29 protein-coding genes and 1 pseudogene are annotated in these 46,668 nt (G+C 67.3%); 19 read left to right on the plus strand and 11 right to left on the minus strand.

The features are described from left to right. Nucleotides 1-23: 23 nt before the first annotated feature. Nucleotides 24-3,440: a S8 family serine peptidase gene (locus tag KA419_15435; protein MBP7867328.1), complete on the minus strand. Its 3,417-nt coding sequence runs from the start codon at nt 3,438-3,440 to the stop codon at nt 24-26. Nucleotides 3,441-3,558: 118 nt separating this feature from the next. Continuing rightward, nucleotides 3,559-5,052: a hypothetical protein gene (locus KA419_15440; protein MBP7867329.1), complete on the minus strand. Its 1,494-nt coding sequence runs from the start codon at nt 5,050-5,052 to the stop codon at nt 3,559-3,561. Between the two features lie 276 nt (nt 5,053-5,328). Between KA419_15440 and KA419_15445 the strand changes: the two are divergent. Then, nucleotides 5,329-5,418: pseudogene (locus KA419_15445) on the plus strand (CHAT domain-containing protein). On the opposite strand, the gene KA419_15450 reads toward KA419_15445, so the two are convergent. Continuing rightward, nucleotides 5,416-7,377, minus strand: coding sequence for an amidohydrolase family protein (locus KA419_15450; GenBank protein MBP7867330.1), 1,962 nt, complete (start codon nt 7,375-7,377; stop codon nt 5,416-5,418). The pseudogene KA419_15445 and the gene KA419_15450 overlap by 3 nt on opposite strands. Nucleotides 7,378-7,965: 588 nt before the next feature. Here KA419_15450 and KA419_15455 point away from each other — a divergent pair. Further along, the gene (locus tag KA419_15455; GenBank protein ID MBP7867331.1) at nt 7,966-8,616 is read left to right on the plus strand and encodes a CPBP family intramembrane metalloprotease; all 651 of its coding nucleotides are present in this window, start codon (nt 7,966-7,968) and stop codon (nt 8,614-8,616) included. A gap of 443 nt (nt 8,617-9,059) precedes the next feature. Here the strand turns inward: KA419_15455 and KA419_15460 are convergent, their stop codons facing one another. Continuing rightward, the gene (locus tag KA419_15460; protein MBP7867332.1) at nt 9,060-9,737 is read right to left on the minus strand and encodes a hypothetical protein; all 678 of its coding nucleotides are present in this window, start codon (nt 9,735-9,737) and stop codon (nt 9,060-9,062) included. 362 nt (nt 9,738-10,099) lie between these two features. Continuing rightward, nucleotides 10,100-10,876 (minus strand): uridine phosphorylase, encoded by a 777-nt coding sequence (gene udp, locus KA419_15465; GenBank protein ID MBP7867333.1) that lies wholly within the window; start codon nt 10,874-10,876, stop codon nt 10,100-10,102. 220 nt (nt 10,877-11,096) lie between these two features. Here udp and KA419_15470 point away from each other — a divergent pair, with 220 nt between their 5' ends. The 10 genes from KA419_15470 (at nt 11,097) to KA419_15515 (ending at nt 24,152) form a co-directional block, all read left to right on the plus strand. Beyond that, nucleotides 11,097-12,257 carry a beta-aspartyl-peptidase gene (locus tag KA419_15470; protein MBP7867334.1) on the plus strand — a complete coding sequence of 387 codons (1,161 nt, stop codon included), beginning with the start codon at nt 11,097-11,099 and terminating at the stop codon, nt 12,255-12,257. A 14-nt stretch (nt 12,258-12,271) separates the two neighbouring features. Further along, on the plus strand, nt 12,272-13,138 hold the full coding sequence (locus tag KA419_15475; protein ID MBP7867335.1) for an SAM-dependent chlorinase/fluorinase: 867 nt from the start codon (nt 12,272-12,274) through the stop codon (nt 13,136-13,138). A 19-nt stretch (nt 13,139-13,157) separates the two neighbouring features. Next, complete coding sequence (locus KA419_15480; protein ID MBP7867336.1) at nt 13,158-14,705, plus strand: (2Fe-2S)-binding protein; 1,548 nt, start codon at nt 13,158-13,160, stop codon at nt 14,703-14,705. Between the two features lie 41 nt (nt 14,706-14,746). Continuing rightward, nucleotides 14,747-16,822: a RecQ family ATP-dependent DNA helicase gene (locus KA419_15485; protein MBP7867337.1), complete on the plus strand. Its 2,076-nt coding sequence runs from the start codon at nt 14,747-14,749 to the stop codon at nt 16,820-16,822. Beyond that, complete coding sequence (locus tag KA419_15490) at nt 16,819-18,129, plus strand: DNA-protecting protein DprA (GenBank protein MBP7867338.1); 1,311 nt, start codon at nt 16,819-16,821, stop codon at nt 18,127-18,129. The genes KA419_15485 and KA419_15490 overlap by 4 nt, the downstream gene beginning before the upstream one ends. Before the next feature lie 10 nt (nt 18,130-18,139). Beyond that, nucleotides 18,140-19,120: a tRNA (adenosine(37)-N6)-dimethylallyltransferase MiaA gene (gene miaA / locus KA419_15495; GenBank protein ID MBP7867339.1), complete on the plus strand. Its 981-nt coding sequence runs from the start codon at nt 18,140-18,142 to the stop codon at nt 19,118-19,120. Between the two features lie 485 nt (nt 19,121-19,605). Next, a complete protein-coding gene (gene guaB / locus KA419_15500) occupies nt 19,606-21,078 on the plus strand; it encodes an IMP dehydrogenase (protein MBP7867340.1) in 1,473 nt (490 codons plus the stop codon). A gap of 289 nt (nt 21,079-21,367) precedes the next feature. Further along, nucleotides 21,368-22,231 (plus strand): hypothetical protein, encoded by an 864-nt coding sequence (locus KA419_15505; GenBank protein ID MBP7867341.1) that lies wholly within the window; start codon nt 21,368-21,370, stop codon nt 22,229-22,231. Between the two features lie 112 nt (nt 22,232-22,343). Continuing rightward, nucleotides 22,344-22,811, plus strand: coding sequence for a PIN domain-containing protein (locus KA419_15510; protein MBP7867342.1), 468 nt, complete (start codon nt 22,344-22,346; stop codon nt 22,809-22,811). Nucleotides 22,812-23,417: 606 nt separating this feature from the next. After that, complete coding sequence (locus KA419_15515; protein MBP7867343.1) at nt 23,418-24,152, plus strand: pyridoxine 5'-phosphate synthase; 735 nt, start codon at nt 23,418-23,420, stop codon at nt 24,150-24,152. A 221-nt stretch (nt 24,153-24,373) separates the two neighbouring features. On the opposite strand, the gene KA419_15520 is transcribed toward KA419_15515, so the two are convergent. The 5 genes from KA419_15520 to KA419_15540 form a co-directional block, all read right to left on the minus strand. After that, entirely contained in the window at nt 24,374-32,233 is a 7,860-nt protein-coding gene (locus tag KA419_15520) for an amino acid adenylation domain-containing protein (GenBank protein MBP7867344.1), read from the minus strand. Nucleotides 32,234-32,237: 4 nt separating this feature from the next. After that, nucleotides 32,238-33,647: a DHA2 family efflux MFS transporter permease subunit gene (locus KA419_15525; GenBank protein MBP7867345.1), complete on the minus strand. Its 1,410-nt coding sequence runs from the start codon at nt 33,645-33,647 to the stop codon at nt 32,238-32,240. 50 nt (nt 33,648-33,697) lie between these two features. Then, a complete protein-coding gene (locus KA419_15530; GenBank protein ID MBP7867346.1) occupies nt 33,698-33,880 on the minus strand; it encodes an SDR family NAD(P)-dependent oxidoreductase in 183 nt (60 codons plus the stop codon). Between the two features lie 69 nt (nt 33,881-33,949). Then, nucleotides 33,950-36,250 (minus strand): protein kinase, encoded by a 2,301-nt coding sequence (locus tag KA419_15535; protein ID MBP7867347.1) that lies wholly within the window; start codon nt 36,248-36,250, stop codon nt 33,950-33,952. Between the two features lie 268 nt (nt 36,251-36,518). Continuing rightward, nucleotides 36,519-37,706, minus strand: coding sequence for a hypothetical protein (locus KA419_15540; protein MBP7867348.1), 1,188 nt, complete (start codon nt 37,704-37,706; stop codon nt 36,519-36,521). A gap of 327 nt (nt 37,707-38,033) precedes the next feature. On the opposite strand from KA419_15540, the gene KA419_15545 reads away from it, so the two are divergent. The 6 genes from KA419_15545 to KA419_15570 are packed head-to-tail and all read left to right on the plus strand — an operon-like array spanning nt 38,034 to nt 45,258. Next, a complete protein-coding gene (locus KA419_15545; GenBank protein MBP7867349.1) occupies nt 38,034-39,323 on the plus strand; it encodes a carbohydrate porin in 1,290 nt (429 codons plus the stop codon). Nucleotides 39,324-39,356: 33 nt separating this feature from the next. After that, nucleotides 39,357-41,300, plus strand: a complete 1,944-nt coding sequence (locus tag KA419_15550; protein MBP7867350.1) for an FAD-dependent oxidoreductase — start codon at nt 39,357-39,359, stop codon at nt 41,298-41,300. Between the two features lie 27 nt (nt 41,301-41,327). Then, the gene (locus tag KA419_15555) at nt 41,328-42,146 is read left to right on the plus strand and encodes an SDR family oxidoreductase (protein MBP7867351.1); all 819 of its coding nucleotides are present in this window, start codon (nt 41,328-41,330) and stop codon (nt 42,144-42,146) included. Nucleotides 42,147-42,177: 31 nt separating this feature from the next. Next, nucleotides 42,178-43,047 carry an acetoacetate decarboxylase family protein gene (locus tag KA419_15560; GenBank protein MBP7867352.1) on the plus strand — a complete coding sequence of 290 codons (870 nt, stop codon included), beginning with the start codon at nt 42,178-42,180 and terminating at the stop codon, nt 43,045-43,047. Nucleotides 43,048-43,059: 12 nt separating this feature from the next. After that, nucleotides 43,060-43,974, plus strand: coding sequence for a 3-hydroxybutyryl-CoA dehydrogenase (locus KA419_15565; protein ID MBP7867353.1), 915 nt, complete (start codon nt 43,060-43,062; stop codon nt 43,972-43,974). A gap of 30 nt (nt 43,975-44,004) precedes the next feature. Continuing rightward, nucleotides 44,005-45,258 (plus strand): hypothetical protein, encoded by a 1,254-nt coding sequence (locus KA419_15570; protein MBP7867354.1) that lies wholly within the window; start codon nt 44,005-44,007, stop codon nt 45,256-45,258. Nucleotides 45,259-45,447: 189 nt separating this feature from the next. Here the strand turns inward: KA419_15570 and KA419_15575 are convergent, their stop codons facing one another. After that, nucleotides 45,448-46,131: a hypothetical protein gene (locus KA419_15575; protein MBP7867355.1), complete on the minus strand. Its 684-nt coding sequence runs from the start codon at nt 46,129-46,131 to the stop codon at nt 45,448-45,450. Nucleotides 46,132-46,336: 205 nt separating this feature from the next. Here KA419_15575 and KA419_15580 point away from each other — a divergent pair, with 205 nt between their 5' ends. Further along, nucleotides 46,337-46,645: a hypothetical protein gene (locus KA419_15580; GenBank protein MBP7867356.1), complete on the plus strand. Its 309-nt coding sequence runs from the start codon at nt 46,337-46,339 to the stop codon at nt 46,643-46,645. Nucleotides 46,646-46,668 lie beyond the last annotated feature (23 nt).

Here is a 46,668-nt window from a genome sequence, read left to right on the forward strand (position 1 = left end):
GGCTCCGGGGACGGGCACCGGTCTTACTCCGTCACCTCCACCGGGCCGTAGAAGAGGCGGTTGCCGTTGTTCTCCACTTCCGCGAGTTGGTACCGGTACGGGACACCCGGGACGGCGTCCCCGTCCAACCAGGCGTAAGGGGCGCCCAATGCCTCGCTCCCCTCAGCGGGGATGAGGCTGCCCGACACCTTCACGAACTGGTCGGACACCCCGTCCGCCCGCCAGATCTCGAAGCCGGCCGTGCCCAGCTCAGTGGCGGTCTCCCAGGTGATCAGGACCCCGGCGGGACCCCGGACCGCCTCGAGGGACAGCAGGGTGATGGCCAGGGGCGCGTTCGGGCCCACGATGCCCGAGGCGGGGTTGCCCGCCCCCAGGGGGGTCGCGGGCCCCATGGCCGCCACCACGTTGGAGAAGGTGACCTGGAAAGTGTCCCCCGCGACGAGGAAGTTGGACAGGTCGACGCTGTTGATGCGGAGGGAATTGGCGGCCGGGTCGTAGACCGCCTCGTAGGGGGCCTTGGACCCCAGCGGGACGGGCGTCCCGATGGGGGACTCCAGGGCGATGTTGGCCAGGTTCTCCACCGAAGACTCCAGCACCTTGCGCTGGTAGCCGAAGTAAACTTCCACGGCGTCGGTGTAGGCGAAGGCCTCGGTGATGGAGGGGGCGAGGGCGGCCCCCGCGTCCGCGGTGACGGTACCCGTGGCGCTGTTGTTGGGGGAGGCCAGGGTCACCCCGTCGGCGGTGTCCATCCCCGTGGCGGTGACGGTGTAGTTCTTGCCGCCGTCGCCATGGAGGTTGACCCCCAGGATCCAGGCCTTCATGAAGCCGGGGTCGTAGGTGACGGTGCAGGCCGACAGGTCACGGGGCGAGCCCTCGCCGGCCACCGTCAGGGACCAGTTGGCGACCCGGAGCACGTCCTGCGCCTTCATGGCCCGGGAAAAGGACACCTCCACCACTTCCCGGTTCGGGTTCCCCGCCGCGTCGTAGGTCCGGGTCGACACGATGGACGGCGTCACGCTGCTCGCCTGCCGGACCACCCCGTACATGGGACGGATCTGGGTCGAGTCCGTGAAGTAGGCGATGGGGTTGAGGAGGTCAACATTCGTGATTCCTGTGGTCATACGCAGACCGAAGGTGTTCCCGGCTGTGAGTGGGGTGCCGATCCCGGAAATAGTAAGCATCCGTGTGTTATCGTCATAGGTTCGGGTAGTTCCCAGCAGGCTGATGACGGAGCCTCCCTGGAAAATCGTATCCAGGAAGTTGGTCTTGCTGGTGCCCCCGTAGGTAGGGCTCAGCCGGAGGGAATAGTTCGCGCGGGACTGAGCCGAGGTCCGGGTCACGGGCTGGTTGAAGAAGACGGTGATGGTCTCGTTGTCATAGGCGATAGCGTGGGCAAAGACTTTCTCGATGTCGTTGATGGAGTAACTTACCGAACTGAAGGGGCTGTACTGATGGGTCGGCACGCTGGCGCTGGTGAAGTCGGGCGGCCCGGGGACCTCGTTGACAAAATCCCCACCAACGGGGCGTCCGGCGGAATCCCGGACGTTTGATGCCAATGCGACGGGGTATATTAATCCATCGGTTACGAGTTGGTAGCTAGAATTGGCGTTAATCGTCAGTGTCAGGGCCGTGGAGTTCCAGATGTAGCTGTCCGCGTTGGCTAAGAAATTTGCGAAGGTTTCTGTGAATCCGGCCCAGTTGTTCCGGTTGTTGACGGCGTTGGCGGACCCGTCAGCCAGCATGTTCCGGGAGAAGCGGATGACCATGGCATCACCGCGAGTCTGGTAATCCTCCATCGACACCATCCACGCCGGCGTGGTATCGCTCCCCGCGGCGAAACCCAGGGCGGAGGCCAGGTTGAGCCGGCCGTTGCCGTAGAAGGGGTCGAAGCCCGTGGGGCCCAGGTCGTCGGCGGTGCTCTCCAGGAGCTCCTTGACCTTGGCGGGGGTATAGTCCGGGTTCTGCTCCAGGACCAGGGCCGCCGCGCCCGAGACCACGGCGCAGGAGGCGGAGGTCCCGTTCATGAAGGTGTAGCCGTTAGCGGGGGCGCCGGAGTACCAGTAGGGGGCGTAGATTTTCCACCCCGGCGCCGTCACGCTGATGTCGGGGCCGATGTTGGTGAAGGCGGCCAGCCGGTCGTCGGGCTTGGTGGCCCCCACGGCGATGCCCCCGCTGGGGGCCCGGGCCCAGTTGGGAAGGTCGGAGGCGTCGTTGCCCGCGGCGCTCACCACCGTGGCGCCCAGGGCCACCGCGTCCGCCACGGCGTTGGTGAAGACGTCGACGGGGGGCTCGGGGTCGGGGAGGTACTGAAAGACGTTGGCCGAGCCCATGCTCAGGTTGATGACCCGGGCCCCGTACACGGCGGCGTAGTGGATGCCCCGGACCAGGTTTAGGACGGTGGCCCCGCCCGAGCTGTCGAACACCTTGACGGGCAACAGGGTGGCCCCGGGGGCGATCCCCACGCTCCCCACCCCGTCGGCGTTGGCGGCGATGATCCCCGCCACTTGGGTCCCGTGCCCGTCGGTGTCGGAGGGGTCGGCGTCGTTGTCGCCGAAGTCGGGGCCTGCCAGCACCTTGTCGGTGCCGGCGAACTCCTGGTGGCCGGCGAAGATCCCCGTGTCCAAAACGGCGACGACGACGCCCGACCCCGTCACGTCGTTGGCCCAGGCCACGTCCGCCTTGACCTTCTGGGGCGCCCACTGCATGAGCGGGAGCTGGGGGTCGGTCACGGTGATGCAGGGGACGGCGATGTGGTTGGGTTGCGCCGACCGGATCCCCGGCACCCTCCGGAGCCTGGACGCCGCGCCCCGCACGCTCTCACCGGGCGCCACCTGCATCCGGATGTACTCCCTCCCGAGCGCCGTCACGACGCGTTCGACGGGAAAGGCGGTGTCGAGGGCCTCCCGGGGGACGGGGCCGCGCTGCTCGAACAGCTCCACCAGGACCTCGTCCGCCAGCCAGGCGTCGGAGGGGCCCCGGCGCCGGAGCTTGTCGCTCTGGGAGTAGCCATGGAAGAAGTCGTCCACGGCCCGCGCGGCCTCGGCGCCCTCCGCCCCACCCTTCCCCAACGCGGCGGGCAGGCGGAAGGGCGCCCCGGCGGGCCCCGGCAGGAGCCGGTCGTCCAGGGGGCGCACCCGCAGCTTCACGCCGTCTCGGCGCCGGAGGTACTCCCACAGTGAGCCGGGCAGGGCCCAGGCCGCTTCGCGAAGGACTTCCCCGCCGTTCTCCAGGGTCGAGTAGAAGACGGTCCGGAAGTCGTCCAGCGAGACGTCCACCGCCCAGGCCAACGCGGGGCCCGACCACGCCAGGGCGGGCGGGCCGGCGTCGCCCCGTGCGGCACGCACCGGGCCCGGGGCCCAGGGAGCGTCACTCCCGGCAGCGAGGGCCGCACCCGTCAACAAGCCCGTCAAGACCATCCAACATGCCGTTCGTCTTCCCATGACGACCTCCGCTTCGCCGTTGTCCCCTCCGTTATTGATCTGATTATAGCACAATCCCGTCAGGTTCCGGGTGAAGCGGCGGAACGGGTTTTCTTCCGAAGCGGGTCGCCGGGGAGGGTCAGGGGGGCGGCGCCGCGGGGCCCGGGGCCCGCTTGCCGAACCAGATGCCGGGGTCGGTCTGGTTCCAGGCCATCCCGGGGATCGGGGGTTGGGACGGGGAGAAGACGACCAGGAGGTCCCGGGGCCCCATCCGGCGAACCCAGGGGGCGAAGGCGGGCCAGTCCTTGCGGTCGCGCTGGATCTTCCGGAGGACCCGCAGGTCCTCGTCCCGCATCATCCCCGACTCGTACCCGTAGACGTAGCGCCAGCTCCCGCGGGGGTTGTCGAAGAACATCTTGTTGAAGACACTCATCTCAGCGCTGTAGACGATGCCGCCGTCCCCGGGGAGCCACCCCGACAGGCCCGGCGTCAGGGCATTCCACCGGCAGACGTTGGGGTTGACGTACCCCTGGCTGTGGTTCGGGGAGGATTCCCGGCTCCACTGGCCCATCCAGTCGGAGGTCGCGAAGACGAAGAAGGCCAGGCAGGGGAAGAAGGTGGCCCAGAGCCGCCGGGTGAGGGGCTTGAGGGAAGGGCGGTCGACCAGGTCCTCCACCAGCAGCGCCGTGAGGACCAAAAGGGCGGGGAGGCCCCACTCCGCCCAGAAGCGGAAGATCCTCAGACCGCCGACCCAGCCCAGGGCGGCCACGGCCAGGAGGAGGCGGTGGGAGGGGTCGAGGACTCGGCGGCCCGTGAGGCGGGCGTGGACCTCCAGGAGCCCCCCGACGGCCAGCAGGTAGGCGAACCCGCCCTGGAACGGCTTGAACTCGCCCACCAGGACGTCCCACTCGGAACCGGTCCCGAAAGTGGTGAACAGCAGCGAGACGTGCTGGTAGAGGTACTGGAGGGGGTGCCCGGTGGCGAGGGCGCCGAGGAGGACCCCGAGGCCCGCGCACGCGGCGAAGCGGCCGCCGTCCCTGAACCGCCCGCAGAGGAGGAAGGCGGCGAGGGGGATGGCCCACAGGTACCAGGCATGGTGAATCCAGGTGTTCAGGGCGATCAACGCCGCGGTGATCGCCAGGACCCGCCGTCCGGCTTTCCCCGGGGCCCAGAGCTTGAGCAGGACCACCAGGATGGTCAGGGTGATGAGGAAGGGCCGGGCGCGGCTCATGCGGAAGAGGAGGCTGTCCGGGAAGGCCAGGGCGGCCCCCAACAGCGCGACCACCCACGCCTCCGGCCTCCGGAAGAGCAGGGCGGGCACTGCGACGGCGACCCAAAAGAGAGCTACGTAGGACACAACCACCAGAGTGGCCGGGGAGCAACCGAAAAGGGCGTGCAGTCCCGAGAGGATGGCGTGCCAGCCCAGGTGAACGTCGAGGTCCATCCCGTCGCGCAGGACGAGGACCTCCCCCCAGGTCTTCCCCGAGACCGCCTTGGCGGCGTGCCGGAGGCTGTCGCTCGCCGGGAAGTAGCTGTAGGTGTGGTGGATGTAGAGCGGGATCAGCAGCAGGATCAGCAGGACCAGGGCGGTGAAGGTGCGGTCCGGGACATGGGGGGACGGCTTGGCGTTCATGGGGATGAAATAGCCCAAGCGCCGCAAATAGTCAAGGGGGGAAAGACGGGTCGAACCCCGGAAGCCGGTGCCGACCCCTCACGGAGAAGTGATAAACCCCGACCGGGCGGATTCCTGCCGTCTTGCGGTGGCGGGACCAATGGCGATCGCGAGGCCGATACCGAGAGGTGGCCTGGTGGGGATGTCCAGGAAGAGGACACCCATTCTTCTGCCTCGAGTGGGTGTCCTGATTCATACGAGTGAGTGTCCTGTATTAACCGCCGCGGCGAGAGGGTGATGGGCCTGGCCTGCGCCGTGATGTACGCCGGAATTCCCGCTGCGGTGGTGAGCCTCTGGAACGTCCCCGACCAGGGCACCCGGGGGCTATCTGACCTCTCCCGGCCTGTCCGCGTCCGCCATGACCGCCGGGCGGGTGATCACCAGCAGCTGGTGGCTCTCGGTGCAGGGCCGTCGGACAGGCGTCGAGCCGGAGACGGACAGGGTGTACTCCGATCCCCCGGCCGACTTCTCCACCTGCAGCGACCCGCCCGGCGGGATCACCTGCCGTGTCTGCCAGAAACCCTCGGGGGCGTCCAGGGGGAAGCGGACGAGGGTTTCCGGCTTGAAGACATACGGCGTGTCGCCGCCGAACATGTCGGCGGACATGGCAACGTCCACAAACACCGGCGCCGCACCGCGGTTGGTCAGAACCAGGTGGACGGTGTGGTTCTGACGGACGGAACGGTAACGCAGCCAGGGCCGACCCGGAGCGACGGCGTCGCTCTCCACCCAGATCTTCCCCTGGGCGTTGCGCTTCACCAGGTTGGTGGCGATCTCCGAGAGTTGCCGGGCGAGGACCGACTCCGAGTAGCGGAGGAGCCGGCCCTCCCGGACCACCACGCGCCCGTCCGACAGGACCGTGTCCACGTCCCGGGGACCGCAGCTGTAGATCAGGAGCGGGACCAGGTTGTCCACGTCCTCGGCCTGCACCACGGGTGCCAACCCCAGCCGTTTCCGGGAGAACAGCACGAGGTCGGCCTCCTTGCCGGCCTGGATGGAACCGGTGACGGCGCCCAGCCCCAGGGCCTCCGCCCCGCCCAGGGTCGCGGCGCGGAGGACGTCCCAGGCCTTGATCGCCTTGGTCCGGGCCGTGTTCAGGTACTGGATTTTCTGCAGGTTCCACGTGGCCTTCATGGCCTGGAAGAAGTCGATCCCGTCGTTGCTGGCGGCGCCGTCGGTCCCGATGGTGACCGGGATCCCCTCGTCCAGGTAGCGGAGGATCGGGGCCACGCCGGACGAGAGGTACTGGTTGGAGTCGGGGCAGTGGGCGACCCAGGCGCCGTGGGCGCGGAAGATGTACCGGTCCGTCTCCTCGGGCCAGACGGCGTGGATGGCCACGTAGCCGTCCATCCCCCCGAGCCATTCGAGGAGCGGGACGGGGGAGATGGTCTCGGGGCCCTGCAGCGCCTGCAGGTTCGCCTTTTCCACGGCCGTCAGCCGGTCGGCCTGGTCGGACAGCATCTGGCCGGCCAACCGGGACACCTGGAGCATGTTGTCCGCCTGGCTGGGGGATCCTCTGCCCAGCATCTGCTGCATGAAGAGGAAATCCGCGGCGTCGAGGCGCTCCCCGTAACGCTGGACGTAGGCGTCGAGCAGGGTGTACAGGTCCCGCTGCTCCTGGACGTTCTCCATGGTGTGCTCGGTCATTCGCAGGCCGAGCTGCTTCGCCAGGAGGATACCGTCGTAGATCGTGGGGGTGTCGAAGTAGGAGAGGGTCCCGAAGCCCATCCACACGTCGACGGCGCTGCCGCCCAGCCGCCTCAGGCGCCGGATCTCGCTGACCTTGGCGTCGTCCGGCAGAAAGACCGCCTGGTGCCACCAGACGACGTCCCCCTCCAGGCCCGCGTCCTTGAGCGCCCGGACGACCTGTTCCAGGGCGAACTCCTGGAAGTTCATCGACGCGTAGTCGGACACGGTGGTCACGCCGGAGAGCAGGGCCTGGTTGGCGGCGGCGAGCACGACCCGGTAGAGTTCCTCCGGCTCGAAGAGGTGGCAGTAGTCGTAGATGCTGACCCACTCCTGGAGCTTGCCGTCGGGGCGGAAGCCCTTGGCCACGTGCTGCCAGAGGTGGGTGTGGGTGTTGACGAAACCGGGGACCGCCACGAGGTCGGACCCGTCGATGGCGAAACCCGGCCGCTCGACCCGGGCGGGGTTGGGGGACACCCGAACGATCCTCCCGCCGTCCATCACGATGTCCTGGTGGTGGAGGACCCGGGAGTTCTCCACGTCCACCACGGTGACGTTCCGGATCACGTCGGCGGCCGCGATCGGGTCCGGGGGGACCATTCCAAGCAGGATCAGCCCCAACGAGATGACAGGCGCCGCGAGGCGTCGCCGGCGTCTCGCCGCCGGGCGCGCCGACCGGGTGGTGGGCCCGGGAACCCGGCATGGAAAGGGGGAACCGGGAAGAGGGGCGGGTGGGGCATTTTGTGCATGAGGGTTTTTCATTTCCGTAAGGTAAGGGCAACAACGGGGGAAGTCAAGCGGATTCCCGGGCCGTGGACCGGGGATGAAACGGGGCTCGGGAAAAAGGCGGCAAAGGACGAAAGGACTTAAAGGACCAAAAGGACCAAAAGGACAGGCGGGGCAAAAAAGGACAGGCAGAGAGAGGCGGGGCAGAGAGGGGCAGGCAGAGAGGGGCAGGCAGAGAGGGGCGGCGAGGAGCGGTTGGCCGGCCTGCCGTCGCTGAAACCGGGCGCCCTACACGCCCGTATACGATGCATGGTCGATCAAGACAACGATACGGTAGTCGACAACCCGAGGGACACAAGGCCAGGGGTCCGTATTCGGGAGGACGTCACGGTAAAAGGGACCGACGGGGTCGCCGCGTCTGCGGCCCGGCGGTTCCTGGCGGTAGCGGTCGGAGTGCTGCCGGTGCACACCGGGCTGCTCTGGCACCGCCTGTCCGGGGGCGGGGCCTTCTCGGTGGCCGAGATGCTCGCCTACCCCCTCGTCCTCGGGGGGGCCAACATCCTGCTGATCCTGCTCCTGGACCGCTTCCTGCTGAAGGCTCCCCGGCGGAGCTTCAGCCCCGGCCCGGGGAGCGCGACGGGCGACCTGGGGTGGGGGATCGCTCTCCTGGCCGCCTATTTCCTGTTGATGGCCGTCGAACGCGCGGTCCTGGGGGCGTGGCTGCCGGGGGGGAAACCCCTCTCCCCGGAGTTGATGAACCTGCTTCGGGGGCTGGCCCGCGACCCCCTGCTCCTGACCCTTTGGCTCGGGCCGGTCCTCTGGGTCGGGGTGGCTCTCTTCGAGGAGACGGCCCGGGTCTTCACCCTGAAGACTCTCTGGGGCATCCGGGACTCTGCCGCCTGGCGGGGGGGCGTGATCGTGGCTTTCGCCGTCCTGTTCGGGGTGGCGCACCTCTACCAGGGCTGGATCGGCGTGGTCACCACCGGTGTGCAGGCCGTGGTGTCCGGGCTGTTCTACCTGCGTTTCCGGCGCCTGGGGCCGCTGGTCTGGGCGCACGGCCTCTTCGACGGCATCCAGGTCGTCCAGTTGGTCGTCCTGCTCCGGCAGGCCTGAGAAAACGGGTGCCAGGTTCTATCCAAGACCAATCACTTCGTGCCTTGGTGAGAGCAATTCCGGAAGGATCGCTCACGGAGGCACAGAGACTCGGAGCAGATTGCGGCGTGGTGATATCGTGGCCGTGGCCGTCCGAAATCCCCGCGCCTCTGCGCGAGATAACTCTTTGAATTACAATAACTGATCGTTTGCTGACGTGTGCGGCTCTGGCATGAGGCCGACGGCGATAGCCCTACCGACGGCGATACCGATACCGATCTGCGATACCGATTCCGACACCGACCCCGGCGGAGATTCCTCCGGACCTACAGCCCAACCCGGATAAACCGGAAAGAAACCACGGATGAACACGGATCATCCGGACGCTTCAGAATAAACAGGAAGAGGACACCCATTCTTCTGCCTCGAGTGAGTGTCCTGAATCATGGTGATACGCTGACCGCTCAACGACGTTTGTTCAGGCCGAGCGAGATAGGTTTGCGTCGATATTCACGGACCAGGCGTCTGGCCTCGAGGTGTATGCGTCGTTCCTCATCTGCCCGGCGTCTGGCCTCGGCGCGAGCTACATTCCGTTTCCATGCGGCCAGGGACGGGGGGTTACCCCAGCCCCGTTTTGAACGGAGCAGTGACAAGGTATGAAACAGGATGGGTAAAAGAGTAGCCCCCACTACAGCCGCGACTTTGATAGCTGACCAGCCGATATTCCGCCAGTCTGCCACGAAAACCAGGATGTAGAGAGACGTGACGGGCAGTGTTACGGCCCCCAGCCAACCGTATCGGATGCTGCGGTACCTGTGCTCCCTGGAGACAATAGAAAAGAACACATGTCTCAGGAGATAGAGGATGGTTCTTTTCCCTCTTAAAAAGAACAACAGAAGAAAAAGAAGGGAAAAAGTAATCAATCCGCTGTTGATCCGGGAATAATCTTTGTCGGTTTCCTCGGTATAATGGAAAGCGATCACTATTCCAAGCAAGACGAGAATCAGAAACCAATTAAAAAGGGGTTCCTTCCGGTCCTCCTCGTCAAGCATCAGGTGCGGCAGCTGCTCCTCGATGGGTACCTCCTCGGTTACCTCCGGCAACGGGGGTGGTTGTGGCGGCTTATCAAGATCCAGAATCATTGGTCTACCACAATAAAATGCTTGAAAAGAATATGTTAATCTCACAGAGGCACGGAGAAGATCGCAGGGAACCGACGGCTTGGCCGGGGCCGTCCGGATTCACCGTGCCTCTGCGCCTTCGTGAGAGAAAAATCCGGGCCGGGCGGATTCCTGCCATCTTGCGATGTCGAGATCGACGGCGATTCCGATACCGACCCCGATGGGAAAGTTTCCGGACCTTCAGCCTATCGACCTTTCGACAGCGACTGCGATACCGATACCGATTCCGACCCCGACCCCGACCCCGATGGGAATCCCTCCGGACCTACAGCCTACAGCCTAAACCCCTACAGCCTATATTGCTTTCCCCAACCCCGTGGGAGTCATCCCTCCAGCAGATCCACGATGGCGGCGGAGGCGGTGGTGACGGTGTGCTCCTCGCCCACGCGGAGGTCCTCGGCGGTGATGTTCTCGGAGAGCGCCCGGTTGACGATGATCCCGGCCACGCAGCCGCCGCGGAGCCCGAAGGCGCTGGTCAGGGTGAGGAGGGTGGCGGACTCCATCTCGTAGTTGAGCACGTGCAGCCGCTTCCACTCCTCCAGGGTGCCCTGGAAGCGCCGGGGCACGTATCCGGTAAAGGAGTCGTAACGCTCCTGGCCGGGGTAGAAGGTGTCGGAGGAGGCGGTGATGCCGCAGTGACAGGGGATGCCGTTCGCCGCCGCGGCCTTGCGCACGGCGTTGACCACGTCGATGTTGGCCACAGCGGGGTACTCGAGGGGGGCGTAGTGGGTGGAGGCGCCGTCCAGCCGAACCGACCCGGTGGTGCAGATCACGTCCCCTACCCGGATATTCTCCTGGATGGCGCCGGTGGTCCCCACCCGCAGGAAGGTGGTGATCCCCAGCATGGCCAGCTCCTCCACGGCGATGGAGGTGGACGGCCCGCCGATGCCGGTGGAGGTCACCAAGACCGCCTTGCCCGGGAGGCGGCAGAGGAAGGTCCGGTACTCGCGTTTCCAGGCCAGTTCCTCGATCTCCCCGCCGTGCATCTCGCGGACGGCCTCGGCGATTTTCCCCACACGGAAGGGGTCGCCCGGCAGGAGGGCCAGGGTGGCGCCTTCCAGTTGCGGTTTTTCCAGGTTCACGTGATAGATCTTGCCCATGAGTTCACCTCGGTCGGAAATGTGCGCCACGCCGCCGGGGACGGCAGGGCGGGGCCTTGACGGGGCCGGCGCCTGCGGGGGACGTGACGGGCGCCATTGTACGCCAAAACCGCCGCGAAGCAAACGGGCAAAATCCGCTCGCCGGCGCGCCCGTCTTGCGGCGGTCCCGGAATCGTGTTATTCTGGGGCTTCGACCCGACACCCGAACACAGGAGGTTCCATGTTTGTATTCCAGGGATGCGACGTCTTCGGCCCCGAGCCGCTCGGCCGCAAGGACGTTCTGACCGCCGGCGGGCGCTTCGTCGCCGTCGCCGACCGGATCGACGCCCCCGCCCTGCCGGGCTGCACGGTGATCGACGCCGCGGGGCTGAAGATGGTGCCCGGCCTCATCGACGGGCACGTGCACATCGCCGGCGCCGGCGGGGAGGGCGGGCCGGCCACCCGGACGCCGGAACTCCGCCTCTCCCAGCTCCTGGACGGCGGCGTCACCACCGTCATCGGCTGCCTGGGCACCGACGGCATCGCCCGCACCGTGGACGGCGTCCTCATGAAGGCGAAGGCGCTGAAGGCCGAGGGGGTCTCCTGCTGGATCTACACGGGTGCCTACCAGCTCCCTGTCCCCACGATCACCGGGGACCCCGGCCGCGACATCGCCCTGGTCGAGGAAGTGATCGGGGTGGGCGAGGTGGCGATCTCGGACCACCGCTCCTCGGGCCCCACGGTCGACGAGCTGATCCACCTCGTCGGGCGCGCCCGCGTGGGCGGCATGCTGGGCGGGAAGGCCGGTATCGTCTGCTTCCACATGGGCGACGCGAAGGACCCCTTCCGCATTCTCTACCAGGTCGCGGAGCGCAGCGAACTGAAGCTCACCCAGTTCGTCCCCACCCACGTCAACCGCAACGACTACATCTTCGAGGACGCCAAGACCTACGGCAAGACCGGCTACGTGGACCTCACGGCCAGCTCCTACCCCTACTACCCCCAGTACGAGGTCAAACCCTCGAAGGCCGTGGTGCAGCTGGTGGAGGCCGGGGTCCCGCTGGAGCACATCACCCTGTCGTCGGACGCCATCGGGTCGCTCCCCGACTTCGACGCCCAGGGCAACCTGATCAAGCTGGACGTGGGCGAGCCGAAGTCCATCTTCACGGAACTGGTGGACCTGGCCACCACGGAGGGCTTCCCCCTGGAGAAGGCCCTGAGCATCGTCACCTCCAACGTGGCCCGGATCCTCCGGCTGCCGCGCAAGGGGCGGATCGCGCCCGGCTTCGACGCCGACGCGGTCTTCCTCGACGCCGACTGGCGCATCCGCCACCTGGTGGCAAGGGGGGAACTCATGATCCGGGACGCCGAGCGGCTCCGGAAAGGCACATTTGAACGCTGAAGGAAGGAGGGATCATGCCCGTCACCCGACCCGTCATCACGCTCATCACCGACTTCGGAACCATCGACGCCTACGTGGCCGCCATGAAGGGCGTCATCCTGTCCATCGAGCCCGGCGCCCGCATGGTGGACATCTCCCACGACATCCCGCGGGGGGACGTTCAGCACGCCGCCTGGGTCCTGGCCCAAAGCTACCCCTGGTTCCCCAACGACTCCCTGCATGTCGTGGTGGTGGACCCCGGCGTGGGCGGCGCCCGCCGGCCGATCCTGGTCTCCACGGAGAACCACTTCTTCCTGGCGCCCGACAACGGCGTGCTCTCCTGGGTCTACCGGCGGGAGGAACTCTACGGGGCCTGGGAGCTGACGGAGACGGAGTTTTTCCGCAACCCCGTCAGCATGACCTTCCACGGCCGCGACATCTTCGCCGCCGTGGCCGGGTGGATGTTCAAGGGCCTGGACAGCAGCCGCTTCGGGGAGCCCATCGAGGACCACGCCGGGCTGTCGAGGTTCGAGATCCCCGTGCCCGTCGAGCTCCGGCCCAAGGTATGGAAGGGCGCCATCCTGCACGTGGACCGCTTCGGGAACCTCCTGACCAACCTCACCACCCGGGAAATCCCCATCGAGGAGAACGGCCTTCCCGCCGCCCAACTGATCAAGACGAAGGCCGGGGAATTCCGGCAGGTCAGCCGCTGCTACGAGGAGGGCGACCCCGGCACGCCCGCCCTGGTCCTGGGCGGGACCGGCTTCTACGAGATCGCCGTCCGGAACGAGTCCGCGGCGGCCGTCCTGGGCCTGAGCCGCGGCAACGAGGTCGCCGTCCTGGTCAAGACCGATTTCAAGGAGTTCACGCCCGAGGAAGAAGACCGCTCCTTCCTGATCTGACCGACCCCGGAGGTCGTGCATGGCCCTCGTCACCTTCACCCTCAACGGCCGAAGCCTGCAGGCGGAAGCGGGGCGGATGCTGCTCCCGGTGGCCCTGGAGAACGGCATCCACATCCCGCACTACTGCTATCACCCCGGCCTGTCCGTCTCCGGGAACTGCCGGATGTGCCTGGTGGAGATCGAGGGCGTCCCCAAGCTGCAGACCGCGTGCTCCACGGCGGTTCGCGAGGGGATGGCGGCCCGGAGCGACACGGACCGGGTGAAGCGGGCGGTGCGGCACGTCCTGGAGTTTCTGCTCATCAACCACCCCGTGGACTGCCCCGTCTGCGACCAGGCGGGCGAGTGCGGCCTTCAGGAGTACTACATGAGCGTGGGCCGCTACGACAGCCGTTTCGCCGAGGACAAGGTGACCAAGGCGAAGAAGGCCGCCCCCATCGGCCGGTGGATCGTCCTCGACCAGGAGCGCTGCATCCTCTGCTCCCGCTGCGTCCGGTTCACCCGGGAGGTGTCCCGCACCGGCGACCTGGCCATCTTCAACCGTGGGGACCACGCGGAAATCGACGTGATGCCGGGGAAGACGCTCTCGGGGCGTTACACGGGCAACCTGGCCGACGTCTGCCCCGTGGGAGCCCTCACCTGCCGGGACTTCCGGTTCAAGTGCCGGGTCTGGTACCTCCGGCGGACCCCGTCCGTCTGCACTGGGTGCGCCCGGGGGTGCAACGTGGAGATCCACACCAACCCCGACCGGCCCCAGCACGGCGAGGCCCGCCGCGTCATGCGCCTGAAGCCCCGCCCCAACCCCGACGTCAACGGGCACTGGCTGTGCGACGACGGGCGCTACGGTTACGGCTTCATCGACGAGGGCCGGCTGGCCCACGCCGCCATCCGGTCGGAAACCGGCCTGCAGCCGGTCCGGCTGCGGGAGGCCATCGACCTGCTCGGCCAGTGGGTAGAGGAGACCGACCGGGAGCATTTGCTCTACGTCCTGTCGCCGAAGTCCTCCAACGAGGAGCTCTTCGCCGTCCGCAAGCTCTTCGCCGAGACCCTGAAGGCCGGTTGCGTTCTTCCCTCCGCCGGGATGAAGACCGGCGACGCGGACGACCTCCTCGTCCACGAGGACAAGCACCCCAACAGCCGGGGGGCCATGGAGATCTTCTCGTTCCTGGAGGACGAGCTCCTCTCCGAAGAGGCCCTGGCGGGTCTGATCCGGGAGAAGAGCGTCCGCCTGCTGGTCCTCGACCGGTGCGAGCTGCCGGACGGCCTCCCGGGCGAACTGGCCGCGGCGGGCTGCCGCCTCGTCTGGGTGGGGACCAACCGCAGCCGGACGGCCGAGGCCGTGGACCTGGTGATCCCCGCGGCCGTCCACGCGGAGCAGGACGGGTCTTTCGTCAATTCGGCCGGGCTCGTCCAGCACTTTCGCAAGGCCCTCGACCCCCTCGGCGAGTCCGAGCCCGAGTGGACTCTGTGGAGCCGCCTCGCCCGCCGGCTGGGGTGCAAGGTGAACTACACCTCGGCCCGCCGGGCCCACCTGGACCTGCGGAAGACCCTGCCCTTCTTCGCCGGGTGACGCCGGCCGCCCCGCGCCGTTCCCCCGGCTTCGGAGAGACCATGCACTTCGACCGCGCCAGGGCACTCGAACTCCTCCGGTTGGGCACGGGCCTTCCGGACGCCCGGTTCCGGGAGGGCCAGGAGGAGGCGATCCGCCACGTGACGGAGGGCCGGGGCCGGCTGCTGGTGGTCCAGCGGACGGGCTGGGGGAAGAGCTTCGTCTACTTCATCGCGACCAAGCTGCTCCGGGAGGCCGGCCAGGGCCCCACGCTGCTCGTCTCCCCCCTGCTGGCCCTGATGCGCAACCAGATCGCGGCGGCGGTCCGGATGGGCGTGCGGGCGCTCACCATCCACTCCGAGAACCCGGAGGAGTGGGCGTCGGTGGAAAGCGCCATCCGGCACGACGAGGCGGACATCCTCCTGATCTCGCCGGAGCGACTGGCGAACCCCCGCTTCTGTGGCGAGGTGCTGTCCTTCGTCGCGGGCCGGATCGCCCTGCTGGTGGTGGACGAAACCCACTGCATCTCCGACTGGGGGCACGATTTCAGGCCCCATTACCGCCTGCTGGAGCGAACGGTGAAGACGCTCCCGCCAAACACCCGCCTGCTGGCGACGACCGCCACGGCGAACAACCGCGTGATGGAGGACCTGCAGACCGTCCTCGGGCCAAACCTCACCATCAACCGGGGGAACCTCGACCGGCCGTCCCTCCGGCTCCAGACCCTGCGGCTGCCCAGCCAGGCCGAGCGGCTGGCCTGGTTGGCCGCGCAGTTGCCCCGTCTTCCCGGCAGCGGGATCGTCTATACGCTGACGGTCCGCGACGCCGAGCGGGTCGCGGCCTGGCTCCGGTCCCGGGGAATCGAGGTGGCCGCCTACACCAGCGAGACGGGCGAGGCCCGCCCCGAGCTGGAGCAGGCCCTCCTGGACAACCGGGTCAAGGCGCTGGTGGCCACGCCGGCGCTGGGCATGGGCTTCGACAAGCCGGACCTGGCGTTCGTGATCCACTACCAGGCGCCAGCGTCGGTGGTGACCTACTACCAGCAGGTCGGCCGCGCGGGCCGCGCCCTCGACACGGCTTACGGGGTGCTGCTGAGCGGGGAGGAGGAGACGGAGATCACGAGCTGGTTCATCGAGAGCGCGTTCCCCTCGAGGGAGGAGGTCCGCTGCGTGCTCGAGGCGCTGGAAGCGGCGCCGGCAGGGCTTTCCGTCCCCGAGATGATGACGCGGGTGAACCTGAGCATGGGCCGCATCGAGAAGGCCCTCGCCCTGATCTCGCTGGAATCGCCCACCCCCATCGCGAAACAGGGCGTCCGGTGGCAGTTGACGGCCGGCCGGCTGAGCGAGGCCTTCTGGGAACGAGCCCGGCGGCTGAACCTCAAGCGCCGGGAGGAGCAGCGCCAGATGCAGGATTACGTGGCCCTCGCGTCCGGGCACATGGCGTTCCTCATCCGGGCGCTCGACGGCGAACCGGCGGCGGATCGCCCGAACGATCCCGCACCCTTCGACGAGGTCATCGACCCGGCCCTGGTCCGGGACGCCGTCGCCTTCCTCCGACGAATGAACCTCCCCATCGAAGCGCGAATCCAGTGGCCGGCCGGCGGGATACCGAAGTACGGCCTCCGGGGGCGGATCGACCCGAAGCTGCGGGCGCAGGCCGGCCGGGCGCTCTGTGTGTGGGGCGACGCCGGTTGGGGCCGCCTGGTCAGCCGGGGCAAATACCACGACCGGCACTACGCCGACGAGTTGGTGGAGGCCGCGTCCAGCCTCCTGCGGGAGTGGGCCCCGGAACCGTTCCCGGAGTGGGTCGCCTGCGTGCCCTCCCTTCGCCATCCGGAACTGGTGCCGGACTTCGCCCGCCGGCTGGCGGCCGCGCTGGGGCTGCCCTTCGGGGACGCCCTCGAAAAAACCGGCGAACGCCCCGAGCAGAAGAGCATGGCCAATAGCATCCAGCAGGCCCGCAACGTTGACGGGTCCCTGGGGGTGCGGACCGGGGCCGTGCGCGGCGGGCCGGTGCTGCTCGTGGACGACATGGTGGACTCGCGGTGGACCTTCACTATCGCGGCATGGCTGCTGCGATCCCACGGCAGCGGGGAGGTCCGGCCTTTCGCACTCGCACAGACGGGGCATGACCGATGAACGAAACGCTTTCCCCCAACACCCAGGCGGTTCTCCTTCTGACCGCCCCCCTCCTGGCCGGACGGGCCGGGCCGTCACCCGACGTTCTGACACCGGGGGAGTACAAGCGTTTGGCGCGCTTCCTCCAGGAGCGGAAGCGCCAGCCATCCGACCTGTTGTCACCGGACGGCCCGGGGCTGGCCGCGGAGTGCGGGCGGGTCGTCGACCCCGGCAGGCTCCAGCGCCTCCTCTCCCGGGGCTTCCTGCTGAGCCAGGCGGTGGAACGCTGGCAGGCCCGGGCGATTCGGGTGGTGAGCCGCTCCGACGCCGCATACCCCCAGCGCTTGAAGTCCCGGCTCCGCGAGGATTCCCCCCCGCTGCTCTACGGTTGTGGGGATTTCTCGCGGCTCGACGCGGGCGGACTGGCCATCGTGGGCTCCCGTCACGTGGATGCGGCGCTCGCCGCCTGGGCCGAGTCCGCCGGCCGGCTGGCGGCGGAGACGGGGCGCCCCCTCGTCTCGGGCGGGGCGCGGGGGATCGACCAGGCCGCCATGCGCGGCGCCCTGGAAGCGGGAGGGAGCACGGTGGGCGTCCTGGCGGACAGCCTGGAACGTTCCGTCCTGGAACGGGAGAACCGGAACCTCCTGCTGGACGGCCGCCTGACCCTGGTTTCGCCCTACGACCCCTCCGCCGGCTTCAACGTGGGAAACGCCATGCAGCGGAACAAGCTGGTCTACGCCCTGTCGGACGCGGCCCTCGTGGTCAGTTCCGACCTCGCGAAGGGAGGGACCTGGTCGGGGGCCGTGGAACAGCTGGACAAGTTGAGACTCGTGCCCGTCTTCGTCCGGGAAGACGGCCCGCCGAGCGAGGGGCTGGCCGCCCTGCGGCGCCGGGGCGCCCTGCCGTGGCCCTCCCCCTGCACGCCGGCCGCCCTGGAAGCCGCCCTCGCGTCGGCGGAGGCCGAGCGGCGGAAACCGGTCCCCCGGCAGGGCGACCTCTTCCAGGTGTTCGCGGGAGAACCCGGGACCGCCGCCCCTCCCCGCGACGACGTGCCGGCCGACCGACCCGCGCCCCCCGCTCCCGACGCTGACCCGGACCCCGGCCCCGCCCCGGCCGGATCCGCCGCCGAGGAGCTTTTCGCCAAGGTGCGGGAACTGCTCTGCCGGGTGCGGTCCCCCCGGGGCGTCACCGAGGTGGCGGAGGAGCTGAACGTCCTGAAGAGCCAGGCGAAGGCATGGCTGGACCGGCTCGTGGAGGACGGGGTGCTGGAGCTTCACGTCAAGCCCCTGCGGTACGGGCCGAAAACCCGCCGCAGCCTCCTGGACTAGGGCCCGCGGTATGGACCTGGCGACGTCGGAACGCGCTTTTCCCCTGCTCGGCGTGGTCGGGCCCACCGCCTCGGGGAAGAGCGCCCTGGCGGTGGAACTGGCCCGGCGCTTCGGCGGCGAGATCGTCAACTGCGACTCCATGCAAGTCTACCGTGGGCTGGACGTGGGCACCGCCAAACCCGACGCCGGCCTCCGCCGGGAAATCCCCCACCACGTCCTGGACGTCGCCGACGTGGACGAGGTGTTCTCGGCCGGACGGTACCAGAAACTGGCCCGCGCGGCACTGGAAGACATCCGGTCCCGGGGGCGGCTGCCCGTGGTGGCGGGCGGGACGGGGTTCTACCTGCGGGCCCTTCTCTACGGCATCTTCGAGGGGCCGGGGCGGGACGAGGGGTTCCGCCGTCGCCTGCAGACCATCGTCGAACGCCGGGGGCCCGAGACCCTTCATCGCATCCTCGCCCGCCGCGACCCGGAATCCGCCCGACGGGTCACCCCCCGGGACCACCAGCGCCTCGCCCGCGCCCTGGAGGTGCTCCACCTGACCGGGCGCCCCATGAGCGAGCACTTCGGCGTCGCGGAGTCGCCCCTGGACGGCTTCTCTCCCCTCCTTCTCTGCCTGGGGCCGCCCAGGGCCGCGCTCTGCGAGCGGATCGACCGGCGCGTCCTCGAGATGCTCGACGCCGGGTGGGTGGACGAGGTGCGCGCGCTCCTGGACCGGGGGGTCTCCCCGGCGTCCAAGGGGCTCGAGGCCATCGGGTACCGCGAGATCGTGGCGTTCCTTCGCGGCGAAGCGACCTGGCTCGCCACGGTGGAAGCCATCCGCGCCGCCACCCGCCGCTACGCCAAGCGCCAGCAGACGTGGTTCCGGAAAGAGCGGGACCTCGTGCGACTGGAGGGCTTCGGCGACGATCCCTCCCTCCGGGAAGCAGCCTTCCAGCAGGTGGAAACCCGGTTCCCACGCGCCGTCCCGGCGCGGGCCAATGGGGTGTGACGTTCCCGCGCGCCGTCCCGGCGCGGGCGTCTGAAGCTTTGACCCTCACGACGTCACCTCCGAAGGGAGGAACCGGGAACCAGGACACCGGGACGCGGGCCCGTCAACGCGGGCGCCCGGAACGTTCTTCACCTTCTGAGGTGTTCCCTTTCGATGCAGACGAAAGGGTATGCCACGTTCCCTCCCCTGACGATGAGGTTCCTGTTGGTCAGATCGTTATGTCTAGCAGAAAACAAAGGTGTTGCGTTCAGTGTCATTATGTCCGCCTGATTTTACAGGCTTTGGATAGCATCTGGCACCCTGCCGTCGGGCGGTCCGAACAGCGCACTCTCCCCCAACAAAAGATTGAAAACCGCCGGGCGCGGGGCTAAGATAGCCCTTTTACCGGCCCGGGGGCCGCGGTGGGCGGGGGAGCCGCACGGAAGGCGGATCAAGGGGAGCGACGGACCCGGGCGCCGGTTCATCCTGCGCTTCAGGGAGTCGCCATGGAAAAGATCGTCAAGGAAGGCCTCACGTTCGACGACGTGCTCCTCATCCCGGGGAAGTCCTCGGTCCTGCCCTCGGAAACCGACATCTCCACGCCGTTGACGAAGGACATCCGCCTCAACATCCCGCTCCTGTCCGCCGCCATGGACACCGTTACGGAGGCGGTGATGGCCAAGGCCCTCGCCGAGGAGGGCGGAATCGGTTTCATCCACAAGAACATGAGCATTGAGGAGCAGTGCAACGAGGTGGACATCGTCAAGCGCTCCATCAGCGGCATGATCCTCAACCCGGTCACCATCTCCCCGGGGATGCGCATCCAGGACGCCGTGGACCTCATGGACAAGTACAAGATCTCCGGCATCCCGGTGACGGAGGGGCCGGTGCTGGTGGGGATCCTCACCAACCGCGACCTGCGCTTCGAGACCCGCATGGACGCCCTGGTGGGCGACCTCATGACCAAGGAGCGCCTGGTGACGGCCGCCATCGGCACCTCCCTGGAGGACGCCAAGAAATTGCTTCACGCCCACCGCATCGAGAAGCTCCTCATCGTGGACGAGGGCTTCCACCTCAAGGGCCTGATCACCATCAAGGACATCCAGAAGCTCATCGCCTACCCCAACGCCTGCAAGGACCGCCACGGGCGCCTCCTGGTGGGGGCCGCGGTCGGGGTCGGGCCCGACGGGATGGAGCGCGCCGAGGCCCTGGTGGCGGCGGGGGCCGACATCATCGCCATCGACACCGCCCACGGGCACTCCGCCGGCGTCCTGAAGGCCGTGGCGGAGTTCAAGAAGCGCTTCCCGGCCGTGCCGCTCATGGCGGGGAACGTGGGGACGGCGGAAGCGGTCACGGACCTGGCGGCGGCGGGCGCCGACGTGGTGAAGGTCGGGATCGGCCCCGGCTCCATCTGCACCACCCGCGTGGTCTCCGGCGCCGGCGTGCCCCAGATCACCGCCGTCCTGGAGTGCGCCGAGGCGGCCGCGCGCCACGGGGTCACCGTGGTGGCCGACGGCGGGATCAAGTACTCCGGCGACATCAGCAAGGCCCTGGCGGCGGGCGCCGGCGTGGTCATGATCGGTTCCCTCTTCGCCGGCACCGACGAGAGCCCCGGCGAGGTCATCTACTACCAGAACCGGGCCTACAAGGCCTACCGCGGCATGGGGTCCCTGGGCGCCATGAAACGGGGGAGCGCCGACCGCTATTTCCAGGAGAAGAGCCAGTCCCTGGCCAAGCTGGTCCCCGAGGGCGTCGAGGGGCGCGTGCCGTACAAGGGGAGCGTCCGCAACGTCATCTTCCAGCTCATGGGCGGCCTCAAGGCGGGGATGGGCTACTGCGGCTGCGCCGACCTGGCGGACTTCCGCGCGCGCTCCCGCTTCATCCGCATCACCAACAGCGGCCTGCGCGAGTCCCACGTCCACGACGTCATCGTCACCCAGGAGGCCCCCAACTACAAGGTGGAATCCCCCACCGCGTGACCACCGAGGGGATTTGAACCACGAAATACACGGAATACACGAAAGGAGATGAAGCCTGGAAATCCACGAACAGGTTTTCAAAGGCGAGGGATGATGTTCAAGAAGGCCACCATTCATCGGGGCGGACCCCTGAACCCCTTCAGCCTAAACCGTTAAAAGCCTGTTCTTGAACCACGAACCACACCAACCACACGAACAGGGGCCCTGGGGTTGCAGCCCCGTAACTGGTGACGCAGGCTCCGGCCTGCGCGGGAAAACAAAGCAAACCCGGAAGCAGAGGTCGGCTGATATGGAACTAACTTCCCGTGTGAAAATCGGGCTGCTCCTTCTGGTATGTCTGGCCATCCCGGGGCTTTTCTGGGGTTGCGGGGAGCAACCCGCCCCGCTTCCGGCTTTCACCTGGTGGGATTACAGGCCGTTCCCTTTGTTGCGGCTGCCGAAAACGCAGTTGGGTACACTGCTGCCGGTCAGACCTCATGGCAACATCTTTCTGACGCTGGACGCCCACGCTGTCCCTTTTCTCGGCAACAAGCGCATGGTTGATCTGGGGGATCTGTCCGCGCGAATACGTCGATGGAAGGAAATGGAGAGCATTGGACAACCGACCGGTCCCGGACCCCTGACTCCGTTATTGTCGCCCTGGAAGCCGGACGGGCGGGACGCCCAGGCCCTGATCGCCCTCGACCCGGCCCTGAAATTCGCCCAGGTGCGCCTCCTGCTCTCGGCGTGCAGGGCCGCCGGGCTGCCCGACGCCGCCCTGGTCGCCCGTCGGGTTTCTCCCCCCGTAACCATTCCCGATCCGGATGACGAGCTGCTTTTCTGTCTCAGGTTCCGATGGGAGGAAATCTCCGCGAAGTTTGAGGCTCTCGATTTGCGGCAAGTCCCCCTCTGCAGCTATGCGATCAATTTCCGGACCTCGGCGTCGCCGGATTCAAGCCCCTGGATCGAACTGACCGCGCAGGGATTGTCTCCCGCGCTTCGGGTTACCGACGGACCCAGGCAAGCGGGGGGTTTAACAAAAGGACCGGAAGAAACCGGGACGGGTGTAATCTGCATCCATCCCCGGGATGACGCCACCGTGGCCGCTTTTTTCCGGGCGCTCGAGGAATCCGCGAGACAGGGATACCAAGCCGTCCTGATTGAAGTAGAATAAACACTTGAGCCGCTGGTTGCAGGCCAGGTTGTGTTGCGTATCAGATTTTAGGAACGGACGGGAAAGGCAATTGAAAAAAAAGCCGTAAACCTCATGGAGGCAAGGAGGGAAGATGCGTCGAATCAGGGTGTATGTCGACACTTCCGTATTCGGGGGAATTGAAGACGAGGAGTTCTCGGATGCGAGTCGGCGGTTTTTCCAACGGGTAGCAGAAGGTGATTATATTGTCTTGATTTCCGAGGAGACCTATCGAGAGCTATCGAAATCACCGGAATCAGTTCGTGACATTTTAACGGCTCTACCGTCCGGGTCTCTGGAAGACGTTCTTATCGAATCCGAGACACTTGAATTGGCCGCTGAGTACATCCGATCCGGAATACTTGGCGAGGCTTCACGAGGGGATGCGTTGCACGTGGCCGCCGCAACCGTGGCTGGTGCGGACCTCATTCTGAGCTGGAATTTCAAACACATCGTGAATTATAATCGAATCAGGAGATTCAATGGGGTGAATGTCCTGCTGGGCTATCGTTCGATGACGATTCTGAGCCCACGAGAGGTGGGAGATGAATCCGAAGAATAAAAAGTTCGATTGCGTAGAGATGAAAAACCGGGTTCAGGCAGAACTGATGCGGGAATACGAAGCCCGAAAGTCGGAATTTCCGTCCTACGAGAGTTTCATCGTCGCCACTGCGGACCAGGACCCCTGGATCGTCTCTGTGCGGGAAAAGATCCGGAAAACCTCCCAAAAAACCAAGTCTACAATACACTCCCGGAAGAGTGCCGTCTGAACATCGGGGTCCGGCAGATGGTTGAGACCCTTGACCGGGCCCGGCGTGCTGGGGTCGAGGATACCTTCCTGATTCCGGCTCCTGGAGCTCGACGAGGTCCGCTACGCCATGGAAGGCGATGCGGTTGCCCGCTTCTCACGTTGAATCCCTGCTCAGTTCCAGCTATAGTTCGTGTGGTTGGTGTGGTTCGTGGTTCAAGAATAGGCTGTTAGCGGTTTAGGCTGAAGGGGTTTAGGATTTGACCCGATGAATCGTGGCTTTCCTCAACGTCGTCCCTCGACTTTGAAGACCTTTTCGTAGGGCTCCTGGTTTCTTCTCCTTTCGTGTATTCCGTGTATTTCGTGGTTCCTTTCTTTCGTGTATCTCGTGGTTGATAACGCATCGTTTTGGAGGTTGAGATGACCCGGTTGAGTGTGAACGTGAACAAGATCGCCCTCCTGCGCAACGCGCGGGGGCCGCTGGCGGAGCCGAACCTGATGGCCCTCGTCCACAAGATCGTGGGCTGGGGCGCCGACGGCATCACCGTCCACCCGCGGGCGGACCGGCGCCACATCACTCCCGACGACGCCCGGGACGTGGCGCGGGAGGTGACGAGCGTGGAGACCAATTTCGAGGGGGACGTCCGCGAGGAGTTCCTGGAACTGGTCCTCGCGTGCCGACCCACCCAGTGCACCCTGGTGCCCGTCAAGCCCGGGGAGCTGACCTCCAACCACGGCTGGGAGTGCGGGCAGTGGGGCTACCTGCTCACGCCGGTGGTGGCCGAGCTGCACCGGGCCGGTGTCCGCACCAGCATCTTCGTGGAGCCCGACGCTGTCGCGGTGGAGCGGGCCGCCGGCACCGGCACCGACCGGGTGGAGCTCTACACCGAGCCCTACGCCCGGGCCTTCCGGGAAGGGAACCCGGGGCCCGAGGTCCGCCGGATCGTGGCCGCCGCCGAGGCCGCCCGTCGGCGTGGCATCGCCCTCAACGCCGGCCACGACCTCACCACCGCCAACCTGGGGATGCTGCTGGACGCGGTGCCGGACATCGCGGAGGTCTCGATCGGCCACCACCTCGTGGCCCAGGCCCTGGAGGACGGCCTCGAGCGCACGGTGAAGCAGTTCCTCGCCATCTGCCACCGGCCGAGGCCATGACGGGGCGTGGAAGGAAAGGCAAAGCCCCGAGACAAGGCGCCCTGACCCGAAGGGCTCAAAGGACCCAAAGGACCCAAAGGACATAAAGGACATAAAGGACATAAAGGACATGAGAGGCCCGAAAGGCTGAGGGGGCCCGGCACGGGCTTTCACTTCGTCCTTCTGGTCCTTTTGGTCCTTTGGGTCCTTTTGGTCCTTTTGTCTCTTTCGCCCCCCGTCGCTCACCCCATGGAGACCACGAACCGCTGCAGGTTCTCCAGTCGTTTCCCCAGTTCCTTCATGAAGCGCAGGGCCAGGCCGGGGTGATCCGACAGCAGCCGTTGCAGCCAAGAGCCGTCCAGGCGCAGGACCAGGGTCCCGTCGAAGACCGGTTCGGCGATCACGGAAGTCGGTTCGCCCCACAGGGCGTTCTCCCCGAGAAAGGCGTTCTCCCCTGCCACGAAGAGGGTGCCGAGCCAGCCTTCGCGGGAGTGCTTGAAGACCTCCAGGTAACCCTTCTCCACAAGGAAGAGGTCGGGGTTGGCGTCGCCTTCCCAGAGCAGGACGTCGTCCCGGTCGTAGTACTCCCGGCGGCCGGCACAGGCGGCCCGGAAGAGGAGGTCCGCGTCGGCGCCCCCGAAGAGCGGCGTGCCGGACAGGAAGGCCGCGACGTCCGCGACCGCGTGCCGGAGCATGGGGCGCATCTTTGCTGGGTCCACCGGCGTCCAGGCGAAACCGAGGCGGTCCAGGAGGGCCCGGGTCTTCCCCGAGAGCCGGACCGTCTCCGTCACCGGGCCGTCCCGGTCGCTCAGCCAGTCCATGTGCAGCATGAAGAGTTCGATCTGGTCCCGGAACGCCGGCCGCGTGAAGTTGCGGCTGAGCCACGCGATGAAGTCCGGCCGGGTCATCACCCGCACGTTCAACCCGACCTCGGGGTCGCGCAGGACGGCGGCCAGGTCGGCCCGCAGCGGGTTCTCGACGTGGAAGGTCCGGTTGGCCAGGGCGGGACGGTCGAAGAGGGTCAGGATCGCCCGGCTCACCTGGTCCACGAAGGAGAAATCGAAGACCTCTCCCTCCATCACCGCCCCGAGGCGGGCGGCGGACTTCACCAGGGCGTAGAAGACGTTGTCCTCCAGGTTTTCCTGGGGGACGCCCGTCCCGGAGTGGTAGACGATGTTCCCGACCCGGTAGATGTTGGCCGTCAAACCCTGCGCCCGGGCTTCGAGGAGGAGACGTTCCGCCTCGAGCTTGGTGACCAGGTAGGGGTTGCCGGTCTTCTGCCCGGCGTCGCAGACGTCCTCCGTGAAGAGGAGGGCCGCCTCCCCCGCCACGTCCCCCAGCCCCACCGAGAGGGTCGAGACGTGGTGGAAGTCCTTCGGGGCTCCATCCCGGGCGAAGTCCGCCAGGTTCCGGACGGAGTGCACGTTGGCCGACCGGAAGTCCTCCAGCTTCCCGTAGTGCTTGACGACGGCTGCGCTGTTCACGATGCAGTCCACCGCCGCCGCCAGGTCGGTGTACGCCGCCGGGCCCATCCCGAGCCGCTCCCGCGCCAGGTCCCCGCTTTGCACCCGGAGCTTGTCCGCCCCGGGCAGGGCGTCGCTCCCGAAGTAGTACGCCAGTTTCCGGCGGAGGCGCTCGGCGGCCCCGGCGTCGTCTTCGGCACGCACCACGGCGGTCACCGCCCCGACGTCCGGCCGCGCCAGGAGGTCCTGCAGCAGGTGGGCGCCGAGGAAACCGGTGGCGCCCGTCAGGAGGACGTGGCGGTAAGCCTTCCGGCCGGAAAGGTCCAGGCCCGACAAGGCCTCCACCTCGCGTTCGTAGCGCCCGATCCCTTCCCGGACGGCCGGGAGGGTGACAGCATCCACAGTGGGCGGCGGGGCCTCGCGGAGCTTTTCCAGCCGCCGGCGGAGCACGTCGGTCTCCTCGGGAAGGTGCTCCGCCTGCTCCTCCACGGTCTGATAGCGGTAGACGTCGTTGAGGTCGGCCTTGAAATGCTTCTGAAGCCGGGCGACGAGGGCGATGGCTTTCAGGGAGTGCCCGCCCGCGTGGAAGAAGTTGTCCCGGACACCGATTCGGTCCAGCCGGAGCACCTCGCGCCAGATCTCGAGGATGCGCTGCTCCCGCGGGTTCCGCGGCGCCACGTATGCCGCGCCGGTGGCGAGACGTTCGGAGGGCGGGGGCAGGGCCTTCCGGTCCACCTTGCCGTTCTCGTTGACCGGGATCCGCTCCAGCCGGATGAAGAACGAGGGGACCATGTACTCCGGGAGCGCGCCGGCCAGGAATTCCCTCAGCTCCGCGGGGAACAGGTCGCGTTCTGCTTCGAAGTAGGCGCAGAGGTACGCTTCGGGTTGGTCGTCCCGGCGCAGGGTGACCACCACGGAGCGGATGTCGGGGTGCGCCAGCAGTTTCTGCTCGATCTCCCCGCACTCGATCCGGAAGCCCCGGATCTTGACCTGGGTGTCCGCCCGGCCGAGGTACTCCAGCGTGCCGTCCATGAGGAAGCGGGCCAGGTCGCCGGTACGGTAGAGGGTGTCCCCGTCCCGGAAGGGGCTGGGGAGGAAGCGACCGGCCGTCATCTCGGGCCGGTTCCGGTAACCCGCCGCCACGCCCTCGCCGCCGATGAAGATCTCCCCCTTGGCCCCGAAGGGGACCGGGTGAAGGTCGTCGTCCAGGAGGTAGATGGCGGCGTTGGCGCACGGCACGCCGATGGGGACCGCTGCGCCCCGGTCCCGCTCCGGGTCGAAGCGGTGGATCATGCACCCCACCGCGGCCTCGGTGGGCCCGTACTCGTTGAAGACCGTCACGGGGTGGTCGAACCGGGCGGTGAGCTTGCGGCAGAGGTCGGACGGGAGTTCCTCGCCCCCGACGATGAACTTCTTCAGGTTGCGGTTCGGGATGTCGAGTTCCGAGAGGATCCGCAGGTGGCTCGGCGTCAGCTTGACGATCCCCGTGCGGTCTTCTGCGACGATGCGGCGGATCAGGGCGATGTTGTCCCCGGTGTCGGGGTAGATGACGAGGGTGTTTCCCGACAGCAGGGGGGTGAACACCGACGTGACCGTCAGGTCGAAAGAGATGGAGGAGTGGAGCGAAAAGTCGAGCGCCTCGCCCTCCAGGTAGGCCCGCTGCGCCCAGGTGACGTAGTTGACCACGTTCCGGTGGCGAAGCATCACCCCCTTCGGTTTCCCCGTGGATCCTGACGTGTAGATCATGTAGACGAGATCCCCGGGCCCGGCGGCGGGCGACGGGTTGTCGGGGTTTTCGTTTGCGAGGTCGAGCCGTTCCCAGACAAGCTGTTCCGCAGTCCCCTCGATCCGTCCGGCCAGGGCTGCCTCGGTGAGGAGGAGGGTCATCCCCGCGTCCCCGGCGATGTAGGCAATCCGGTCCGCCGGGTAGGACGGGTCGATGGGGACGTAGGCGGCGCCGGCCTTGAGGGTCCCCAGGATGGCCACCACCAGTTCGGGCCGGCGGTGCATCAGGATGCCCACGAAATGTCCGGGGCCTGCCCCTTTGGCCCGGAGCACCCGGGCAAGGCGGTTGGCGGCGGCATTCAGCCCGCCGTAGGTCATGGCGGTGCCTTCGCAGACCAGGGCGGCCCGTTCGGGGGTCCGGGCGGCCTGCGCCTCGAAGAGGGCGTGCAGGGTCCGGTCGGCGGGGTAGTCCGAGGCGGTGGCGTTGTAGGTTTCAAGGAGGAACCCGCGCTCGGCGGCGGGGAGGGAGTCGATGTCCCGGATGGCGATGCCGGGATCGACCCCAACGGCGGCCAGGATGTTCAGGAAGTGGGCCGCGAGGCGCTCGACGGTCTCGGGCCGGAAGAGGTCCGTGGCGTACTCGATCTCGAAGTCGATGCCGGCCGGGCGCTCCACCGAATCCAGCGTCAGGTCGAACTTGGACACCCCGCTCTCCCGGGGCACCTTGGAGAGTGTCAGGTCCACGAACCGCAGGGTGTCGTCGAAGCGGCTGGCGAAGGTGAACATGACGTCGAAAAGGGGGTTCCGGCCGGAGTTCCGCTCGATGCCCAGCTTCTCGACGAGGGTGTCGAGGGGGTAGTCCTGGTTGTCCATGGCCGCCGGCAGCAGCTGCCGCACTTCCGCCAGGAGGGCCTCGAAGGTCTTGTCGGGGGACGGGTGGAGGCGGAGGGGGAGAGAGTTGACGAACATGCCGGCCACGGGGGCCGCTTCGGGGAGGGTCCGGCCCAGGGACGGCGTGCCCACCACCAGGTCGTCCTGGGAGGTGAACCGGGCCAGCAGGACCCCGAAGGCCGAGAGCAGGGTCATGTACAGCGTGCACCCGATCTTCCGGGAGATCCCGCGCAGCCCCTCCGTGAGGGCGGGGCCGGCGGAGAACACGTGGCGACGGCCGCGGTGGTCCCGATCCTTCGGCCGGGGAAAGTCGGTCATCAGGTCCAGGACTGGGACGTCCCCACGGAACAGGTCCAACCAGAAGCGCTCCAGGCGGGCGAAACCCTCCCCCGCCAGGAAACGGCGCTGCCAGTCCGCGACGTCCCGGTAACGGAAAGCCAGGGGCTCCATCCGTTCCCCGAGGTAGAAGTCGGCCAGGTCACGGAGCAGCACCTCCACCGACATCCCGTCGAAGACGATGTGGTGGAAGTCCAGCATCAGGAAGTGGAGGCGCTCTCCGGAGCGCACCAGGTTGACGCGCATCAGGGGCGGCCGGGAGAGGTCGAAGGGGCGCACGAAGGCGTCCATCAGGTCCCCGACGGCCTCCTCGGGCGCTTCCTTCAGGTGGGCCTTCAGCCGCACCCGCGGGTGGACGACCTGGACGGGGGCCCCGTCCCGGAGCGCAAAGGCGGTTCGCAGCACGTCGTGTTTGGCGACGAAAGCGTCGAAGGCGCGGCAGAGCTTCCCCGTGTCGAGGTTGCCCTCGATCCGCAGCAGGAGGGAGACGTTGTAGGTCACGGCGTCCCGATTCAGGAGGTGGAGGAAGTAAAGACGGCTCTGGACCGGGGACAGCGGGTAGTGCTCCGCGTCCGGGACCCGGATGACGGGGACGGCGTCGGTCGCGCGCGACGCGCTCACCCGTTCGTCGAGGGCCTTGACGGTGGGGCCGTCGAAGAGGTCCTGGAGGGAGAGGCGCACCCCGAACCGCTTCAGCAGCCGGGCCTGGAGGATGGCTGCCTTGAGGGAGTGCCCCCCCAGTTCGAAGAAACTGTCGTTGAGACCCACCCGGGGGCACCCCAACAGCTCCTCGAACAGCGCGGCGATGGCCAGCTGCGCTTCGCTGGTCGGGGCGACGTATGCCGTCCGGCGCGTCTCGGCGGAAGCCGCCGGCTCGGGGAGGGCGCGCCGATCCACCTTGCCGCTGGTGTTCAGGGGCATCTTCTCCAGCCGCATGAAGATGGCGGGGACCATGTAATCGGGCAGGGTCCTCCCCAGGAAGGCCTTCAGCTCGGAGACGGGGATGTCCCGGCTCGAGACGAAATAGGCGCACAGGTAAGGGGCGCCGCCGGCGTCGGTCCGGTCCACCACCACGGCCTCCTTGACGGCCTTGTGTCCCCGGAGGTGCTCCTCGATCTCCGGCATCTCGATCCGGAACCCCCGGATTTTCACCTGGAAGTCGATCCGCCCCAGGTAGTCGAGGTTGCCGTCCGGGAGCCAGCGTACCAGGTCGCCGGTGCGGTACATCCGCTCCCCGGGGACGAAGGGGTCGGGGACAAACTTCTCCCGCGTCAGCTCCTCCCGGTTCAGGTAGCCGCGGGCCAGGTTCGCCCCCGCCAGGCACAGCTCTCCGGGCAGGCCGACGGGCTGGGGCCGTCCCGCGGGGTCCAGGACGTAGGCCCGCGCGTTGGCCACGGGCCGACCGATGGGGGACCGGTCGTAGGGCCGGTCGAGCAGGAAGCTGGTGGACACCACGGTGAACTCGGTGGGCCCGTACTCGTCGTAAACCTTGTAGTTCTGGGGGATGAACTTCCGGAGCTTCTCGCCCCCGGTGGTGAGCCGTTTGAGGGACGTGTTCCGCACGGCCTCCATGAAATACTCGAAGAGCTGGGTGGGCAGGTCGGTGTAGGTGACGCCGTTCGCCTCGAAGTAGGCGTTGACTTGTTCCGCCGAGGCCCGGAGCCCCTCGTCCAGGACGTGCAGCTCCGCCCCCGAGGCGAGCGGGGAAAAGGTCTGGGAAACGGAGGCGTCGAAACTGAACGAGGCGAACTCCGCGCAGACGTCGGTCTCGTCGATCCCGTAGTGGCGCCGGTGCCACTGGACCAGGTTGACGGCGGCCCGGTGCTCGATCATCACCCCCTTGGGCCTGCCCGTGGAGCCGGAGGTGTAGATGACGTAGGCGAGCTGCGAGGGCTCGACCCTCACGCCGGGGGAGGCGGCGTCCGTGACGGTCTCCGCCGGCGGGGCCAGGGCGATGCGTTCCCCCGAAAAGCCCAGGTCCGCGCCCAGGTGGGGGTGGGCCAGGAGAAAGCGGCACCCGGCGTCCTCCAGGAGGAAGCGGGCCCGTTCCGCCGGGTAGTGGGGGTCGATGGGGAGGTAGGCCCCCCCCGCCTTGAGGACGGCCAGCAGGGCGACGACCACCTCCAGGGAGCGGTCCGCCAGGACCCCGACGATCTCCTCGCGCCGGAGCCCCTTCTCCACCAGGAGTCGGGCCAACCGGTTGGACGAGGCGTCCAGGTGGCGGTAAGTCATCGGGCGCCCGTCGAAGACGAGGGCCTTCCGGTCGGGCACCCTCGCCGCCTGGGTCTCGAAGAGGCCGTGGAGGGTCTCGCCCGTCGGGAAGTCCGCCGCCGTGTCGTTGAACTCCCGGAGGACGCGGCGGAGTTCGTCCCCGGAGGTCAGGGGGATGTCCGAGAGCCGGGCGAGCGGGTTGGCAAGGCCGTTTTCGAGGAAGGCGCAGACGCACGAAAACAGGTTTTCGATGTCCGCCGGCTCGAAGAGGTCGGGGTGGTAGTCGATGGAGAGTTCCAGGGTCCCCACGGTATCCTTGCCGTTGGGGTCGATGTGGACGTTGATGGGGACCGGCTCGCAGCCCGTGTCCTGGTACTCGGGCCGGAACGCGTCGTAGGTCCCCCCGTGCCCGATGACGCTGATCTGCGCCAGGGGCTCCGCCGGCCGCTGGTGGATTTCGCGGAGCTCGGGGACGAGGAGGTCGTAGGGATAGCGCTGGTGGTTCTTGACGATGTCGTCCACCTCCCGACCCGTGGCGAGGACGAAGGTCCGGAAGTCCATCGACGGGTCCACGTTGAGCCTCAGGTTGAAGGTGCTCACGAACATGCCGATCATCTCCCGGGTCCGGGGGGTGGTCCGGTTGTGGTTCACCGAACCGATGACCACGTCGGGGGTGCGGCCGAACCGGGAGAGGTAGACGGCGAAAGCGGAGATCACCAGCTTGAAGACGGAGGACCGGTTCTGCTCCGCGAAGGCGTGCAGATCGTTGCGGAGCCCGTCGGGGAACGCCACCCAGGTCCGCTCCGCTTCGATCCCGCCCCGGCCTTTCTTCCGGCTGGAGAGGTCGATGAGTTCCGGCAGGGGGGAGAGCTTGTCGATCCAGAACCGCCGGTCGGCCTCCGCTGCTTCCGACCGCAGGTACTCCTGCTCCTGCCCGATGAACTCGAGGTAGGAGGGGCGGGGGGTGGGGTCGACGTCCTGCCCCCGGCTCAGGGCGTTGTAGAATGCGTTGATGTCGTTGACCATCAGGAAGATCGTTCCCCCGTCGGACACCAGGTGGTGCACCTTCAGGAACAGGGAGGACCTCCCCGGCGTGTGGACCAGGGCGAAATCGTAGAGCGGCCGGTCGATGAGGTCAAAGACCTTCCGGGTCTCCCGCTCCAGCCACCCGGCCACCCCCGTTTCCGCGTCGTCTTCTGAAAATGTCAGCTCGCGCAGGGTGAACGGTTCGAAGTCCGCCACGTACTGGCACGGTTCCCCCGGACGGCCAGGGGTGTCCTCCAGGATCCGGAGGCGCAGGCCGTCGTTCTTCCGCAACAGGAGGTTGACCGCCTGCTCGAGGACCGGTTGCCGCGCCTCGTAGGGCAGGCGGACCCGGAAGGCGAGATTGAAGTAGGGCGTGGCCAGGAACGTTTGTTCCGTCAGCCAGACCCGCTTCTGGGGGTGGGAGAGGGGAAAGGTCTTTCGTTCGTTCATGGGATCACTCCAGGGGTGGGGCGTCGTCACGTCGCGGCGTGGCCACAACGACCGCCAATGAGGCCGCCAGCGCCAGGGCGGCGAGGACGCCCGCGACGCCGACGGCGAAATGGAACCCTCCCGCCACGGTGGCCTGCTGGGCCGCCGGGTCGGCGCCGGCGAGACCGGCGGTTTTCACCGAAAAGAGCCACTCGAAGAGGCTGACCCCGATCGCCGAGGCCATGAAGGTGGCCTCCGTGTAGAGCGAGGATGTGACCCCCTCCTTGCCGGGCGGCGCCCGCTTCATGACCAGGTTCGCGTTGGAGGCGGTGAAGGTGGTGTGGCCGAAGCCGTAGAAGACCAGGGAGAGGACGAGGAACGGCGTGCCGGTCCCCGGGGCGAGTTGCAGGAGCACCAGCATGGCCGCCAGGACCAGGACGGTGCCCGTCGCGCAGACCGGCGGGGATCCGAACCGGTCGGACAGCCAGCCCGCCAGGGGGGCCGCCAGGAGGGTGATCAGGGGGAAGATGCCGATCAGGAGGCCGCTTTTCTCGGTGGTGAAGCGCATCGCCAGCTCCAGGAAGAAGGGGAGCAGGAACACCAGCCCCGCCAGAAGGGTGATCACAAGGAAGGAGGACGCCATGCCCAGCACGAGGCGGGGGTCCTTGAACAGGCGGAGGTCGACCAGCGGCTGGGGGAACCGGTGTTCCCGGAAGAGGAAGACCGCCAGGGCCGCCAGGAAGGTCCCCGCCAGGACCAGGAAGCGGACGGAGGAGACCGAATCCGCCTTCATCGCGTTCAGGCCGAATACGAAAGCCACGAGGGCGATCACGCTCAGCACCGCCCCGGCGGCGTCGAAATCTTTCGGGGAGGTTCCCGCGGATTTTTTCCGGGTGAGGGTGCGGCCGGACAACCAGGCGCCGGCGATACCGGGGAGGAGGTTGATCAGGAAAATCCACCGCCAGGAGAGGAATTCGGTGATCACCCCGCCGAGGGGGGCGCCCAGGGAGTAGCCGATCCCGCTGAAGACGGTGATCAGGCCGAAGGCGCGCCCCGTCCGGTCGGGCGGGAGGTTCTCCACCACCAGGGCCATGGAGGTGGCCAGCAGCATGGCCCCCCCCAGGCCCTGGATGAGGCGTCCGGCCAGCAGGGCGCCGAACCCGGGTGCCAGGCCGCAGGCCACGGATCCCACGGTGAAGACCACGTAGCCGGCCAGAAAGATCGCCCTCTTCCCCAGCAGGTCGCCCAGGCGTCCGAAGATCAACAGGCTCGCACAGAGGGCGACCAGGTAGAACATCACCACGTCGGCGGCCTCTCGGGTGCCGGTGTGGAAGTCCTCGCAGAGGGTGGGAAGGGCCACGTTGACGATGCTGGCATCCAGGTTCACCATGAAGATGGCGGTGGCGATGGCGACGATGGTGATCAGGGGTTTCATGGGTCCCTCGATTGGGTTGGTCGGCTGCAAGTCCTTATGAGCAAACGGAGTCAGGCCACACCGATCGTGGCACGATAAAGAGGGACACTCACCCGGATCATCGAGTGAGTGTCCTTTTCCCTGAGGACGACACGGTACCCGTCGAGCGCCAGTTCCCGGGCGATCGCCGCGCCGATCCCATGATTGGCGCCGGTGACGACGGCCACTCTGACCCGGTCTTCTCTCTCCGTCACGTTTCCTCCTCAGCAGGTCGTTCTGGAAGGGATTGTACCGCCCCGGTCCCCCGGGATCAACCGGCGCAATCAGAGGGCGTTCATTGAGTATGCAAGTGAGTGTCCCGCATTTTCCAGGTTCATTTTTTTGAGCAGGGCCCCATAGCGCGAATCGTCCCGGACCGGCTGCAGGAAGGGGTAGCTCTTGACCGGCATGATGAGCGGGTCGCGCGCCTCGACGGCCCGGTCCATCCATGCGAAGGCCGGTCCCCAGTCCTCGAGCCCGATGTGGGCCAGCGCCAAGGTGAACGGGGGGATGTAAGCGACCGCCGTCGCCTGCTCCGCCTGCGCCGCCAGGGCGAGCGCGTCGTCGCGCCGGCCCGCGCGGCCGAAGGCGAAAGCCAGGAAGCCCAGCGTGAAGGGGATCCCTCCCGATAGCTGGTGCGCTCTTTCCAGTGCGGCGACGGCCTTCTGGGGTTCGCCAGCAGCCTCCAGGCCTATTCCGGATGCCCAGTGGCCGAAGAAGTGGCCGGGGTCCAGCGCGATCATGTGCCGGCCTTCCTCGATCACCCGGTCGGGGCGGCCGGCGAGGTAAGCCATCACGCTCAGCCACCAGCGCACGAACAGGGACAGGGGGTCGAGGGTCAGCACCCTCTCTACTTCCTCCAGTGCTTCGGCCATGCGACCGTGGGGCAAAAGGCCGCTGATGGCATGGCGCAGGCGGACCAGGGGTGACTCCCGGTTCAGCTCGAACGCCCGGCGGAGTTCCCGGTCCACTTCCCGCCAGTTGTAGTCGAGTTCCTTGCGCAGCATTCCCAGCAGGGCGTGGGTTTCGGCGAGGCCGTCGTCGATCTCCAGCGCCCGCAGGGCGTGCCAGGTACTCATCGAGAACGCCTCGCGCGGGGGTACACCGCCGAAGAGACCGAGATACCAGTGCAGCTCCGCCAGGGCATCGTAGGCAAGGGCGAAGGAGGGGTCCCGCTCGATGGCCCGCTCGAAAAGGGCCTTGGCCTGCGCCAGTTCGGCCGGCGTCCCCTTCGCGAAATGGTGCCGACCCTCCAGGTAGGCCAGGTGGGCTTCCACATCAACCACCAACTGGGTGCGTCGACCCACCTCCCCCCCCAGTTCGACTCGCAACCGGGCCGCGATGGCGGCAGCGATCTCGTCCTCGAGCGTCAGGACGTCGGTGAGTTCGCGATCGTACCGCTCGCTCCAGAGATGGCTCCCGTCCGAAGCGTCGATGAGTTGGGCCGTCACCCGGACGCGCCGTTCGCTCCGGCGCACGCTCCCCTCGAGGAGGGTGGCGACACCGAGCCGTGCGCCGATTTCCCGGGCGTCCAGCCCCGAGCGGGCCGCGGCGAAGGCCGAGGTCCGGGCGATGACCCGAAGGCCGGGAATCCGCGTCAGCGCGTCGATGATCTCCTCGGCGAGACCTTCGCAAAGGAAGTTGTCCGCCGTCTCGCCGCTCAGGTTCGCGAACGGGAGGACCGCGATGCCGGGTTTCCCGGTGTGCGGGATGGGTGTCTCTCGGAACGACCCGTGCACCCGGCTCGCGTCCACCCGGCACGCGTCGATCGCCTCCTTGAGTTCCGTGGCGGACTGGAAACGCCGGGAGACGTCCTTGCGCAGGCAGTGTTCGACCAGGCGCCCCACCGCCGGCGAGACGGCTGTCAGTGGTGACGGTTCGTCCCGAAGGACCGCCACGAGGGAACTCACCACCGTGTCGCCGCCGAAGGGTTTCCGCCCCGAGAGCATCTCGTAGAGGACACTCCCGAGGCTGAAGAGGTCGCTGCGGGCATCGACGCTCAACCCGGATGCCTGCTCGGGAGACATGTAGGCCGCGGTCCCCACGATGTTCCCGGCCACGGTGGCCGTCCGGTCCTTTTCGTCGGAGGGCCCGGGGTGCTCGAGGCGCTTGGCGAGGCCGAAGTCCACCACCTTGACCTGGTCCGACGGCAGAACCAGGATGTTCGACGGCTTCAGGTCCCGGTGGACGATCCCCGCGGCGTGCGCGGCCGCCAGGGCGTCCGCCGCCTGGCTCGCCAGGCGCAGGGCTCGGTCGATCGGCAGCGGACCGGACGCGATCAGTTCGGCCAGCGTGACGCCGTCCAGGTGCTCCATGGCGATGAAGTCAAACCCGGCGTCCGAGTCGATCTCGTAGATGGTCACGATGTTGGGGTGGTTCAACGCCGAGGCCGCCTGGGCCTCCCGCACGAAGCGCCGCCGATTCTCGTCGTCATCGGCCCAGTTCAGGCGCATCACCTTGAGGGCCACCACGCGGGACAGTCGAACATCCCGGGCCTTGTACACGATCCCCATGCCGCCAGCTCCCAGGGGCTCGAGGATGACGTGGTGTCCCAGGCTCTTCCCGGTCAGTTCAGCCGGATCCATGGATGCCTCCCTCCCGCGCCGGTTTCCCGCTTTGCGATCCCGTTGTTTCCAATTCTAGCATAATGCGGATTCCACAAGCCCGGCAGCGTCCGCCGAAGAGGGAGAGGCCGGCCTTAGAGCGTGGCGACTCCCTTGTCTGTCTCGCCGTCCTGGAAGACGGCGACAGGGTTCGCTTCGGTTGGTCGCGGAATAAAATAAAAAGGGACACTCATTCTTCATCCCGAATGAGTGTCCCACGATTATTTGTTGGAAAATAAAACATTTCCTTTCAATCCGACGAGGGCCCGGTCCCGAAAAAGTGATCCAGTTCGCCCGTGCACAGGAGCGCGTCGAACCTGCCGGCGATCTCCTCGACCCAGCGGCTGTCTGTCTCGTTGTACATGAACACTCCCAGGCGGTCCTCGAGGAGCATCACGTGGACCTCGTCCCGACCGATCCGGAGCACCTCCGAAACGCTGTGCGCGTCGCGGGGCAGGCATTCGGCGTGGAACTCGTCCTGCAGGAACGTTACCAGGCGCTCGAGCATCCGGGGTTTCACGGGCTGGAGGTCGTAGGACCGGTATCCTTCGGGCGTACGGGGGGAGAGGGTCCCCTGGTACGGGAAGGGGGTGAAGTCCGGGCGTTCCGCGAGGACCAGCCGCCCGTCCGGGGCCGCGACCCACACGAAGTGGTGATCGAGCCACGTCGCGTCGATGCCCTGTGTGTCGTGGTAGCGCATCCGGGACCGGTCGACGGGTACGGCGGAGACCGCCCCGCTCCCGATCTCGAAGACGGCCAGGTGCGGTGCACGGATGGGATCAGGGGAGAAGGCGAGCCGGACGAAACTCTCCGCGTCCGGGGACAGGGCGATGGGCGGCTTCAGATTGTCCAGGGCGAGGCCTTCCGGCATCCGGAGCGCAAAGCTCTCCAGACTCCGGGTGTCCAGGACGGCGAGATTGCCCAGCAGGAGACGGCGCCCGCCCGCCAGTCGCCCGCGATAACAGTAGAGGTCCCGCTCCATGCGGGCCGCTCCGACGGGCGCGTCGAGCCAGTCGGCCGAGACGCCCCCGCAGGTCGGCCCCAGGAAACGGGTCACGGCCTCGCCGTCCCGCTCCCGGACCAGGTAGTAGAAACCGGCGTCGGGCGGTTCGCCCACGACAACGACGAGAGCGGGCTCGGGGGACGGGAACGTGATGACGGCGGTGGGGGTGTCGTACCACCGGGCCTCGTCTCCGTGGACAGGGGCTTTCCCCTCGAAAGCGAAGGGACGCGAACGATAACGCAAGGACCAGGTCTCGTGAACGGCCCGGTGGAGAGGCCCCTCGTTCCACCCGCTCAGGTATCGCCGGTAGTGGGTCACCACCGCGAAGGGCCCGTATGTCTCCACGGTGTCCGTCAATCTCCCCCTCTGCCGGACGAGGGCCGCCACGCCCGCCGCCACCGCCAGGATCACCAGCAATCCCGCCAGCAAAACCATGCGCCGTCTCCCCGTTTCGATCCCGATCCCGCCACCGACCCGTGCGGGCCGGTGCGGAGCATAGTCGGCACCGAGGCGCGAATCAAGCACAATCCTGCTGAGGCTTGCAGGACACTCACGCGTTCCGCCGATTGAGTGTCCGGTCTTCCTGCGCCTGTTTATGCCCTTTTCTCTTGCTTTTCACCCCTGTTCCTGACTATCCTGCCCCCAATGAACCCGAGTTGGCTGAAAACCAATTGTCTATTTCTTCTTGTCCTTCTCGGCGGGGTCGTCCTGGCCGAGGCTGAACACCCGCTGGACCCTGCTCGGAAACCTGGATCAACAGCCGTGGAGAGCGCCACTCTCGCCCCGGCGCCGCCGGGGGCATCGACCCGACCCCCGGCCGAGTCGGACGGCGCGCCCGGACCGGGGCCGGAGATTACCGAACCGGGTGACCCGCCGGCTCCCCGGATCGACCTCTCCGGCGACCTTGGCCATCGTCCCGTCCTGACCGGGGACTGGGGCGGGGGACGCCAAAAGCTCCTGCAGCATGGCATCCGGGTGGACGCGCTGTTCCTGCCGATCCTGCAGGGCAACCTCGACGGCGGCCTGGCCCGGCAGCCCATGTTCTACGGGTCCTTCCGCTACGGCGTGGCGGTGGACACCGCCGCCGCCGGCCTCTGGCAAGGGGGCACCCTCACCGTCAAACTCCAGACGGGCTGCGGACGGAGCGCCAACGACCAGACCGGCCACGGGATCATCAACCCGGTGGACTGGGCTGCCGTGGACGCCGGCGACGGCAAGCCGCCCACCACGCTCACCGACGCGATCGTGTTCCAGAAACTGAACAGGCTGTTTTCCGTTGCAGGGGGCCGCATCACCTCCCGCGACTCGAACGTGTTCGCCTCCGACGAAACGACCCAGTTCCTCAACGCCGCCTTCAACAACAACCCGGCCTACAACACCACCTTTCCCCGCCAGACGCTGTTCGCCTCGCTGCTCTTCCAGCCCGCCCCGTGGTTCTCCCTGATCGGCGCGGTGCTCGACGCCGGCCCCCCGGCCGCGAAGGACAAGCCCGGTGCCGATTTCAACCGGGGGGTCACCCTCTTCACCACCACGTCCTTCACCGTGAAGATCGCGGAACGGCCCGGGCACCACCGCTTCGGCGGGACCTGGAGCAACAAGCTCAAGCCCACCCTGGCGGGCCTCATCACGCCGGAGCGCTATCCGCAGCTGGTTTCCAGCGACTGGGCGCTCAACTACGACTTCGACCAGTTCCTCTGGCTGGACCGGGCCGTGCCCGGCCGCGGGATCGGTGTTTTCGGGCGGTTCGGCCTCGGCAACCCGGTCACGAACAAAACCAAGGCGTTCTACAGTTTCGGCCTGGGCGGGCGGGGCATGTGGCCCCGGCGGCCGGCGGATTCCTTCGGAGTCGGGTATTTTTACGATGCGACCAGCAAGCGGGTCCCGCCGGAATTGCAGCCCCTGGTGAGGAACGACCGCGGGTTCGAAGCCTACTACAATTTCAGCCTCAAACCCTGGCTGGAGCTTACCGTGGATTTGCAGTTCGTTACCCCGCCCTTGAAGGAAGACGAACGGTCGGTGGTGGGCGGACTCAGACTCCTGGTCCGGCTTTGAGATTCCCGGGCCGGAAACCGAAGAGGTGAGAAAATGTTCGAAAAACTGTTCAGTCCGGTTCGGATCGGCGGGGTGGAGATCAGGAACCGCGTGGCCATGACGCCGATGGGCGTGAGCCTGGCCGCGGTGGGCGGCGGGGTCAGCGACGACATCATCGCCTTCTACGAGGCGCGGGCCCGGGGTGGCATCGGGCTCATCATCAGCGAGATCTGCCGGGTCCTGGACGGTGCCGGCGCCGGTGAGCCGTGCCAGCTCGCCGCCCGCAACGGGGCGGATATCCAGGGGCTCGGCCGGATGCTGGACGCGGTGCACAAGTACGGCACCCGGATGTTCATCCAGTTGCACCACCCCGGGCGTGAGGGTCACCGCGAGGTCGGCGGCGAGGAGCCGGTCTCGGCGTCGGCGGTACCGAACCCTTACACCGGGCGGGTCCCGCGCGCCCTCGCCCTGCCGGAGATCGAAACAATCCGGCAGGCCTTCGCGGGCGGCGCCCGCATCGCCCAGATGGCGGGGGCGGACGGCGTCGAGCTTCACGGCGCGCACGGCTACCTGATCAACAGCTTCCTCTCCCCCTATCTCAACCGGCGCGACGACGCCTACGGCGGCAGCTTCGAGAACCGCCTGCGCTTCCTGCTGGGGATCATCGCCGACATCCGGTCGCTCTGCGGCCGGAACTTCCCCCTCGGGGTCCGCCTCTCCGCCGAGGAATTCCTGGGCGAGCAGGGGAACGACCTGGCCGCCACCTGCCGGATCGCCGCGGAACTGGAAAAGGCCGGCGTCGATTTCCTGGACATCAGCTGCTGCATCCCCGACAGCCCGAGGTTCAACGCCTGCATCGAACCGGGCACGATCGCGCAGGGGTGGAAGAAGTACATGGCGGCGGAGGTCCGCAAGCACGTGAAAATCCCGCTCATCGCCGTGGCGAACATCAAGGATCCCGAGGTCGCGGAGACGATCCTGGAAGAGGGGTGCTGCGACCTGGTGGGGGTTGCCCGGGGTCACCTGGCCGACCCGGAGTGGTGCAACAAGGCGAGGACCGGCCGGGCGGCCACCATCCGCAGGTGCATCGGTTGCCTGGTGTGCTTCGACGAGATCGAGCACGCCCGGCACGTCAAGTGCTCGGTCAACCCCACCACCGGCCGCGAGCGGGAGTTCGCCCGCCTCGAACGCAACGGCGCCGGGCGGCCGGTGGCGGTGGTGGGCGGCGGTCCGGCGGGGGTCACGGCCGCCCTGGTCCTGCAGCAACGGGGTTTCCGCGCCGTGCTGTTCGACCCGGCCCCGCGGCTCGGCGGTACGCTGAACGTGGCCGACAAGGGCGTGGACAAGGAAAAGATCACCCGGCTGGTCGAGTCCCTGATCGCCCAGGTGCTGGACAGCGGCGTGGAACTGCGTCTCGGGGAGGAGGCGACGGTAGAGACGGTCCGGGCCCTCTCCCCTTGCGGCGTGTTCGTCGCGTGCGGCGCGCGGCCGCTCGTACCGCCGGTCCCCGGCATCGACGGGCCCAACGTTGTCTTGGCCGAAGACGTCCTGCTGGGACACGCCAACGTCGTCGGCGAGTGTGTGATCGTCGGTTCGGGCATGACCGGGCTCGAGACGGCGGAAGTGGTCCTGCGGGCCGGGCACCGGACCACGGTGGTGGACATGCTGCCGCAGATCGGCGCCGGGGCGGAAATCGTCGTCATTCTCGACGCCAAACAACGGATGGCCCCTTACGACCCCGTCTACCTGCCGGGACACAAACTGCAGAAAGTCACCAGGGAAGGGGTGGAACTGGAACGGGTGGATGATGGCCGGATCGTCCTCGTCCCGGCGAGCACGGTGATCCTGGCCATGGGTGTTCGTCCCAACCGTGATGTCGCGGACCGTTTCCGGGCCGCCTTCCCCGACGCGCGGGTCATCGGGGACGCGGTCCGTGGCGGGCGGATCCTGGACGCGACCCAGGACGCCTACGGGCAGGCTTTTGTCTTCGAGCCGTAAATCCATGTGAAAAGGAGAGAACCGATCATGAGCGAAACGAGTGAGTACTACCGGGACAAGGTCGCCGTCGTGACCGGCGGCGCCTCGGGCGTCGGGTTGGCCCTGGCGGAGACGATGCTCGCCTACGGGGCCCGCAAGGTCGTCCTCGGGGACATCAACGGGGATAACCTGGTCCGGGAAACGGACCGTCTCAACGCCGCCCACCCCGGCCGGGCGCTGGGCGTGCGCTGCAACGTGACGCGGGAAAAGGACGTCCGGGAGATGATCCGGCAGGCGGCCGAGTTCGGCGGCGGGCGCATCGATTTTCTCTTCAACAACGCCGGGGCCGGGTTCGGCGGATATTTCGACCGACTGACGGACGCGGACTGGGAGAAGGCCTTCGCCCTGAACTTCTACGGGGCCGTGTACGGCATCCGGGCCGTGCTGCCGGTGATGCGGGCGCAGGGCAGCGGGCACATCGTCGACGTCATCTCCGGCATCGCGTTTACCCCGATGGCATACCAGACCATGTACGCCGCCACCAAAGCCGCCCTGAACGCGCTCACCCTGGCCCTGCGCACCGAGTTGTGGGACGAGAACATCCGCCTGACCTCGGCCACGCCCGGCACCACGGTCACCGGAATCTGGGCCGCGGGCGGCACGGCGCCCCCGCCGGGCGCGCAGTCGGCCGGACAGTCCGCCCGGACCATCCTCGCCGGCGTGGCGAACAACGAGCGGCTGGTCCTGGGTGACGGGGACGACGTCAAAGGGGCGAGGGACTGCTTCAACCCCGACAGCGCGGCCAAAGTGGAGGACTATCTGCTGAACGTGGCACGCCAGCGCCGGAGCGGCGTCTGGACCGTGTGACCGGCTTGAAATCGACGGAGGAGGTCGACCCATGAAAAACGGCAGCTATTTTGTTCCGCGGGAGCAGTTGCACCCGTTCATGAACCCCGGCGCGATGAACAACGAGGAAGGCCTTTACCTCAGCTGGGTCACCGATCCGGCCGCGGCGCGGCGCGTGCTGCCGCCGCTGTTCGACCTGCCCGACCCCGAGCACCCCATCGCCATGGTGTACGTCGTCAACATCCGCGAGCCCACCTTCGCGCCGTGGTACATGGAGGGCGGCCTCTGTCTGCTCTGCCGCTACCGCGAACACGTGGGGGTCTATTTTTTGAACCTCCAGCTCAGCGGCCCGGGTGCGCCCATGGGCCTGTGCAGCGGGCGCGAGACCGCCGGCCTGCCCAAGAAACTGTGCGAGCGCATCGTCGTCGAGCGCAACGGCGACTGGGCCGGCGCCCTCATCGAGCGGAAAGGGCGGCGCCTCTTCTCGGTGGAGGTGGAGATGGGGCCCTACAACGACCCCGCCATGGAGCACATGTACCGGAACCACGGGCCCGGGTACCGGGACCGGGGCGCCTGCCTGCTGTTCCAGTACGAGTGCGGGGCGGCGCCGGATGGCCACGTGACCTTCCCCCGGATGCGCCTGGTGCACTACGACAGCGTCACCGACTACCAGAGCTGGGAGCCGGCCTGCATCAAGTCGCTGGAGATGGAGCCGTCCTTGGACGACCCGTGGGCGGAGATCCCGGTGTTGAAGCCCCTCGGGGCCGGGTACAGCGTCAATTCCAACTGGGTGGCGGGCATCCATACGCTGGCGGAGTTCACCGGCGACGAGGCGGACGGCCTGTTCTCGTACCTCTTTGCGGGGCGCTGGGACCGCTCCACCCTCGTCACGGGCCGCTGTCAGCGCTACGGGCAGTTCTAGGGAGGTTTTCACATGCAAGTCGATGACATCCGCAGGATCCTGGTGGTGGGCACGGGGACCATGGGCCAGAAAATCGCCCTCCAGTGCGCCCGCTTCGGCTACGAGGTGGTCGCGTACGATGCCGTTCGCCAATCCCTGGAAAACGCGAGGGTCCGGATTCCCGCCTTTGCCGAGGGCCTGGTGGCAGGGGGGAAGATGACCGCCGGGGCGGCCGAGGCCGCCCTTTCCCGGATCTGCTTCACGTCCTGCCCCGTCGATGGGGCCGATGCGGACCTCGTGAGCGAGTCGGTCTTCGAGGACCCGGAGATCAAGGCGAAAGTCTTTGCCCAGCTCAACGCGGTTTGCAAGCGGGAGACGGTTTTCACCACCAACACCTCGACCCTGTTGCCGTCCATGTACGCCGAGGCGACCGGCCGGCCGGAGCGGTTCGCCGCCTTTCATTTCCTGGGCGTGCTCGACCACTGCCTCGTGGACGTCATGCCCCACCCCGGGACGTCCCCCGAGATCATCCGGCTGCTGGCGGCTTTCGCGCGGCGGATCGGGCAGGTGCCGCTGGTCCTCGAACGGGAGTATCCCGGCTACGTGTCCAACGCCATCTGGGGCGCCATGAACGCCGCGGCCATCAAGATCGCCCTGGTGGACAAGGTCGCTTCCGTGGAGGACGTGGACCGGGCCGTCATGATCCACCTCGACATGCCTTGCGGTCCCTTCGGCCTGAATGACTACATCGGGCTGGACACCATCTGGCACGTGATGCAGACCAATGCACGGCTGTCGGGCGACTTGGGCGCCCAGGCGTTCGCCGACGAATTCAAGCGGGATTACATCGACAAGGGCCGACTGGGCGTCAAATCGGGGCGGGGCTTCTACACCTACCCGGACCCGGCCTATCTCCGCCCCGGATTCCTGAACGGCGAATTCGAGTGACCCGTCCGCCGGATTCGCCGAGGCAGACACATGAGCGGAACGAACCGGACACTCAACGTACGCCCTGATCCGGGCGAGGAAGCCGGCTTGGCCCTGGAAACGGTCATCCTGCTCATTTTCGGGGTGTTCATGCTCCTCTTCGGCATGCTCCTGTCCCGGTTCTTGGCGGGGGCCCTGCCCTACAGCCCGGACGGCGCCTACGGACTGTTCCTGGTGCTCACCGCCTTCCAGGTAATCACCCTGGGCAAGACCCCGTACGGCGACGTGCGCCGCTCAGGGTTCGCGGTGCTCGCCGGCATTGCCGCGGCGCTCCTGGGAATGGCTTCCTGCTTCGTCCCCGGTCGCCTGACCGATCCGGTCCGTCTTCTGGTGGGCATGGTGCTGACCACCGGGGGTCTTTCCCTTTTCCTGCAGCTGGCGCTCTCCCGGGAGAAAGCCCGCCGATGGCTGCGCCTGCCCGGGGTTCCGCGCCACCTGGCCGTCGGCTGCGGACTGGTCTACCTGCTGTCGGTGGTCCTGGGCCTGGTGACCCTGCGTCCCGGGTACGTCCCGGGTTACGGCGTCGCGGGGTTGCTCCTCGCCGACGGTTTCGGTCTGTTCTACCTCGCGTGGGCCATTCAGGCCGTCAGTCGGCTCAAACCGCCGAAAGGCCGGGAGGAACCGTCGGTCGCACCCGGCGAGCGGCGGCTGGCGGGTCGGTCCCGGCTGCTCCGCGAAGCGTCGCTGTCCCCGGCCACGGCCACACTGATCCTGCTGGCGGTTCTCCTCTCTTTCCTCGGGTTGGTGCTCCTCCCGGTCAACCTCGGGCTGCTGAACTTTTCACCGGACGGCCTCCAGGGGCTCCTGCTGGTAATTTTCGCCATCCAGATGCTGTCCCTGGGCGAAACCCCCGTCGGCCGGTTCCGGCGGTCATGGGCGCTGGTGGTTTTCGGAGTCATGTTCGTGGGGTTGGGGGCGTTCTCGTGCCTGGTTCCGGGGGTCCTGACCCACCATCTCCGCGTCCTCCTTGCCCTGCTCAACCTCGCCGCGGGATCGGTGTTCTTCGCCCGGCGCTTCGTTCAGCAGAGGCGCGATCGGCAGCGAGTGCGGGCCGAGGCCGTTTCGCCCATCCTGGTGAAACTGCGGGGTACCCAGGCGGTGCTCAACGGCACGGTCATCGCCTTCGGTATCACCATGCTGGTGCCAGGCCTCGTGCCCGGCCTCCTCAACGCGGTCATCATCGTGGCCAACGGCCTCCTCCTCTTTCGCCTGGCGGCCATCCTGGGGAAACTGGAGTCGCGATAGAGAGGCCGGCCCCGGATGGACTTTCCTCGCGGCAAGGAGGGAGATGCCACCGGAAAAGGGTTCCGCACGGCCGGCCGGGCAAAGCTGGAAAACAACCTCAGGAAGCCGGCCGTGTCAGCCTTCGGGTCCCCAGGCGGTCTCGGTCTGGGAGGTTCAACCGGCGTTCGGAATCGGGGCAAGGGCCGTCCGCTATTTCGTCTTGACCCTCAGGTCCGTCAATCGGCGTTGGCCGTCGAAGTCGGCCATCAGCATTCCCGATACCGTTTCCACGGTCACGGCTTCCCCTTCGTCACGCACCTGGAGCTTGTAATACCCGAGGTAAGAGAGCAAGCATCGCTTGTGATCGGCAATCTCAAGATTTGAGAGAAGTTGGGGAAAGATCACGGCCACTCGGGAAAGGGGCTCGAAAGTGGGGGCGGGAAACGAGGGGTCCCGGATCAGGAGAAAGACGGCCCCATCCTCATACGGACCACGGTAGTAGCAATTGGCCGCCAGAAGGCCGCTGGCGACCATTGCAAGCTGATGGCCGGTGCAGGTTTCCAGGTCGATCCGGGGTTCGGCGAGTTCCACGATGCCTTCCCGGTCGCCGATCACCTTCAACCGGTTGGCAGCGTGCAACAGGGAGGAGGGTACCGGAGTCTGCTCGTTGGCCCAAGCCCAGAGCCACGTGTTAGAGATCTCGGATTCTGTCCCGAGGACCTGGACGGCATAAGTGATTCGTTTTCGGGAAAACAGCCGACCCGTCGTGAAGGTTATCCGGCCCGAATCCAGATCGAATTTCCACTCGTGAGTTCCCAGAGCGTCACCCAAGGCGAGCTGCTTGTCCAGCGAGGCGGCGGCGTGGTCGTGAAAGAGTTCATCAAAGCGTTTCATCCTTCCCTCCGGGGCATGTCAGTACTTTTTTCTGTCAATGTATTTACCTGTTGCGGGCATGACCAGTTGAATTCTAACAGGTTTTTATCGAGGTTCAACTTCAGGCCGGAAAAAATCCCCCTGACCAGAAGCGACCATTCGAACAAGTGACTGGATTTGGAAGTCGAAAGTCGAAACAGGACACTCGACCAAGGCGGAAGAGTGGGTGTCCCCTTTCCCGACCCTGCTGTACCTCGAGGCGGTCCGGGGTCTCTCCGGGGTCCTGATCTCCTGGGAGACCGCCACCGAGCTGGGCACGGCCGGCTTCGAGATCTGGCGGGCGGACGGGGTGTCCGACCAGTTCGTGAAGGTGTCGGGCAGCCTCATCCCCGCTGAGGGGAGCGAGGCATTGGGCGCCCCTTACGCCTGGCTGGACGGGGACGCCGTCCCGGGTGTCCCGTACCGGTACCAACTCGCGGAAGTGGAGAACAACGGCAACCGCCTCTTCTACGGCCCGGTGGAGGTGACGGAGTAGGACCGGGACCCATCCCCGGAGCT

It is taken from the genome of Acidobacteriota bacterium (assembly GCA_018001935.1).
Taxonomy (GTDB): Bacteria; Acidobacteriota; JAAYUB01; order JAAYUB01; family JAAYUB01; genus JAGNHB01.

What these genes read in the sequence shown, in the direction of transcription:
- KA419_15540 (MBP7867348.1), bottom strand. Translation starts at nt 37,706, where the DNA reads ATGGTTTTGCTGGCGGGATTGCTGGTGATCCTGGCGGTGGCGGCGGGC.
- KA419_15515 (MBP7867343.1), top strand. Translation starts at nt 23,418, where the DNA reads ATGACCCGGTTGAGTGTGAACGTGAACAAGATCGCCCTCCTGCGCAAC.
- KA419_15565 (MBP7867353.1), top strand. Translation starts at nt 43,060, where the DNA reads ATGCAAGTCGATGACATCCGCAGGATCCTGGTGGTGGGCACGGGGACC.
- KA419_15485 (MBP7867337.1), top strand. Translation starts at nt 14,747, where the DNA reads ATGCACTTCGACCGCGCCAGGGCACTCGAACTCCTCCGGTTGGGCACG.
- KA419_15460 (MBP7867332.1), bottom strand. Translation starts at nt 9,737, where the DNA reads ATGATTCTGGATCTTGATAAGCCGCCACAACCACCCCCGTTGCCGGAG.
- KA419_15525 (MBP7867345.1), bottom strand. Translation starts at nt 33,647, where the DNA reads ATGAAACCCCTGATCACCATCGTCGCCATCGCCACCGCCATCTTCATG.
- KA419_15450 (MBP7867330.1), bottom strand. Translation starts at nt 7,377, where the DNA reads ATGGTCCCCCCGGACCCGATCGCGGCCGCCGACGTGATCCGGAACGTC.
- KA419_15505 (MBP7867341.1), top strand. Translation starts at nt 21,368, where the DNA reads ATGGAACTAACTTCCCGTGTGAAAATCGGGCTGCTCCTTCTGGTATGT.
- KA419_15490 (MBP7867338.1), top strand. Translation starts at nt 16,819, where the DNA reads ATGAACGAAACGCTTTCCCCCAACACCCAGGCGGTTCTCCTTCTGACC.
- KA419_15520 (MBP7867344.1), bottom strand. Translation starts at nt 32,233, where the DNA reads ATGAACGAACGAAAGACCTTTCCCCTCTCCCACCCCCAGAAGCGGGTC.
- KA419_15480 (MBP7867336.1), top strand. Translation starts at nt 13,158, where the DNA reads ATGGCCCTCGTCACCTTCACCCTCAACGGCCGAAGCCTGCAGGCGGAA.
- KA419_15470 (MBP7867334.1), top strand. Translation starts at nt 11,097, where the DNA reads ATGTTTGTATTCCAGGGATGCGACGTCTTCGGCCCCGAGCCGCTCGGC.
- guaB (MBP7867340.1), top strand. Translation starts at nt 19,606, where the DNA reads ATGGAAAAGATCGTCAAGGAAGGCCTCACGTTCGACGACGTGCTCCTC.
- udp (MBP7867333.1), bottom strand. Translation starts at nt 10,876, where the DNA reads ATGGGCAAGATCTATCACGTGAACCTGGAAAAACCGCAACTGGAAGGC.
- KA419_15535 (MBP7867347.1), bottom strand. Translation starts at nt 36,250, where the DNA reads ATGGATCCGGCTGAACTGACCGGGAAGAGCCTGGGACACCACGTCATC.
- KA419_15575 (MBP7867355.1), bottom strand. Translation starts at nt 46,131, where the DNA reads ATGAAACGCTTTGATGAACTCTTTCACGACCACGCCGCCGCCTCGCTG.
- KA419_15435 (MBP7867328.1), bottom strand. Translation starts at nt 3,440, where the DNA reads ATGGGAAGACGAACGGCATGTTGGATGGTCTTGACGGGCTTGTTGACG.
- KA419_15555 (MBP7867351.1), top strand. Translation starts at nt 41,328, where the DNA reads ATGAGCGAAACGAGTGAGTACTACCGGGACAAGGTCGCCGTCGTGACC.
- KA419_15440 (MBP7867329.1), bottom strand. Translation starts at nt 5,052, where the DNA reads ATGAACGCCAAGCCGTCCCCCCATGTCCCGGACCGCACCTTCACCGCC.
- KA419_15570 (MBP7867354.1), top strand. Translation starts at nt 44,005, where the DNA reads ATGAGCGGAACGAACCGGACACTCAACGTACGCCCTGATCCGGGCGAG.
- KA419_15510 (MBP7867342.1), top strand. Translation starts at nt 22,344, where the DNA reads ATGCGTCGAATCAGGGTGTATGTCGACACTTCCGTATTCGGGGGAATT.
- KA419_15560 (MBP7867352.1), top strand. Translation starts at nt 42,178, where the DNA reads ATGAAAAACGGCAGCTATTTTGTTCCGCGGGAGCAGTTGCACCCGTTC.
- miaA (MBP7867339.1), top strand. Translation starts at nt 18,140, where the DNA reads ATGGACCTGGCGACGTCGGAACGCGCTTTTCCCCTGCTCGGCGTGGTC.
- KA419_15550 (MBP7867350.1), top strand. Translation starts at nt 39,357, where the DNA reads ATGTTCGAAAAACTGTTCAGTCCGGTTCGGATCGGCGGGGTGGAGATC.
- KA419_15475 (MBP7867335.1), top strand. Translation starts at nt 12,272, where the DNA reads ATGCCCGTCACCCGACCCGTCATCACGCTCATCACCGACTTCGGAACC.